Source organism: Komagataeibacter sp. FNDCF1 (assembly GCF_021295335.1).
In the GTDB taxonomy this organism is placed as follows: Bacteria; Pseudomonadota; Alphaproteobacteria; order Acetobacterales; family Acetobacteraceae; genus Komagataeibacter.
Genome location: NZ_JAIWOT010000003.1, coordinates 1 through 42,709, shown reverse-complemented (window position 1 = coordinate 42,709; position 42,709 = coordinate 1). Strand labels below are relative to the sequence as shown.

Below are 42,709 nucleotides of genomic sequence, written 5' to 3'. Positions count from 1 at the left end.
AATTTACGTTCGGGGTTTCAGATACCCGTGTCAAGTGATTCGGGGTTTTAAATACCAAGATTCGGGGTTTTAAATACCAAGATTCGGGGTTTTAAATACCAAAACAGCGGAATTATGATAATTTATCTTTTTAAATCATCTACTTATGGACCCATTGAAATCCCTTAACACAGAATCTAACACATATTTAACACCGTCTTTGGTTTTTCATCCTGTGGATAATTTCTCAAATCCTAAAAATTCCAAATTTAAATTTGATCACCGCCTCTTGGGAGCTCCGTCCCGCCGGCTCGCGGCCTACGGCCCCTCCCGATCGCGCTTCGCGCGATCTCCCACCCGGCATCCCCCTGCTCGCCCTTCCAGGGCTGCGCTAAACGGACACGCCTTTGGCGTGAAAATATCATGTGACAATGCGATAAACGCATCGTCCCTTCACTGGCATCCTCCCGCCTGCGTCGGCACCTTCGGCGCCCTATGGGGCTCCCGCTCTGCGCTCGCCCGACGCCTGTAACGCCAGAAAAACCGGGCAAGACCGCAATCTGCTCAAGACACAATAGAGTTCAGACGGTCATTCAGCGACTCACATGTTGCAGCATGCCAACCAGGCGCTACAGGATGACCGTACAGACGTTACCGAACGTGGTGGCTAGTTGGGGTAGGCCATAGAGGGAATTGCGCTCTGTACGGCCTCCCAAAGTGCTCTACGGGCATTGCAGGGAATTGACGGCCAGGTCACATCCTTTTACCTGCCTTCTTGAACAAGGATCAGGACGTGTGTATGATGTGTAAATGAAAAGTGCCGATCTGATCCGGGAGCTGGAAAAAGCAGGCTGGAAGCTGGATCGCGTGCGCGGTTCACACAACGTCTTCAAACATCCGTCGCGACCAGGGATCGTGGTCGTCCCTCATCCCAAAAAGGATCTGGGCACCGGTCTGGTTGCCGCCATCCGCAAACAGGCGGGTCTCTAGGAGGATCATCATGCGCTATCCGGTTGTTATCGAACGGGGCAGCGAGGCAACGACATTTGGTGTTGTCTTTCCTGACCTTCCCGGCTGCTTTTCGGCAGGCGACACGCTCGATGAAGCCATTTCCAATGCGGAAGAGGCCGCTGCGGCATGGATCGACGCCACGCTGGATGCCGGAGAGGCTGTGCCTTCTCCCAGCACACTCGACGCCATCCAGAACAACCCGGATTATGAGGGCTGGACAGTGGGCTTTGTCACCATTGATCCGGCCGTCCTTGATGACCGGGTGGAACGAGCGAACATCTCCCTTCCCCGTCGCGTTCTGGAGCGGCTGGATGCGCTTGCCAGATCATCCCATGAGAGCCGTTCCGGCATGATCGCGGCCATGACCCTGCAGGCAAGGCTTAAGCCGGTGGTCAGGAGCAAATGAACAACCAGAACAGGGGAGATCGGGTGATGTAGGTACGCTCGGAAATCACTCCGTGCGTCATGGAGGGGAAGCTCCCATGTCTCGCACCTATCATCACAGCCACAGACACGGCCGAGACCATCGCTGGGCCAACCGGCCGGATCGCTGTGGCTATGGAGGCTCACGTGATGCCTCTGAATCTCCAAACTGGTACAGCCATCTGCACGATATCCGCCCTGGCCGTCATCATGACAGGCATATTGCCCACCTGATCATCAAGGGCGATCTCGATCCTCTCGAGGCAGTCTTTCCGTATACCGGAACCCGACGCCCCCACGAATATTACTGGTAATCTTCAGCGCGGGAATGAGAGATCGTTCCCGCGTTCTGTTTCCGTCTGGATTTTCAGGCCAGTTTAGACCTGCGCTTCCGTTTTCAGCTTGGCGCGAGATTTCGTCTCTTCCCTCAAACACCTAACCTGACCTGATGATTGAAAATGCGCAGTCAGTGACTGCAATGCTGTCATTGCCTGCTGGAGGTTCCTATGGCCGTCATGATTATTCGCAATCTCGATGACAGTCTCAAGCAGCGGCTCCGTCTGCGCGCAGCACAGCATGGGCGTTCCATGGAGGAAGAGGTGCGCGATATCCTGCGCTCGGCTCTTTCCGCTGAAGTGTCGCAGGGGGTGGATGCCGGTCAGGCCATCCACCAGCGTTTTGCTAGGCTGGACGGGGTAGACCTGCCTGCCGTGTCCCGTGAGGCTATCAGGGATGTGGATTTCGGAGTGTGATCGTTCTCGACACCAACATCCTCTCCGAACTGATGCGCTCCGGGCCTGACGGGGTGGTGCTGGCCTGGATGTCCCGTCAGTCCATGATGACCATCTTCATCACGACCATGACCCAGGCCGATATCCTGTATGGGTTGGCGCTGCTGCCGGAAGGACGACGGCGGGATCTGCTTGAATTATAGGTTCATTGAGCCTATAATTCAGCATGAGGTCACGGTGGACAGTCGAAGACCTGTCATTCGAAATAGACGATGACCAGAGCAGTGATCCGATCGCAACCCTGGTTATTCAGGCTCTTGGTGTCGTTCTGATGGTCATGGCTGAATTCAGTGTCGATCGATCCCAAGGATTCATGAAGCTGGCCAAGACTCACATCCACGGTGCAACAGCCAATGGGGTCGGGTTCGCCAATCTGAAAACGATCGCACAGGCCGTTCTGGAAGGAATGGATCTCGATGAAATCATCATTGAAGGCGGAATTCGCACGACTGGGGCCTGTCCAGGCCATATCCCGCGTCCGTTCCGGTTCACGCGCCAGATTCGCCCTGACCCTGACGCGTGAGGGGTGGCCTGATCTCAATTCCATTGCCGTCACGATAGCGCTGTCCAGGCGTGGCCTGACGATGCTGGCCGCCAAGAAGACGGTGGAAGACCTCATCAGGCAATCCTCGGAACAGGCGGAAGGACATGCAATCGTTCTGCTGCCCATGACTGACACGATCGAGGCGGTTATCTCCGACCTTGCAAAGGCCGGGATCAGGGCGATCCATGTCGATCACAAGGCCGATGTGGATGTGGCCCTGATTCGTCGGCGTCTGAAGCTCAGTCGCCGACAGTTCGCGCTCTGGTATGGTCTGGAAGAGGAAACCATCAAAGGATGGGAAAGCGGGGAACGTACGCCGGATACCGCTGCAAAAAGTTATCTGCGCGCTATTTCCAATCGGCCGGAAGCCGTGCGTGAAGCCTACGCCCAGACGGAGTAAATTTCGACAGGTCCGGCTTGTTCTGGATCCTCAGGTCCTATTTCTCCCGATACCGCCGGGGCGTCGGTCATAGGAAGCGGCGGGGAAGAGACATGATGAATGAAGTGGACTATCAGGCTGCTCGTGAAGCAGGTGCGCTCCATAGAGCGACTGTTCCCCATGTGGTGTCTGCAAGGTTTATCCGTGCACGCCGCGCCATTCACGTCACGCTCTCGAATGGCGTTGAGATGAGTGTGCCAGTGGACTTGTTGCAGGGTTTGCAGGGCGCTTCCCTGAATGATCTGGCCAAGATCGAGATGACCCCGCTTGGTAACGGCCTTCACTGGCCCTGCCTTGATGCCGATGTTCTGGTCGAAGGCCTGATCCACGATATCTACGGTTCCCGAAGCTGGATGGCAGCACAAATGGGATGTGCAGGGGGATCGTCCGCCAGTAATGCCAAGGCGGCGGCCGGAATGGTGCCAAGGGCGGTCGGCCGAAAAAGGTAGCGATAAGACACGGTAACGACCCATGAGCGCGAAGCATATGAAAACGGGCTCTGCTCAAGGCATTATGGGGTGTGGACACCAGCATGCTCTCCCGGTTGAGTATGACTGAGCGGGACGTGCCATTGGCGGCTTGGCGTGCAGATCGTGCGGTGCCCTCAAACAATGAGTTCCTGCTCAACCAGAAACATTAAACCTGAGCGCTCATTGTGCGTTACATGTAACGGGGAGGATGCACCATGACCCCTGTTGCCATTCGCGTAAAGAAGCGTCGAGACACGATCCGCAAGGCTGGACTGCGCCCTGTCCAAATCTGGGTTCCCGATACACGGGCAAAGGGGTTTGACGAGGAATGCCGCCGGCAGGCCATGCTGGTAGCCCTGGCTGACGCGCATGAGCCAGATATTGCCTCTTTCCTCGATGCGGCTGCCGCCGATCTGGATGGCTGGGAGGCATGAAGCGAGGCGACTTTGTAACCGTTGCCCTGCAAGGCGATCTCGGCAAACCCCAGCCTGCATTGGTGGTGCAGGCTGATCGGTTCGACATGACAGCTGCCGTGACCCTTCTGCCCCTCTCCAGCGCCCTTGTAGACGCTGCCCTGTTTCGCCTGACAATCCGACCCGATGAGCACAATGGGCTACGTAAGCCATCACAGGTCATGATCGACAAGCCAACCACTATCAACCGCGAAAAGGTTGGCCCGGCTTTCGGGATCGCCAGCGATACCCTCATGCTGTCTGTCAGTCGGGTGCTCGCCTTTTTCCTCGGACTGGCGTAGGCCCATCCTTCCCCAGGGGCATTTGCAGGTTATGTTGTGGCGTCAATTGCTGCCTGAACCTTTGCCAGATCGGCTTTCAGGATCACAAGCACCTGATCGGCCGGGACAGCGGGTTTCGTGCTGGCCCGGGCCTGGCGAATTGCAACCCTTTTGGCAGCCAGTTCATTGGAAAGATCAGTCATGATCATGTCTCCATTGCCAGATATTGCTTCGACAGCAACCGCTGTCGCAGCAATAGACCTTCAGCGAGAGCTATGTCCCACATCATATGGTTTCTGCTGAACAGGGATGAGGTCGTGTGCTGGAAGCTGGATTGCGTGCACGGTTCATATAGCGTCTTCAAACATCCGTCGCGACCAGGAATCGTGGTTGTTCCTCTTCCCAGAAGGGATCTGGGCACTGGGTTGGTCGCCGCCATCCGCAAGCAGGCGGGCATGATGATACGACCATCGTTGATGAGATCGACAAAAGCTGTTTTCTTGCTCATTCAGCTTAACCTAACTAAGTTGATTTGGCTAAGCTAAAGGGGTGCCCCATGCGAACCGTTAATATCCATGAAGCCAAGACGCACCTGTCCCGGCTGATCGACGCTGCAATGAAAGGCGAGAGCTTTATCATCGCCAAGGCCGGTAAACCGGTTGTACGGGTGAGCCCTATCTCCGCTCCGGAACAACAGCACAAGCAACGCCTGGGCTTCCTTGCAGGCAAGATGCAGGTGCCGGACGATTTCGATCACATGGGACAGGACGAGATCGGTTCGTTGTTCGATGGGCAGGCATGAGGCTTCTGCTCGATACCCATCTGCTCCTCTGGGCGGCTGGAGAACCTGAGAAACTCTCCACTGACGCCAGGGCTCTCATGGAAAATCCGGAGAACATGCTGGTGTTCAGTGCCGCCAGTCTGTGGGAAGTCACCATCAAGGCCGGGCTCGGCCGGGCAGACTTCCAGGTGGATCCGCACCTGTTGCGGCGCGGCCTCATCGAGAACGATTACGAGGAACTGCCTGTTACCAGCCAGCATGCCGTGGCGGTCGGACAACTTCCCGATGTCCATCGCGATCCCTTCGACCGTATCCTGATCGCCCAGGCCACGGTGGAGGGCCTGCTCCTCCTGACCCATGATCCATTCGTGCAGGCTTATTCAGGTCCCATCAGGACCGTCTGAGCGTTGAAACCGGATGATCGCGGGTGGCACGCATCGTTGTTGGCTTATCCGGGTTTCTTCCAGGCTTTTACGACACGCCCCAGCAGGGAGGTATTGCGGACTGGTGAGAAGCCCAGTTCTTCTTCCATGGCCAGCAGGTCCAGCTTGACCGTATCCGCGATACGGCCCTTGAAGACGAATTCCGGCACGGATTTTTCGAATGCCACAGCCTGGCGAATGTCACCGCCAAAACGCACCCGCATGAAACGTTTGTCCCGTGACAGGATGATGTTTTCAGGGTGGCTTCCGATCATCTCGACAAGGATGCGCTGGAACTGGATGGCCCGCATTGCCTGATAGGTCCGGTACGAGAGCGGACAGGCCCAGTCGGGGCGGGGAGAGACGTGCTGCTTCAGCAGGGAAAGCAGGATGCGTGAGGAGATGGCGAAGGCATCCGGAATGGTCTTGCCCGCACCCTGATCCATCTCGATCCGCATGGCGCGGATCTGGGGGAGCATGAGGGTCAGATACTGGCGATAAAGGGCGGTGCCGATCTCCTTTTGCAGGCGGCGGGGGCTTTCTGTCTGGAGCGCACGACTGTCGGGCAGGGAGGCATCGATATGGCAGGTCACCATCCGCTTGGTAAGATGGGGTCGTTTGCGGGAGGGGGCGAAATCCTACGCTAAGGCTTTGGCCAGCGATATTCTCCGGTGAGATTGATGTGCTCCCATCCGAGCGGAGAGACGTGGGCCAAGAGATCGGGCGATAGCAGTTTTCCCTCGCGTTTGTGACTGGCAACGACTTCGCTCAGCTTCATGGTGTTCCAGAAGATGATGATGGCGGCTAGCAGGTTCATGCCGGCGATCCTGTAATGCTGGCCTTCGGCGGAACGGTCGCGGATTTCGCCGCGCCGGTGGAAGCTGATGGCTCGTTTCAGCGCGTGATGGGCCTCGCCCTTGTTGAGCCCGATCTGGGCACGGCGTTGCAGCTCGGCATCCAGAATCCAGTCGATCATGAACAGGGTCCGCTCGACGCGGCCGACCTCCCGCAAAGCCGTGGCCAGTTCGTTCTGCCTCGGATAGGAGGCAAGTTTGCGCAGGATCTGGCTTGGCGCGATGCTTCCGGCCGCGATGGTGGCAGCGATGGTGGCAGCGATGCGCAGGATATCGGGCCAGTTGCGCTCGATCATGACCTGATTGATTTTTCCGCCGATCATGGCCCGCAGGTGGGCCGGGGCGGCCATGGGATTGAATGCATAGAGCCGTTTGGACGGCAGATCGCGAATGCGCGGAGCGAACCGATAGCCGAGAATGGCGCATGCGGCAAAGACGTGATCGGTGAAGCCGCCCGTATCAGCGAACTGCTCGCGGATATGGCGGCCGGCATCGTTCATAAGCAGGCCGTCGAGGATGTAAGGAGCTTCGCTCGCCGTCGCAGGGATCACCTGGGTCGCGAACGGCGCATATTGGTCGGAGACGTGGGTATAAGCCTTCAGGCCCGGGGTATTGCCGTATTTCGCGTTGACCAGGTTCATGGCCTCGCCTTGTTCCGTGGCGGAGAAGAACTGGCCGTCGCTCGAGGCCGAGCTGCCCATGCCCCAGAACTGGGCCATTGGTAGCACTGCTTGCGCCTCGACCACCATGGCCAGCGCCCGGTCGTAGGCTTCGCCCTCGACATGCCACCGTCCAATGCGGATCAGTTCCCAGAAGGTGTGTGTGTTCGTCGCGTCGGCCATCTTGCGTAGGCCGAGGTTGATCCCTTCCGCAAGGATGACGTTCATCAGCCCGATCCGGTCGGCGCAGGGCGCTCCAGTGCGCAGATGCGTGAACGCTTCGGTGAAGCCGGTCACTGCATCCACCTCCAGCAAGAGATCGGTGATGCGCGTGGGCGGGATCTGCTTGTAGAGATCGAGTACCAGATCTTCGGCGCCGGTCGGCACGGCGGCTTCGAGCTTCTCGATATGCAGAACGCCGTTTTCGATCGAACCGCCGGGAATCGTGCCCGTGCGTGCCGCACGGCCAAGCTCGCGCAACCGGATATCGAGACGAGCTTGGCGGTCCGCCAGCCATTCTTCCGGCCGCAATGGCACGGCGAGTCGACCGCTTTCCGCAACGGCTTGTGCCGGGACGAGTGCATGTTTCAGATCGCCATAGCGCCGGGATCTGGCCAGCCAGACATCCCCGGAGCGGAACGTATCGCGCAGATGGAACAGCACCGCGATCTCCCAGAGGCGGGTGTCGCCAATCGCCTGGGCACGAAGATGACGATGCCATTTCGAGCTAGGCCGAAGGAAGCCGATACGCGCGGCATCATTCACACCGGCGCGCAGGGCCGTCACCGCTTCCAGAAGCGGCAGCGCGACTGGCGCAGCCCGCAGATCGAGCAGGCGCAACATGCGAGGAGCGTACCGGCGGAAACGGTGATAGCCATCGAGCACATGATTGAGCGGATCGTCCGCCATGGTGGCGGTCAGTCGTGTTGCCATTGCAACAAGAGTTTTGAAACCGTCCCAACCCGATCCACGCGCAATGACGTCGTCCAGCGGCTGGCCGTCGTCCTGTGCATCGACCAGGGCTCCGCCAATTTCGGCGAAGGATTTCAAGGTGTCGCGCACCACGTTCGCCTCGTCGGCGACCTTCGCCTGGCAAATGCGCTCTGATGCACGGTAGAGCCTGCCGACGATCCGGTCGTGGGTTTCGACCACGGCGTCGGCGAGCATCGCCTGCCATTCCGACGCGCAAACGGCCAGAATAGCAAGCCGTCTGTCTTGCGGAAGATCGCGCATGCCATCTGCATAGTACCGTTCGCCCTGCCTACGCAGACGTGTCACGCGATGAGCAGGAACACCGGCCAGCAGATCCTCGGAGAAATCGATACGTTGCAGGTATTCGAGCCGGTCGAGCAGCCGGTTAGCCGACAAAGAGTTCGACCCAGGCTCGAATTGGCGCAACCACACGAAGCGAGTCACCCGGTCGTCAGCCGTCTCCTCGAGCAATGACAGCAACTGCTCCCGGATGGCCACGGACAGCCGGCTGGCGATCCTCGTCTCGATCCGCCGCTCAGCATCGACCAGGGCCTTGGCGCAAAGCCGCTCGATCGTCGATATTGCAGGAAGAACCATGCGGGTGCGTCGGCACTCAGCCACGAAGCGGCGGGCGATATCCTCGTTCGACACCGCCATCTCGGCTTCCCGAAACAGCCAGTCCTTTAGTTCGCGTGAGCCACGTCCGGAGAAGGTACGGAATCCGTAGAGCGCCCGCAACTCGGCAAGATGTTCGTGCCGCGTCTCTTCGCGGGCGGCATACTCAACCAGATCGTCAGCACGCAGGCCAATTTGCGCCCCGATAAATTCAACGACTTCCGCCGGGATCAGTTCGCCCGGAGCCAACACCCGGCCGGGATAGCGAAGGACGCACAATTGCAGAGCGAAGCCGAACCTGTTGTGAGCGCGCCGACGCTGCTTGATATGGCCGAGGTCTTCATCGCTCAGCGTGTAGTGCCTCAACAAATCCGTCTGGGAGGTTGGCAGGCGCAGCAGCGCGTCCTTCTGTCTATCGGTGAGCGTGACGCGGCGCGGCATTCATGTTCCTTTTTCAAAAACTGATAATGTTCAAGACGCTTTGTTTATGAAGCTGGTTAAGATACATTTCTAGCGAACAAATCTTTCGTGGTCAGCGCGCCGCCTCAAACCAACGTTTAAGAAACATGATGATCGGATACGCACGCGTCTCAAAAGCCGATGGCTCGCAGTCCCTCGACCTACAGCACGACGACCTGCGCGCCGCCGGCGTCGAACAAGACAACATCTATGAGGATCGCGCCCCCGGCGGCCGCGATGATCGGCCCGGACTGGCCGCCTGCCTGAAATCCCTGCGCGACGGCGACGTGCTGGTGGTCTGGAAGCTAGACCGCCTCGGGCGGTCGCTTGCCCACCTGGTCAATACTATGAAGGATCTGTCGGATCGCAATATCGGCCTACGGGTGCTGACCGGAAAGGGCGCTCAGATCGACACCACGACCGCATCCGGGCGCATGGTGTTCGGTATCTTCGCCACCCTGGCCGAGTTCGAGCGTGACCTGATCCGCGAACGGACTATGGCCGGCCTCGCCGCCGCAAGAGCGCGCGGTCGCAAAGGCGGCCGAAAATTCGCCCTGACCAAAGCACAGGTGCGTCTTGCTCAGGCCGCCATGGCGCAGCGCGACACTTCCGTTTCCGATCTGTGCAAGGAGCTCGGGATCCAGCGTGTCACTCTCTATCGATATGTCGGCCCAAAGGGCGAACTTAGGGACTACGGAAAGCGCGTCCTCGGCTTAGCGTAGGATTTCGCCCCCTCCCGCAAACGACCCCAAATTGCCTCCAAGCACCGCCTCTTGGGGGCTCCGCCCCCGCCGGCTCGCGGCCTACGGCCGCCCCGATCGCGCTTTGCGCGATCTCCCACCCGGCATCCCCCTGCTCGCCCTTTCAGGGCTGCGCTAAACGGACACGCCTACGCCGCGAAATCATAATCTGACGATGCGTTCCCGCATCGTCTCTCCACCAAGACCTTCCTCCCCCGCGTCGGCGCCTTTGGCGCCCTACGGGGCTCCCGCTCCGCGCTCGCCCGACGCCTGCAACACCAGAAGAACCGGGCAAGACCGTAATCTGCTCAAGACGCACCAGTATTCAGACGATCATTCAGCAGCTCACGTGTCGCAGCATGCCCACCAGACGCCACAGGATGGCCGTACAGGCGTTATTGTGTGGGGTGGGGTGGCGATAAGAAAATTGCGCGCTGTGCGGCCTCCCAGGGCGCTCTGCGGGCCTTGTCAAGGATTGATGGGCTGGCCATTCCCTGTTCGTCCGTTCAGGCCTCCTTTTCCCGACTTTCTGGCAAGAAATACGGGTTTCCTGTATATCCCAGATAATCCGTCATATCTGGATCATGCTCCATGAAAGCGTTTCCAGCGAGCGCCGTGCCCCGCAATGCCAGCGATCTTTTCGAAGCGGCCGCCGTTGCACCTGTAGTCATCACCAGGCACCACAAGCCGCGTTTCGTCATCATGTCCGTGGAGCATTATGAGGCCCTGCTCAGAAAGCAGCAGGGCATAGAAGACGTTCCGGAGAAAGGGTCATCGTCATGAAGGACAGTCCCGACAGCAGCACCAATCCCGGAACACTGCCACAGAAGCGGCCCTGGCAGCTGCTCGTGGTCGGGGACGGGGGAACCCTGCTGACACAGCAGGATATCGAAGCCCTGACGCGCATCCTCGATCTCCTGCCGCATGTCGCCGGCCTCGACATCACCACCTCGGCCGGCTCCGCGCGCGTATCCCGGGATGTCCCAGGCAATTACATCCAGCAGGTAGACCAGATCCTGGCCGGGATGTTTACGCGCAATCCTGATGTGACGGGCATAACCTTTCCGGCCCCGCATGGCAGGGCCGCTCATACGGCGACACCTGATGATCCGCATGCGCTCCCTCATGACAGGGCGTTCACCGCAATCATGGATGCACGCCAGCGCGGAGAGATCACAGCCGATGAAATGATCGCCCAGATCCGGCAGGCAGGTGCCTGAGCATCCGCACCAGTGGTGCAATGGTGTATGAAGAACAACTACTTATGGGTAGGCGCGATGTCGGCCTCGGGTATGTCGATGGGTCGTCACAAGGGTAGCCGTAGGGTCGTGAAACGGTCGTTCCATCAATGCATCAGGGATAGTCGTAACCATTGCACTCTGCGTCACCTTCCTGCGGTGTGCGAGAGCGTCCCCCTTATTGCCCGGGTTGTGGCAGAGAAAGGGGATGATCGATCCCGAGGCTGGCCGCCCATGCCTTTACCGCTTCACCACTGATGAACAATCCGGCATCAGCCTCGGCCAGTGCCCGGCGTGTGGCTTCGTCCTTCCAGGCTTCCCAGTCGTCGCGATCGGTATGATCCGTCTTCATGTCCCATTTCTCCCGGTCTGGACCTTCAGGCCAGTTTTGGCCTGCGTCCGCGTTTCTTCTCTGGCAGGCGCGTGACCGGAACTTCAGCGTCCGGTACGTGCGAAGGTTCCGGTGTCGCCTTGATGGTCCGCCCCAGTCCGATTTCCTGTGCCAGGGTAGCCCGTTGTGCCGAATAGGATGGGGCGGTCATCGGATAGCTTTCCGGCAGGCCCCATTTTGCCCGGTATTGCTGGGGCGTCAGGCCATAGACGGTGTGAAGGTGACGCTTGAGCATCTTCATTTTTTTTCCGTCCTCCAGGCAGACGATGTAATCCGGGAACACGGATTTTTTCACGGGCACGGCCGGCACCAGATCCGGTGTTTCGGTCGTCGCCTGTCCCAGACTTCCGAGCGCCTGAAACACCGTGGCGATAAGGCCTGGCAGGGTATCCGCTGGAACCGTGTGACTGCTGACATAGGCTGTGACAATCCGGGTCGTAAGCTCGCGCACTGTGTCAGCTCCGGATGATCGTGTCTCGTGGTCGGTCATGGTCACGTCTGCCTGTTGTCCTGTCCTGTTTCCGGTGCCTGTCGAAGGCATGAAGCCCCGCACGTCTCCAGCGTGCTGTCAGGTCAACCGAAGCGGTATCATCGCCGCCCTGAAGCTGCCCTGCAATATCCAGGAAGGCTCCGAACAGGGTTGCGCGGTCCTCATCGGTCAGCCAGGGGATGTCGCGTAAGACACGGTTTCCAATCTGTCCGGCCTGCAAAACTCAGTTCAGGGCCCAGCAGCGCGATGTCGGGACGTTCTGATCCGTGCCTGGCACAGGCGCTGTCAGAACACAGATTACGGTCTGCCTTTGCCAGACCAGCGTGAAGAGGGCTCCTGAGCCGCCATAATCCGCTGTGGTCGTGATCCGATAGCCTTTGGTCAACAGGCTCGCCAGAGAATCCGGCACCGGCTTCAGTGCTGTCGGAACAGACAAGGCCGCATAGGGAGATTTAACGTCCGACTGAGGCAGCCAGTCTCCTCTGCCCTGGGCAAAGCCTGAAGCAGGCCGGAAGAGGATCGGCAGGACAACAAGGAGCAAAAACAGTTTTTGCATCATGATTTTTCCTGTGCGGGTCCTTTTTCAAAAGCGCGCAGGAAAGCGTCGATATCGTCGCTCATCAGGAGAGGCATCCGTTCTCGTATCAATGCTTCAGGCCAGTCCCACCAGGCGACTGCAAGCAGACGCCCGATGGTCTTTTCGGGGAAGCGGTATTTGATGACCCGGGCCGGGTTGCCGCCCACGATGGCATATGGCGGCACGTCCCTGGTCACCACGGCCGCCGTGGCGATGATCGCGCCTGATCCTATGGTGACACCCGACATGATATTGGCCCGTGCGCCGATCCAGACGTCGTTGCCAATGACGATATCCCCCTTGGTGGAATGGTCATCGGTTGCATCCGCCGCTTCGGGCCAGAAATTGCACTGGTTCTTGAACGGGTAGGTGGTGATCGTATCCGGTCGGTGATTGCCCAGGATCATCAGCACCTCGCGGGCAATCGAGCAGTATTTCCCGATCTTCAGGCCGGCATATTCGGCTTCTATGATGATGGGAGAACCCTTGGCGCCATATGTATGGGCGCCGATGTCCCAGCCCCACTCTTCGATTTCATGGGCAAGGGTGTAACGTAGGAGCAGAGAAAAGGCGTTCTTGCCGTAATACATGGGCCTCGGTTCTCCCGTTCTGGTTCAGGGTTTCGTTTGCATTCGATAGCGGACAGATCAGATGATCGTGTTTCGTCGTCAGTCCTGTTCCGGGTCCCTGTCGAAGGCATGAAGCCCCGCACGCCTCCAGCGTGTTTTCAGGTCGCCTGACGCGGTAGTCCTGCCCTCCCGAAGCTGCCCTGCAATGTCCAGGAAGGCCCCGAGCAGGGTAGCGCGGTCATCATCGGTCAGATCGACCAGTCCTGCCTTCTGGACCAGGCCGCCCAGTTCGATCAGATGATGGGTACGTTCCCGTCGCGCCTTCGCCCAGTCGCGCATGTCGGTGCGTGCCTTTCGTGCCTGATGGCGATGGATCAGGGCCGCCTGCTTCCTGATCCGTCTTTCAAGCGCCAGAAGCTCCGTTCTGATCGTGTCCGGTTCCTTTCCGGCCGCCCTTTTTTGCGCCGGCCTGAAAGAACGCGGTCCCCCGTTCGGTCCACCTCGCGATGGCTTCAGGTTTGCCGTCCGCCTGTTCGACAGCCGCAAGCAGCACACCGGCCAGCGCCTCGATTGACAGGGTATCGGCTCCCGTCGCCTCGACCAGTTCGCCGAGCTGGATGGTCCGTTGCACCTTGAGCTGCTTCGCCTTTTCCTGAAGCGCCTTCAGTTCCGCATCAATGTCCCGTGGCCTGCGCATTTCCGGTCCCCTGTCCTGCTGGTCTGTGCCATACTCTACCACACAGGCGAGAACCGCGTCACTCATCCAGAGCAATCAATCTTTATGGTGCAGTAAAATGTGAGTGCGCGCTTATACGTCACTTCGTGACGTGCGCTGAAGGGGTGTGATAGGATCGTGCTCATGGCGATCTATCACCTGCATGCAAAGGTCATCAGCCGCGCCACCGGCCGGAGCGCCGTGGCGGCGGCGGCTTATCGCGCCGCGTCCCGCCTGCATGATTTGAGGCTGGATCGCGACCATGACTTTTCCAACAAGAGCGGCGTGGTGCATTCCGAGATCCTGCTACCCGACGGCGCGCCGGAACGGTTTCTCGACCGTGCGACCCTATGGAACGAGGTCGAGGCGATCGAGAAGCGCAAGGATGCTCAGCTTGCCCGCGAGGTGGAGTTTTCAATCCCGCGCGAAATGACCCAGGCGCAGGGGATCGCGCTGGCACGGGATTTCGTGCGGGAGCAGTTCGTGGAACGCGGCATGGTGGCTGATCTCAATGTGCATTGGGATATTGGCGAAGACGGACAGGCGAAGCCCCATGCCCATGTGATGCTGTCCACGCGGCGGATCGAAGTCAAAACCGGAGAGGCTGTGCATGGAAGACGAGACAGAATCCCGCATCCTGAACGAGGCGGCAGGGGCGCATACGACATCACGCCGGATCCTGGACCTGATGGAGCAGAAAGGGGAGGACGATCCGCTCAAGCTCATGATCCGTCTGCTGACAGAGATCCGGGAGACGCAGCGCGGCATCCTGCTGAAGCTCTCGACGCTGGAGAAGCGCTTGCAGCGGCTGGAAGAACGGCGCGACTGATCGCGGCAGCACGGTTGCGGCATGAAGGCCTGGGGCTGGCGCAGGATCAGCCTTCCATCGGGTTCGGTGCGAAAGAGCGTTCATGGAATGACAAGGACCTGCTGCTGACGTGGCGGGAGCGGTGGGCGTCGCTCGCCAATGAACGGCTGGCCGAACTGGACCTGGATGTGCGGATCGACCATCGGTCGTTTGCCGCACAGGGGATCGACCTTGAGCCGCAGAACAAGATCGGTCCGGCCGGGATGCGCCGGGAAGAGCGGGGCGAGGACGCGGAACGGGTTGCCGACCATCTGGAGATCGCGCGGCGCAATGGCGAAAGGTTGCTGGCCGAGCCGCATGTGGCGCTGGAGGCGCTGACCCGACAGCAGAGTACATTCACCCGCCAGGACCTGGCGCGGTTCGTGGACCGGCATACGGCAGACGCGGAACAGTTCAGTGCTGTCATGGTTCAGGTGGAAGCGTGTCCGGATCTGGTTGCCATTGGGAAAGACGGGCATGGGCGGGAGCGGTTTTCCACACGGGAGATGATCGGGGTCGAGCAGCGTCTGGAAGAGGCATCGCTTGCGATGGGGCGGTCCCAGGGTCATGCGGTGCCGCTGGCGGTGCGTCGGGTGGCGATGGCGCGGGACGGGCTTGGGGACGAGCAGGCGCTGGCGGTAGGCGAGGTCACGAAGTCCCGCGACCTGTCCGTGGTGGTCGGGTATGCCGGGACGGGGAAGAGCACCATGCTGGGTGTCGCCTGCGCGGCATGGGAAGAGGCTGGGTATCGGGTGCGCGGGGCGGCGCTGTCGGGGATCGCGGCGGAAGGGCTGGAAGCGGGGTCCGGGATCGAGAGCCGGACGCTGGTCTCCCTGGAGCGGGCGTGGGAGCGTGGGTTCGACCTGCTGGAGCGCGGGGACGTGCTGGTGGTGGATGAGGCCGGCATGGTGGGGTCACGGCAGATGGAGCGGGTGCTGTCGGCCGCGCGCGGTGCCGGGGCCAAGGTCGTGCTGGTGGGTGATCCCGAGCAGTTGCAGGCGATCGAGGCCGGTGGTGCGTTCCGGGCGGTGGCCGAGCGGGTCGGGTCGGTGGAGATCACGACGGTGCGCCGGCAGCGTGAAGGCTGGCAGCAGGCGGCCACGAAGGCGCTTGCGACCGGGCGGACAGAGCAAGCGCTGGGACGCTATGAGGCGGCTGGCCTGGTGCGCGGGCATGATACGCTGGAAGAGGCGCGGGCCGGGGTAGTGGCCGGGTGGGATGAAGCGCGGCAGGCCGCGCCAGAGGACAGCCAGATCATGCTGGCGCACCGGCGTGTCGATGTGCGGGCGCTGAACGAGGCGGCGCGGGAGATCCGCAGGGAGGCGGGTGAGCTGGGTGACGACGTGCTGGTGCCGACCGTCCAGGGCGAGCGGGTATTCGCGGACGGGGAGCGGGTCTACTTCCTGCGCAATGACCGGGAGCTGGGGGTGAAGAACGGCACGCTGGGCACGGTGCGGGGCATCGTGGGGTCGGTCGAGGCCGGGGATTTGGTGCTGTCGGTGCAGCTCGACGGGAAGGAGGGTGTCGGGCGTGGCCGGGTCGTGTCCGTGTCGGTGGCGGAGTATGACGCGCTGGATCATGGCTATGCGGCCACCATCCACAAATCGCAGGGTGTGACGGTGGACCGGGCGCATGTGCTGGCGACGGGGAGCATGGACCGGCACGGGGCCTATGTGGCGCTGTCACGGCACCGGGAGAGCGTGTCCGTTCATTGGGGCCGGGATGATGTGGGCGACCGGGACGGGCTGGTGCGGCGGCTGTCGCGCGAGCGGCTGAAGGATACCACGCTGGATTACCCGCATGTCCGGGATCGGGATGCCGGGTTTGCGCGGCGGCGCGGGGTGCATGTCCCCGAGAGCGAGATCGTGGTGGAGCGCGACAAGGCCGCCTCTGGTCCCCAGAAGGACAGGCAGGCCGAAGCTGTCCGTACGCCGGATCCGGCACCGGCACAGCGGAAGCGCGGGATGTTCGACGGGCTGGAGCTGTCCGTGCGGGGGCGTGGCCGGACGGCGGAAAAAGACGTGTCGGCCGGGATGGATGCCGGGGCCGGGAAGGGGGAAAGTGGGGTTGGGCGTGAGGCTCCCGCCTCTCCCTTTGCCGGGTTGCGGCTGCCGCGTGTGCAGCGCGCGCAGGTGCCGGCCGGGCTGGGTGGGTTTGTACCGGGTGGTGACCCGCTCCACCAGGCGGTGGAGCAGTATGCGCGGGCGGTGCGGGACATCGGGCGCATGGTGGAGCAGGACCTGCCGGTGCTGGAGCACCAGAAGAAGGCATGGCTTGACGCCAGCACGGCTCTGGAACGGCTAAGGCCCGGGGCGGTGATCGCTCTGGAAACCGCCGTGAAGCATGAGCCGGAGATCCGGCAGGCCCTGTACGGGCTGGAAGGGCCGGCGCGGGCGCGCAGGCTGGTCGAGGGGCTGGAGCACGAGGACAGGGTGCGGACAAGTCCGGAATTGCGGGCCGCGCGGTTCGTGAAGGCGTGGGATGGGCTGAGCCGCGAGCAGCAGGGTGTGGCGCTCAGGGAGCTGAAGCGGGACGCGCAGCTTGAGTCCCTCCTGCGGCAGAAGGGGCATGAACTGGGCGCCCGGAAGGGATCGACGCTCGATCATGGATTACAGCCGCAGCGCACGCGCTCGCTGTCACGCTCCAGGGGGCGGGATATGGATATGGGGATGTAGGAGATTTTGATTTACGTTAACCAGTGACGTCATATATGATGTCACTATGCGCGTTGTTCTTGATACGGATGTTGTTCTTTCGGGATTTATGTCACCGGATGGAGCGTCCCGGCAGCTTTTGCTGGGGGCCTTGGATGGGAATTTCAGTCTGCTGCTCTCCACGACCCTCCTGGTCGAATACGAGGCGGTGTTGCGTCGCTCTGAAAATCTTTTTCGAATGGACGTTCAGGGAGATGAAGTTCTGGAGGTTCTTGATGGACTTGCAGGGTGTTGCGTGCCGGTTTCTTTTGATTACAGGTGGCGACCGACAGGTGCGCATGGTGATGATGAACTTGTGGTTGAGACAGCGATCAACGGGAATGCGGATGCGATCGCCACGTTCAATCTGAAAGACATGCAGCGGGCCGTATCACGGTTCGGTATTCCAGCAGTGCGGCCAGGTGTTCTTTTGCGAAGGATGAGAGGATGAGTAGCAGTAAAATCCAGCTTCGGCTTCCGGAAGATATGCGGGAAGCCGCAACGCGTCAGGCGGCGCTTTCAGGTGTCAGCATGAACCTTTTTGTTGCGACGGCTGTCGCGGCCCGGCTGGGTGGGCAGGCAGAAGCGGAACGGTATTTTTCCGCACGGGCGACACGGACCACGCCTGCCCGTGCGAAAGCTCTTCTGGAGCGGATCGGAACAAGGGGGCAGATCAGGGACGATGATCGTCTGGACGTGCCGGAAAACTGAATCTGGATGAGGGGATGTCGGGTTTTTCTGGAATGATATCGGAATTATATTTATGATATCACTCTTGGAAATTAGGAGTTCTGCCATGTCCTCTGTGGTTATTCGCAATCTTCCGGAAGAGACGCATCGGGCGCTGAAGGCGCAGGCCATGCTGCATGGGCGCAGTACGGAAGCAGAGATCCGGACCATTCTGGAAGCGGCCGTCCGGCCGCCGCAGCGGGTCCGGCTGGGATCGCTTCTGGCGTCCATCGGTCGGGAGGCCGGTGTGTGTGATCAGGATATTGCGGCCTTGCAGACCCGCGATCAGACCCCGGCCGAGCCGATGTCCTTCGAATGATCCTGCTCGATACCAATGTGATCTCGGAGCCGTGGAAGTCCGTCCCGGAGCCGCGTGTTCTGGCCTGGATCGATGGACAGGCGATCGAGACGCTTTTTCTGTCTGCCGTCACGGTGGCGGAACTGCGTTTCGGGATCGGGGCGATGCCGTCTGGTCGGCGGCGTTCTGTACTGCATGAGCGGCTGGAACAGGAGGTATTGCCCCTGTTCGCGGGGCGTGTCCTGTCGTTCGATCTGGCGGCGTCTCAGGCCTATGCCGAACTGATGGTGCGGGCCAGATCAGAGGGCCGCGCAATTGGCAAGGCAGATGGCTATATTGCTGCCACCGCTGCATCCCGAGGTTATGTCGTGGCCAGCCGCGACGTGTCTCCTTTCGAGGCGGCCGGTGTGCGGGTTCTCAATCCGTGGGAGGAGACCTGATGTCCTGCGGCATGCTTGAGAGCGGATGATTTAATGTGTATTATTTCTATTGGAGATACACATCATGCGAACAAACATCATCATTGACGATGCCCTCATGGCTGATGCGCTGAAGGCGTCTGGCGTCAAAACCAAGAAGGAAGCGGTCGAACTCGGGTTGCGGACGCTGATCAGGCTGAAGCAGCAGCGGGAACTCCGTACCTTGCGGGGAAAGCTCGACTGGCAGGGTGATCTTGATGCCATGCGTTCTGACGCATGATTCTGGTGGATTCCTCGGTCTGGATCGATTTCTTCCGGGGTACGGTGACGCCCCAGGTTGATGTTCTGGACCGGCTTCTGGGAGAAGAACCTGTCGCCATTGGGGATCTGATGATGACGGAAGTTCTCCAGGGATTTGCGAGTGAGCGGGATTTCAACAAGGCACGGCGGATGCTTGGTGCCCTGGACCTAGTCGAGATCGGGGGACGTGATGTCATGATCGAGGCGGCACGATATTTTCGTGACCTGCGCGCCAGAGGCATCACCATCCGGAAGACCATTGATACCCTGATTGCCACACGATGCATCGTAAGCGGGTATCGGCTCCTTTACAGTGACCGGGACTTTGATCCGTTTGTGACACATCTGGGGCTGGAACGGGCTGCCTGATCGGGGGGGCAGGCTACCGGGGGAGGTATGTTGTGCAGGAAAAAGAACAAGCCATTTGTCAGGAGACAGCACATCTTCTGAGTAGTCCGCGTAATGCGGAAAGATTGCGACGGACTATTCAGAACGCGGCTTCAGACAGTCGGCCCAACAGGCTTACGCTCCTGGCAATGGAAGAAGGGCGAAGGCGGCTGCTTTTCGGGAAGCAGGAAAGGGCCGGAACGCAAGAGGCTGGCCAGGATGATGATCGTCTGGACGTGCCGGAAAACTGAATCTGGATGAGGGGGGCTTTCCATCATGAGCGAGACGGATCCGGCAGCCCGTGCCTTTGAGGATCTGTGCGCCGAAATGACGGTGCTCCGGCGCAGCGTGGAAGCGTTGCCCCAGGCATGGCGGGACAACCGGCCGCCAGATTACACGGAGGATCTGGCCCGTGTCGTGAAGGCCATGAATGCAGTTGGTGCGCGAATGGAGGCGATCGAGGCCAATCCGACGCTGAAGATGACGCCCCAGGCGTATGGGCAGGGGATACGTCAGGCGGGGCTTTCTGCCAGTCAGGAGATGCAGGCAGCGTTTCAGAAAGCGATAGGTGAGGTTCAGGGGGAACGTCGGGTTCTTGCCAATATCATTGGTCAGTCCCGTCAGCAGGATCGCCAGAACTGGTGGCTGTTAGGGGTGGGTCTTGCCTGTCTTGTTGTAGGGATCGGGTTATCGCCTGTGCTGGCGTATCTCCTGCCTTCTTCTATCGGGACGCGGGTGGCATCCTTTATTGTCGGGGAGAAAGATCGCTGGAACTCTGGGGCCATGATGATGGCGGTCAGCAATCCTGAAGGCTGGCAACGTGTACGTGAGGACAGCCAGTTGGTTGAGGCCAACAGAGACAGGATTGCAGCTTGCCAGAAAGTGGCCTCGGGTCAGGAAAAAACTCAGAAATCCTGTGTCATCACCATTCCGGCACAACAGGAATAGTTTTGGGGGATAAAAGCCGACAGCAGAATATGACATGTCAAAGAAACTGGATTTCTTTGACGGATCATCCTGACGTGTTAGAAAAAACGCACATTGCTACCACGTCAGGATGTCATGTTAACGCCAACCTACCTTATTCGGCCTTTGCCGCCTCAGGCGGAGATAGAAACGGTTCCGGTTCTCAGGGCGTTGGTCGAGGCCAATAAGGCTCTGGCGGAACTGAAGGGTCGGGCGGCAACCATTCCCAATCAGGGGATCCTGATTGATACGCTGGCTTTGCAGGAAGCCAAGGCGTCCTCGGAAATCGAGAATATCGTCACCACCCAGGATGAACTTTTCCAGGCGGATCTGTTTCCTGAGGGGCCGGACTCAGTGGCGGCCAAGGAAGTCGCCCTGTACCGCGATGCCCTTCATCTTGGGTTTCAGCAGCTGAAGGAAACCGATGGGTTGATCCTGAACAAGGGGCTGATCGCGATTTTCCAGAGGCTCAAGAAGCGGGGAGATGGGTTTCGAAACACCCCGGGAACGGCCCTGAAGAACGAGCGCACTGGGGAAGTAGTCTTTGTGCCGCCGCAGGATGGGCGGGAGATTATCCGGCATATGTCGGATCTGGAGCGGTTCGTGAATGATGACGGGCGCTGTGATCTGGATCCGCTTATCAAGATGGCCCTGATCCACCATCAGTTTGAGAGCATCCACCCGTTCCCGGATGGGAATGGCCGTGTCGGGCGGATCCTGAACGTGTTGTATCTGACCCGGACTGGCCTTCTGGATATCCCGATCCTCTATTTGTCGCGCTACATCACCCGCCACAAGGATGAGTATTATCATCTGTTGCAGAAGGTGCGGGATGAAGGCGCATGGGAGGCGTGGATCCTCTACATGCTGCGTGCCGTGGCTGAGACATCCAGGATCACCCTGGAGCTGATTGAAGGCATGCGGGCGCAGATGGCCACCATGAAGCAGCGGATGCGCACGGAACTGCCCAAAATTTACAGCCAAGAGTTGCTAAATAACCTGTTCCGACACCCTTACACGAAAATCGAGTATGTCCAGTCGGACCTGAGTATCGCGCGTCAGACGGCTGGGAAATACCTCGACCAGCTCTCAGAGAAAGGCTTGCTGTCCAAGCACCGCTCAGGGCGGAGCAATTATTATATCAACGCACCTCTGGTCCGCCTCTTCCTGGAGGTGTCCGGTGGCGCATGAAGTGTATGATCTGTTTTTCGAAAATATGGAATTTTACGCATGAATCCCGTTGAGATTGAAGAAGCTGTCTCCCGGATTGCCGAGGCACCTTTTAATCCCGGGGAATTTCCTTTCGAGTTCCTGCAAGCATTCGGAAACCGCGATGTTACGATCAAGCGGCTTCGCAAGGATAACCGCTCGGACGTTTCTGGGGCGGTGCTTCAGCGCAACAACATCCATCTGGCCGTTTGTCCTGAGGGGCATGTTGCCCAGACCCTGAACCTGCTCAGGGAAAGCCCCAAGACCCAGTCAGCCAAGGCGCGGTTTCTGCTGGCCACGGATGGGGTGACGTTTGAGGCGGAAGACCGCACGGAAGATGAGCATATTACAGATGTGTTCACGCATCTGGCTGATCGGTTCGGGTTTTTCCTGCCCCTGGCGGGCATTACGACCGTCCAGAAGATCAAGAACAATCCGATCGACGTTAAGGCCACGTCTCGCCTAAACCGTCTTTATGTCGAACTTCTGAAGGAAAACCCCGACTGGGCAACGGAAGAACGCCGCCACGACATGAACCATTTCATGGCGCGCCTTATCTTCTGCTTTTTTGCCGAGGATACTGGGATCTTCCTGAACAATCTGTTCACCAGAACCATCCAGACCATGACGGAAGGGGCCACGGATCAAACGCATGAGGTCATGGCCGAGCTGTTCCGGACGATGGATCTGGATACGCGCAATGACGATCGCGAAAAGGGCGGGGTCAAATCCTGGGCCAGGGATTTCCCGTATGTAAACGGAAACCTGTTTTCCGGGACAACGGACTGCCCGAAATTCAATAAACTGGCCCGCACCTATCTTCTACGTGCCGGGGAGCTGAACTGGGCGCAGATTAACCCTGATATCTTTGGATCCATGATTCAGGCCGTGGCCGATGAAGGAGAGCGCGGTGCTCTGGGGATGCACTACACCAGCGTGCCTAACATCCGCAAAGTGCTGAATCCTCTGTTTCTGGATGGTCTGCGAGAGGAACTGGAAAAGGCAGGTCACAACACCCAGAAGCTGTATGCCCTGAAGGAGCGTCTGTCCGGCATTCGGGTGTTTGATCCGGCCTGTGGATCGGGCAATTTTCTCGTGATTGCCTATAAGGACTTGCGGGACATTCAGAGCGAGATTGATGACCGGCTGAAGATAGAGCGGGCGGAACGGAAATCAGTCATCCCTCTGGCCAATTTCTATGGGATTGAGATCCGTGATTTTGCGGTGGAAATTGCGCGTTTGTCTCTTCTGATCGCTGAGTTCCAGAGTGACGAAATCCATATCGACCAGAAACAGGCCCGCCTGAATGTGCTGCCCCTGAAGGATACAGGGCATATCATCTGCGGGAATGCCTTGGAGAAGGACTGGTTTGACGTTTGCCCGCCTCAGAAAGGGTCGGAAACCTATATCTGCGGCAATCCCCCGTATAAGGGCAGCACCTGGCAGTCAGCTGAGCAGAAGGCGGATCTGGAGCAGATTTTCGGGCAGCGTGCGAAATCCTGGAAGTCTCTGGATTACGTGGCAGGCTGGTTCATGAAGGCTGCGGATTATGGCCAGAAAACAGGCTCTTCCAGCGCATTTGTGAGCACGAATTCCATCTGTCAGGGGCAGCAGGTTCCCATTCTCTGGCCTCTGATTTTTGGACTGAACTATGAGATCAGTTTTGCTCATACGTCGTTCAAGTGGGCCAATCTGGCAGCGCATAATGCGGGTGTGACGGTCGCTATCATTGGGATTGCCCCTGTTTCAGAGCGTCCCAAAATTCTCTTTTCTAATGGTGCGGATGGGAAAACAATCAGGCAGGAATCTGGGCATATTAATGCCTATTTGGTACCAGGGAAAAATGTTGTCGTTGAGAAACAGGGAAAACCTCTCAGTAATGAATTGGGGGAAATGAATTTTGGAAATAAACCCGTAGATGGTGGAAACCTTCTTTTAGATGAAGGTGAACTGGCGGGCTTGCAATTGGACACTCGTCAAAAAGCCAAATTCATTCGGCGTATCGTTGGATCCGCTGAATTTATCAGAGGTATTCAGAGATATTGCCTCTGGATCGACGATGAGGACGCGCATGAAGCATTAGCCATCCCAACAATAGCAAAACGTGTAGAGGCTGTTAAAAAAATGCGTTTAGCCAGCCGGGATTCTGGTGCACGCGGGATGGCAGAGAAACCTTACCAATTTCGCGAAAACAACATTTCTAAATTTCAGACCATTGTTGTTCCCGGTGTGTCTTCTGAAGCTCGTCCCTATCTTCCGGTAGGTGTTCTTGGAAACAATTACACCGTTACAAACCTAGCATTCGCTCTGTTTGACGCTCCCCTTTGGAACATGGCACTGATACCAAGGGCTATCACCTTTGACCTATATGAGCCCAGTTTCTGAGACCGATGGATCGGATGGTCTGTGGCAGGGCGGTGAGGTTGTTCCATGCGGTGCATGCGGCTTCGATGATGTGTTCGATGCCACTGAACACGGTGTTGGACAGCCAGTTGGCGCGGAGGAACTGCCAGATATTCTCGACCGGGTTCAGTTCGGGCGCGCGGGACGGCAGGAAGACCAGGCTGACGTTGCGCGGCAGTCTGAGTTTGGGTGTCGTATGCCAGCCGGCACGATCGAGCAGGACGACGGCATGGGCGCCGCGTGCGACGCAGCGTGAGATTTCCTCGATATGCAGTTGCATGCTGGCCGTGCCGGTAAACGGCAGCACCAGGCCTGCCGCCTTGCCAAGTGCCGGGCAGATCGCCCCGAACAGCCAGGCATTCTCGTAGCGCTGGTCGGCCGGCTGGCGTGGTCGGGTGCCACGCCGCGCCCATTGTCGGACAAGGCCGTTCTTCTGCCCGATGCGGGCCTCGTCCTGAAACCAGAGTTCAATCCGCCTGCCCTTGGGCAGATGTCCGGTGTGGGCGCTCAGGATCGTGGGGAAGTTTTTTTAAACGCGTCCATGACGGATGGATCCTGTCCGGGGTGACGCGGACGCGCGCTGACGTGGCTGAACCCAAGCCGCTTCAGCAGGGTGGAGACATGGCGTTCGTGATAGGAGACGCCAAAACGCTCTTCGATGACCCGCTGAAGATCGACCCGACGCCAGCGCACCACACCGTCCCGGGCACGGTCAGGCCCTGTCGTGACCAGCGCCGATAATTCTGCCAGTTGGTCCGCTGTCAGGCGGCAGACCGACCCGTTGCGCCATTGGTCCCGCAAACCATCCGGCCCCGTAGCATTGAACCGGTGCACCCAGTCCCGCAGGGTTTGCCGGTCCATGCCGCCGATCCGCGCCGCTTCGCCACGGCTGGCACCATCGCGCACCGCAGCCAGAGACAAAAGGCGCCGTGCAACATTCGCATCCCGCGTACGAGAAGCCAGACGTCGTAACGCAGAAGCCGTATAATCCGTCCGTAAAGCAATCGCACCAGCCATTCCCGATCCTCCCTCTCACAACAGAATCAGAACAGGCCCTTCGCGTCACTTCACAGATGAGTCAGAGACAATAGCCCTTGGTATGATTGCCTCTCGCCTGCATCTTGTCTGGATCGGAACAGTCTGTGGGAAGCTGGAAACGCGATATCGCTATTCCAACACGATGGGTTGGAACACCTTTCCTGTTCCGACTTTGACCGAAAAGAACCGTGCCGATCTGACGCGCTGTGCCGAAGATATTCTCCTGGCGCGTGAGGCACATTTCCCGGCCACGATTGCCGATCTGTATGATTCGGACAAAATGCCAGACAATCTACGGGCGGCTCATGACCGCAATGACGAAGTGCTGGAGCGGATCTATATCGGTCGGCGCTTCCGCAATGATACGGAGCGTCTGGAAAAGCTGTTCGACCTCTACAGCAAGATGATCGCCAAGAAGGGCGGCAAGACGAAAAAGAAGAAGGACGCTGCCTGATCCATGACGATCAATCCGGTTATTCCCGCTGTTTCCCTGCGTACCGGCCAGACAGGTCAGTCTGCCAGGACCAATGAGCTGGGCATGCGGCCCATGCAGGAAGCAGTCTATGAGAAACGGGGCGAGCAGTATCTTCTGATCAAGTCACCGCCCGCTTCTGGTAAATCCCGTGCCCTGATGTTTGTTGCTCTCGACAAGCTGGCGCATCAGGGCGTGAAAAAAGCCCTGATCGTTGTGCCGGAACGCTCGATCGGGGGCAGCTTCATGAGCGAACCGCTGAGCAAATTCGGCTTTTGGGCCGACTGGATCGTCCAGCCGAAATGGAATCTGTGTAACGCACCAGGGTCTGATGAAGGACAGGTCGCGCGCTCCAAGGTCAAAGCTGTTGGCGAGTTTCTGAAGAGTGAAGATCAGACTCTGGTTTGCACCCACGCCACGTTCCGGTTCGCGGCGGAAGAACTGGGTATCGCGGCCTTCGATGGGTGTCTGGTGGCGGTTGATGAATTCCACCATGTCAGTGCGGACCCGAAAAACAGGCTGGGATATTATCTCAACCAGCTGATTTCCCGTGGGGAAACCCACATTATTGCCATGACCGGCTCCTATTTCCGGGGGGATGCCGTTGCTGTGCTGTCCCCTGAAGATGAAGGGAAATTCGAGACAGTCACCTACACCTACTATCAGCAGCTGAACGGGTATCAGTATCTGAAAGAGCTGGATCTGGGATATTATTTCTATACTGGCTCCTATCTGGATGCGATTGACCGGGTGCTGGATGGCACGCGCAAAACGATCGTGCATATTCCCAATGTCAATTCACGCGAAAGCACGACTCAGAAGCACAAGGAAGTCGAGCATATCCTGTCCGTCCTGGGAGACTGGGAAGGAGAGGATATAGAGACAGGCTTTCATCTGGTGCGTCGTGCCGATGGCCGGGTGCTGCGTATTGCCGATCTGGTGGAAGATGAGCCTGTGCGGCGCAACAAGGTTGTGTCTGCCCTGAAGGATCCGGCGCAGAAGAACAACCGCGATCATGTGGACATCATCATTGCGCTGGGAATGGCCAAGGAAGGGTTTGACTGGATCTGGTGTGAGCAGGCGCTGACGGTCGGATACCGTTCCAGCCTGACGGAGATCATTCAGATCATTGGCCGCGCCACCCGCGATGCACCAGGAAAGACACGGGCCGAATTCATCAACCTGATTGCCGAACCGGATGCGTCCCAGGAAAAAGTGACGGATGCGGTCAATGACATGCTCAAGGCCATTGCCGCCAGCCTGCTTATGGAACAGGTGCTGACCCCACGTTTCGAGTTTACGCCGAAGACCGCAGAAAGTGCGCCTCTGGATGGCTATGATTATGGGGAAGAAGGCTACAAGCCAAACGGTACGAATGTTGGCTTCAATGCGCAGACCGGCCAGTTCCATATGGAGATCAAGGGGCTGGTTTCCCCCAGAAGTCCGGAAGCGCAGCGGATCTGTCGGGAAGATCTGAACGAAGTTGTCGCGTCCTTTGTGCAGGACAAGCCTTCCCTGGAGCATGGTTTGTTCGATGAGGAAACAGCTCCCCAAGAACTGACACAGGTCAGGCTGGGGAAAATTATTCGGGATCGGTATCCCGAGCTTTCTGATGAGGATCAGGAGGCTGTGCGCCAGCATGCCGTGGCGGCATTCAATCTGACCCAGAAGGGGCAGAAAGCAGCGGAAGAGATCACGCAGGCAGCCGGGGGAGAGGAGAAGATTGGTGGCAATACAGCCCTGATTGAGGGGATGCGGAAGATTGCCATGAATGTCCGGGATCTGGATATCGACCTGATTGATGCGATCAATCCGTTTGAGGAAGCCTACAAGATCCTGGCCAGGAGCATGAATGCACAGACCCTCAAACAGGTTCAGGAGGTTATTGCCAGTCGTCATATTGCTCTGACGATTGAGGAAGCCAGGGATCTGGCAAAGCGTGCGCTTCTGTTCAAAAAGGAACGTGGACGCCTTCCTGAGCTGACATCTCCCGATGCGTGGGAACGTAAGATGGCAGAAGGGGTGGCGGTTCTGGCGCGTAAGACGGCAGAGGAACGGGCGAATGGCTGATCTGAGCGATGAAGAGCTTCTGGCCGAACTTGGTGTCTCGCTTGAGGCTAAAAAGAAGCCTGCGCTGACAGCCGAGGAAGAGCGGATTATTGCCGGGTTTGAGGATATCTGCCGTTTCTATGAGGAATACGGGCATGCGCCTGCGCATGGAGAAGACAGGGATATCTTTGAGCGGCTTTATGCCGTGCGTCTGGATCGGATACGGGCTTTGGAAAAATGCCGGTCATTGCTGGCACAGCGCGATCCGCATGGGCTTCTGAGTGTTTCCGGGAAGGAGGCTGAGAGTCCTGATCCCGATACGCTGGACGATGATGCGCTTTTGGCTGAACTGGGCATTGAGGTCGAGCCAGAGTCTGACTCCATCACTGTCCTGAAACATGTGAAATCACGCGCAGAAGTGCGGGCAGCGGAAGAAATCGCTAGCCGGGAGCCTTGCAAGGATTTTGAAACCTTTCGGCCGTTGTTCGTGCAGGTGAAGGAGGATCTGAAATCCGGCGTGCGGGAAACACGTCCCTTTGGGCAGGAAGCCGGTATTCGGCAGGGAGAATTCTTTATCCTGAAAGGGCAGATGGTTTATGTCGCGCATGTCGGGGAAGAGTTCGAGACAGAATACGGTCGCAGAGACAGCCGTCTGCGGGTCATCTACGACAACGGGACCGAGAGTGATGTCCTGCTGAGATCGCTCCAGCGGGCGCTCTATAAGGATGAGGCGGGGCGTCGGATTACAGATCCGACTGTCGGGCCTTTGTTCGGGACAACCGTGGAGCCGGATGATCTGGAAAGTGGCACGATCTATGTGCTGAGAAGTCTGTCAGATAACCCGTATATCGCGCAGCATCGTAACCTGATTCACAAGATCGGGGTGACGGGGGGCGATGTGAAAAAGCGGATTGCTAATGCAAAGCACGATGCGACCTATCTTCTGGCTGATGTGGAAGTCGTGGCGACCTACAAGCTCTTCAACATCAATCGCACGAAGCTAGAGAAGATCTTTCATAGGGTTCTGGCTCCAGCACAGATTGATCTGACGATTCAGGATCGGTTCGGGCATCCAGTGCAGCCGAAAGAATGGTTTCTGGTTCCGATAAATATCGTGTCTCAAATAGTGGATAAAATATCAGATGAAAGTATTGACGGTTTAATTTATGATCCAAAGACGGCTGGTTTGGTAAAAGCATAATGGCATATGATGTCGGCTTACGCCTAGGTTTCGTGGACAAAGGTTGACAGTAACGTCCATGATTGATTCAAAGCTGCCTTTTGGAGGCGTTGTTGGGCGAGCGAATTGGGCTTTCGGACGAGGAATGGGCCATCATCGGGGCGCTGCTTCCGCCTGAGAGGGGTCGTGGCTGCCGTCCTGCGCAAGACAATCGTCTGTATTTCGAAGGCATGATGTGGATTGCCCGAACCGGATCGCAGTGGCGCCACCTGCCTGATGATTATGGCAAGTGGAACAGCGTGTTCCGACGCTACCGACGATGGGTGACGACAGGCGTGTTCGATGCGATGCTCGAAACCTTGGCTGAAATGGTCGAGCGGGATACCACTGCCGACATGATCGACAGCACGGTGGTCCGGGCACATCATTGTGCTATCGGTATAAAAAAGGGACACAGGAAACCGAGGCGCTTGGCCGATCGCGCGGTGGTTTCACCACCAAACTGCACGCCCGATGCGACGCCAGGGGACGCCCTCTCGGTTTTGTCCTGACGCCGGGACAGACCCACGATATTCAGGGTTTCGGCCCGCTGTTCCGCATGATCGCTGACAAGATCGAGGCGTTACTGGCAGACAAAGGTTACGATGCCGACCTCATTCGCGAGGAACTTGCCAAGGCCGAAATCGAAGCCGTCATCCCGAGCAAAAGCAACCGTCGCAATCCTGTACCTCATGATAAAACCAAATATCGCTGGCGCAATCTCGTCGAGCGCCTGTTCAACAAACTCAAGAACTGGCGACGCGTTGCCACCCGATATGACAAAACCAAGGAATCATATCTTGGCTTCGTCAGTCTCGTGTCAGCACTCCAGTGGATACCCTTTGTCCACGAAACCTAATTCTCGGACGTCAACGCGTCGATCGTCGTTTCTCAAAAGCAGACGTGCCTCGTGGAGTGTGAAAATATTCTCCGTTATTCTTGGAGCAGTTTAGCAAAGTCATCTCGCGCCGCTTCCGCGGCGGTTCCACTTCGGCTTGATGTCCCGGATCAGACCTTCTTCAACTCCGGCGACTGGATCAATGGGTAATCCGCCATGCAGCGTGAGGGGCTCTTCAAGTACAATCACATAAATATCGACGCTTGTGCCCTGAGAAAGTTCTTTCAGCACCGCCTCTCGGATACGACTGGCTGTTCGCAGGTTTTTTGAGTTTTCATAATGCCGAAGTCGCCTGTGCAAACCCCGCTGTGCCGAACCAACATAAAGAACTTCATCTCCGATAGCATACACGTAAACCCCAGGCTTGCATGGAACAGGACTAATACCCTGGAATGCTATCGATCCACTCGGACCAGCCTGCCACGCTCCAATATGCACAAAGCCGCCAGCTAGAAGTTGGCCGACACTTCCTGATGAGCAAGACGAAAAAATGTGCTTCATCCAGAAACCTTAATGTCCTTTATACTCATGATAAAGGACATTATCAGTATTCGGCAGATCGCCTGCGCCACCTACTATTATGCTTTGTCTCCAACAAAAAGCGTCGCATTAATATCCCTGAATGCGACGGCTCTCTGCATCATCGACCTCGATATTGATTGACCAGTATAAAAGGCAGGAAAAGGCAGGAAAAGACGGGCCGCTTTCGTCCTCATGTCAGAGCCCGATCCGAAAGTTTTTCAACCCTGACAATGCCTTGCTGTCCGTCGTGTGAGCATTCGGATTGAGGCGATCAATGTCCATGCGGTTGAGGAAGCAATGGATTGTTCCCAATCTTTGGCGAGCCGCCTGCATCGTCCCAGCCATGCGAATGTCCGTTCCACCACCCAGCGACGCGGCAGGATCTGAAAACCCTTCACCGTATCGGACCGCCTGATGATTTCGAGGGTCCATTTTCCCATGGAGGCGAGCGCGGATCGCAATTTGTCGCCAGCATAGCCGCCATCAGCGAAGATGTGGCGCAGCCAGGGAAAGCGCCTGCGTATCGCTGCCAGAACATCAACGGCCCCATCACGGTCCTGGATATCAGCGGCATGAACGAGGAGAAAGATCAGGAAGCCGCAGGTATCCGTCACGATATGGCGCTTGCGGCCCTTGACCTTCTTCCCCGCGTCATAGCCCGAAATCCCGCCGCTTTCCGTGGTTTTCACCGACTGGCTGTCAATCACGCCCGCGCTCGGAGAGGCGTCACGTCCCTCGATCTCGCGCAGGCTCATGACCAGCACCGTATTCATGACCTCGAACACTCCGGCATCACGCCAGGCGTAAAAATAGCGCCTGATGGTCGAGACCGGCGGAAAGCATTTCGGCAGCAGACGCCACGCACACCCGGCCGAGGCTATGTAGAGCATCGCATTGACCACCTCGCGCATATCCGTCGTGCGCGGACGACCGCCCCGTTTCGCCGGGGGCACAAATGGCATGATCAAAGTCCACTCCCCGTCCGTCATGTCCGATGGATATCGCAATCTTTCCCGGCTATACTCGCGCCGGGCAATACCAGTCCATGTCACCATTCACTCCATCTCTCTGCAAAGACGGATGAATCACAACAGGCTGGTATTGTTCAAAAACTTTCGGATCGGGCTCTCAGACATTCAAGCGGTTGTGACAGTTCTCCAAAAGCCAACGTTGCCAAGCTAACGTCAATAGACGGAGTTTGGAATGACGTCTCTGCCATTCCCGCTGCTCTCGGCCGAACCAAAAACTCCAATACCGACCGGCAATGCTCGCGCTAGGTGTCATTGACATCTGAGCAAAAACCTTTTCAAGCCCACGGCAACCTGATACCGATTGTTACGATTAAAGGTCGATGCGAAGTTACGATGGCAGCAAACCAGTTTGAACGTCATGGCAAGGGCCGGAAGGTCCTAAAAGAACTGTTCGCCAACCCTGAAAAGGTCAGTGTGATCCACTATTCGTGCGAGAGTTTTTACAACCTCCCGGATGGACGCTCTCCGCGAATTACGTCAATTGCCATTCGCAAACTTGACAATGCCCAGACAGAGTCGTTCTCGATCCATCAGATCGCAGAAATTCGTGGCACCGGGCTATCGGGGGCTGAAATTGGCCCCTATTACAACGAATACGAGAAGGCGATGCTTGATGCGTATTTTGCCTTTTTGAAAATAAACAGTGAGCGTAAATTCATTCACTGGAACATGCGGGATCAAAACTATGGCTTCCGCGCTATTGAGCACCGCTATCGAGTTCTTGGCGGCGACCCTTACATCATTCAGGATGATCGTAAGATTGATCTATCAAGGTTGCTGATCGATCTGTACGGAGTGAGCTATATTGGTCATCCGAGAATTGAGAATCTTGCCAACAAAAATAAAATTGAAGCTTTAGACTTTATGACTGGCAAGCAGGAGGCTGAGGCCTTTGAGAACGGAAAGTATGTTGACCTTCATAGATCTACTCTTCGCAAGGTTGATGTCTTCTGCAATTTTGCGCAACGTGCCTTTGATAAAAGTCTGAAAACTAATTCTTCTTGGAAAGCGGCTCATGGACTGTCATGGAAAACTGTTATTTATCTTTCTAAGAAGCACTGGGTATATACGACAGTGATTTTTATCGGTGGCTTAGGGAGCGCGATCTTTGGCGCTTTCAAGGGCTATAAGGCTTTGGCACCAATGTTGGGACATTTTCTGGGATAGTCGCGTTCGGGAACGGCAACCTCGCTAATCTTTAGGCTGAAAGCCGACAATCCGCTTTCCCCCCCCATTTCTTCCATTCAAATTAGCTTGAACCAAATAGTCTATAGTCAGGTTGGGACAGAGCAAAGCTATGCGAGAATAAGGGCTATATGTCGGTTTTTGTCAGGAAGTCTGAATGGGACAGACTTCCTGCCATTTTTATTAAAGTTGTCAAAACGGATATTGTGAAGCGAGGTTTTTTTATGACGATGGGTCTGGCAGTGCCGGTTCTTCCCCGAAGGGACGATTGAGGATCGTGAGCACGTCTTCGGCGGCATAGATCCGGTTGCGGGCATGGCCGGTGCGTTCGGTCAGTATCCCGACCTGGCAGAGCTGGGCAAGGGCCGTCTGGGCGGCCGGGGGCGTGATGTCCAGCAGATGGCCAAGGCGGCTGGCCGTCAGGACGGGATAATCGGTCAGCAGGTCCAGCGCGCGCAGCGCGGCCGAGCCCTTACGGAAAGCCCGGCGCTGCCGCCATGTGGCCTTCAGGGCCTGGGTTGCCTGCCGGGTGACCTGCACTTCGGTGACGGTCCGGATGATGGCGTCTGACAGGAACCCGATCAGGGGCGGCCAGTCGAGCCGTTGCTGGGCCCGTTTGAGCGCCGCGTAATAGTCCTGTCTGTGGGCCTCGATATAGGGAGAAAGATACAGGGGGACCTGACCGTCAGCGGCCATCATCAGCGGCAGCAGCAGGCGGCCAACCCGGCCATTGCCGTCGCTGAACGGATGCACGGCCTCGAAATGGGCATGGGCGATGGCCAGCCGGGTGATGAGGGACTGGGTCATCTGCTGCATCCCGTCGGCCTGCATGTAGTTCAGGGAGGCCTCCAGACAGGCTGCCACCTGGTCAGGCGGGGGCGGGTTATAGGTCGAATAGGCGATATGCCCTGTCCCGCCGATCCAGACCACGTCCTGGCGCAGGGTGCCCGGTGTCCCGCGATAGGCCGGGTCGTGCTGCATGACCGCCTGATGGAGCGCCAGCACGGTGGGCAGACGGAATAAGGCCGGGCCTTCGCTACAGGCGTGTGGCAGGAACTGCTCCAAGGTTCGCGCATAGTCGCGGACCTGCCGTGTGGCATGGGAAGCGCCCTGGTCGTCCTCATCGACCACCAGAAGCTCATTGAGGGTGCTGTGGGTGCCTTCCAGGGCGGAACTGCTGAGGGCTTCCTGACGGCTCAGGACGCGGCTGATCAGGTACGGATCAGGCAGGGTGCGGGCGAGGGCGGCGATTTCACCCAGGGCGGACAGGGCCTGTCCATGTCGGGCGGCGGCATCGCCCAGCATAACGCCCGCTTCTGGCGGTGGCGGGGGCACGACCCCGTAATGCTGGGCATAGGGGGCGGGCAGCCGCTGCAGACATTCCCGGATCCCGCCGGCCAGATCCTCACGCTTCATCCTGCCCAACCTTTTCCTGACGCCGGATTTCCCTAACATGATTAAGGTTTATGTTAAAACCTTAATCATGTTTTCCAGAAGTAGGCCCTTGCGTAAGGTTCTGCCAGATTGTGCGGGTGGCTACAGGTGACGTGGATGCAAAATCCCTCCAGCCCCGAACCTGTCCGGTAATATGGATTACCGGACAGGTCTGCGCTAGGCTCTGGCGAGCCCGAAAGCCGCAGGAAACCGCCCTATCGTGATTATCGATCCTAACGGGATTGGCCCGGCCGGCAGGGACACTTCCCTGGCCGCGCCGCTGGCCCAGGCCCGCGCCTATGCCCGCGCCAGCCGGGCGCCCGCCACCCGCCTGGCCTACCGGCGCGACTGGGCCGCCTTCACCGCCTGGTGCCACGCCCGGGACCAGGGCGCGCTGCCCGCCGATCCCCGGCTGGTGGCACTGTTCCTTGCCCATGAGGCCGCGCGTGGCCTGCGCCCGTCATCGATCGGCCGCCGGCTGGCGGCCATCGCCTTTGCCCATCGTCAGGCCGGCTGCGTGCCGCCCCAGGCCCAGCCACAGGCGGGCGTGCTGGCCGAAGTGATCGCCGGCATCCGTCGTCAGGCCGGCACCGCCCCGCGCCGCAAGCAGGCTGCCGATGACCGGGTGCTGCAGGCCATGCTGGCCGCCCTGCCGGCGACAAACCTGAAGGCCATCCGTGACCGGGCGCTGCTGGCCTTCGGCATGGCCGGGGCCTTCCGCCGCTCGGAACTGGCCGGGCTGCGCTGCGACCAGCTCGACCGCACCCCAGAGGGCATGACCGTGCGCTTCGGGGCAACCAAGACCGATCCCGAGGGGCGGGGCGTGTGCATCGCCATTCCCGAAGGACGCCGCATCCGGCCCGTCGCCCTGCTCGAGGCCTGGCTGGAGGCGGCCGGAATTACGGACGGAGCCGTATTCCGTGACGTGGTGCGCGGTCAGGCCAGCGCAGGCCCGATCAGCGACCGCACCGTGGCCCGCGTGGTCCAGCGCGCTGCCCAGGCCGCAGGCTACGACCCGGCCCGCTTCGGGGGGCATTCCCTGCGCGCAGGCTTCCTCACCTCAGGCGCGCGGGCCGGGGCCAGTCTCTTCCGGCTCAAGGACGTCTCCCGCCACCGCTCCACCGATGTCCTCGCAGCCTATGTCCGCGAGGCCGGACTCTTTACAGATCATGCAGGAGAGACGTTTCTTTGACTGTCATTTTAGGTAGAGGCTGTGCCGGTCCAGGTCCGTCCATTTCCTGATCGACCACGTCCAGATCTTCCGTGCATTCTGGCAAAATTTGTGGTTGGTCTGTTTTCTGAACTTTTCGTAATTCTGAAAATTATTTCCCATGGTCAGTATGTCCCCTTTATTCTCTCCCGGCGTAGCCCAGAACGACAATAATGAGGCTTCCATAGCTACTACCCGTTCCAGGCGGGCCCGTCGGATGCGGCGTCTGGCGCGGGTCAGGACCCTGAAGTGGCATCGAACCATCATGTATTGTACCGGGGCCGTGCTGATTGGCATTATCTCCGTAATCTTTGCCCATATCGGGGATTGGGCGGCCGAGCTGCGTTATCATGTTGTCGCCAGAAACCCATGGTCCATGCTGGTGATTGCCCCGCTCGGGCTTGTTGCCATTTCCTGGCTGACACGCCTGTTGTTCAATGGTGCTCAGGGATCAGGAATTCCCCAGACAATCGCAACCCTGCATATGCATAATTTCGTGCTTGTGGACCGGATCCTGACCTTGCGCATTGCGCTGGGCAAGATCCTGATGACATGCTTGGGTCTCATCTGTGGTGCCTCGATCGGTCGTGAAGGGCCGAGTGTCCAGATCGGCGCTTCCATCATGCACGCATTTTCGCGTGCCATGGGGCAGCATAATGATGTCACCAGGCATGGTATGATCCTCGCAGGGGGGGCTGCCGGCATGGCTGCCGCTTTCAATACGCCTCTTGCCGGTGTTGTGTTTGCGATTGAAGAACTGGCGCACTCCTTTGAACAGAAGGCGTCGGGGCGTACTCTGACTGTTATTATTTTTTCGGGGATTACAGCAATTGCCCTGTTGGGGAACTATACATATTTTGGTCGGACGAATGTTTTTATTCCGGTAGGACGCGCATGGCTGGCCGTTCTGGTATGTGGTGTAAGTGGTGGATTGGCGGGGGGGATTTTCGCCCGTCTTGTCATCCGCCTTTCAAAAGGTCTACCGGCTTTTCTTGGCCGGTTTTCAAGTCGATTCCCTCTTGTATTTGTGGCGCTATGCGGCCTGTTACTGGCTCTGATCGGACTGGCATCAGATGGTGCGACTTATGGTACGGGCTATCTGCAGGCGCGTGGGATAGTGGATGGAAGTCTGCATTATCCTGCGTCTTTCTTTCTTCTGAAGTATATCTCCATGCTGATTACTTTCTGCTCTGGCATTCCTGGCGGCATGTTTGCACCTTCCCTTGCGATCGGTGCAGGAATGGGAGGATGGGCCGAGCAGTTTCTGCCTCATACGTCGCCTGGAGGCGTTGTACTGCTGGGTATGGCTGCCTATTTTTGTGGCGTTGCCCAGTCACCGCTGACGGCAACCATCATCGTGATGGAAATATGTGACAATCAGCAGGTGACCCTGGCCCTGCTGGCCACGGCCTTCCTGTCGTTCGGTGTATCCCGCATGGTCTGTCCCAGACCGCTTTATTCGGCACTGGCTACGGGATTTCTGGAAAAAACAGAGCAAATGGCGCGACAGGTATCTCACGATAGATTGGAAAAATAATTTTATTCTGAACTGGGTTCCTGATCGAGCGGCTGATCAGCATTCTGTTGGGCAGATTCACCAACAAGAAAAGAAATATGAAATCATGTTGCTTCCTCTGTCCAATCCGGTTCCACAATCAGGGAAACCGGAAAATGTCTGCAGTCTGGTGTTCCTGTCTGCGGCATCTGTCGTGATCGGGGCATCTGCCGGTATGATCTGTGGTATCTTCCGCTTGTTGCTGGAATGGCTGGAGGCCGTCCGGACAGATATGGGAATGGAAGTGTCGCTTCAGCATGGCTTTTCTTGCGAAGGCGTGCTGTTGATCATCGGATCTGGCGCAGCGGCATGGCTGGCTTCAGGTCTCGTTCGTCATTTTGCCCCTCTTGCAGCAGGAAGTGGCATCCCACATGTGGAAGCTGTCTTGTTGAGTGCGTCACCGCCTGCGCCATGGCGGGTGGTGCCCGTCAAATTCCTGGGTGGCCTTCTGGCGATCGGAAGTGGGCTTGCCCTGGGACGTGAAGGGCCCAGTGTGCAGATGGGAGCGACTGCAGCTCATACGTTTGGCAGGCTGCTCTGTCTGGAGAAGACAGACTGCCTTGCCCTCCTTGCTGCAGGCGCGGGAGCAGGGCTGGCGACAGCTTTCAATGCGCCGGCAGCCGGTGCTGTTTTCGTTTTGGAAGAACTGGTCGGCCGGTTTGAAATCAGAATGGTTTGTGCCGCATTGGGGGCATCCATTTCGGCCATTCTGGTCAGCCGGGGCATGCTGGGTAGCCAGACGGTCTTTAGTGTCGCTCCTCTGATCCTTCCAGAATCGCTTGCCAAACAGCTGTTTTTCGTCATGACCGGGGTCATGACGGGCCTGGTTGCTGTCGGATACAACCGGACGACCATGGCAGTGCTCCGTCTGGCCGGGAGGCTGCCTGTCAGCATCTCAGTCAGGCCTGTGCTGGTGGGAGGTTTGGCCGGTTTGGTGGTTTGTCTTGCACCGCACTTGGCTGGAGGGGGAAAGTGGATCACGCAGACGGCCATAAACAACGAGATCGGATTACATCAGATTCCGGCACTACTGGCTTTTCGGCTGATTTTTGGGGCCCTGTCTTATGCCGCTGCAACACCTGGAGGTCTGTTTGCCCCCATGCTGGCCCTGGGGGCACTTTCCGGTCTGGGGAGTAGTGTTGTGGCACAGGCATTAAGTCCTGATACACCTCTGGCGACCGCACCTTTTGTGATTGTCGGCATGGCCTCCATGTTCGCCGGATCCGTTCGTGCACCGCTGACCGGGATTATTCTGGTTATGGAAATGACAGGTTCGTCCGAGTTGATAATGCCGCTTTTATCCGGGAGTTTTGCTGCGATGGTCGTAGCCGGCGCACTTGGAGACATGCCCATTTATGCTGCCCTGAGACTCAGGGCCCAGTCACACACGCGATGATTTCAGAGAAGTGTTCTATCCCCGATCTGGGGGGAAGCAGAATGCAATTGCATAATAAGTCTCTGACCTTAGATCAGGAGGCTATGATGCCCCGGAATAGCTCTCATCCGAAGGTGGAGATTTTCAACTTCCGGATTGACCCGGCGCTGAAGGCAGCGTTCACGGCTGCAACCAGTGCGGATGAACGGCCTGCTGCCGATGTGCTGCGGGATTTCATACGCGCTATGTGGCGGGGCGGGAGCGGCGTGCTTTCGAGGCAGAAGCGCGGCGGCAGTCCCGTGAAGTAGCGGTGCTGGCGTGCGCCCCGGCGAGTGATGAAGCTCTCGTCTTGCGCGCACTGGACGCGCTTTTCGAGGAGGACGATTTCCGGGATGGGTGGACGGCGTGAAACGTGGTGATCTGGTGACGATTGCCGTTAATGGTGATTATGGTGAACCGCGTCCGGTCCTTGGGGTGCAGGCCGACGCCTTTTCCGACCCGCCAGCTATGACCGTGCTGAGGTTGACCAGCATCGTGCAGAACTGGCCTTTGTTCCGGATTACGGTTGTACCAGCACGACGAACGGCTTGCACAGCCTGTCGCAGGTGATGGTTGATTGGGCGATATCCCTGCCACGGGAGAAGATCGGTCAGGGTTTCGGGCATCTGGAGGCTGCGTCTCTGCGTCAGGTTGATCAAGCTTTGTCAGTTTTTCTCGGTCTGTCGGGTGACCGTCTTCCATGATTACGCGCGATTTTCCGGTGTTTCAAAGGGCTATGGGCAATAGTGTATCAGGCCGGGCCTGAAACCGGCCGGCCGGTCCCGCATTTGCGGCGGTTTTCCTGTCCTGGGCGGGGAACATGTGTTACACTTTTCGGGATCATATGCCCAAACGCGCCCCGAAGGCCCCTGTTCGGCCGCCTCGCCAGTTGTCGCTGTTCCCCGAAACGGCGGTGCTGGTGCGCGTGGACCCGGCCGCCAACTGCTGGCGCTTCTACCATCTGTCACTGCAGCCCGACCTGTTCGGCGGCACCGCCCTGGTGCGGCAGTGGGGGCGGATCGGGACGGCCGGCCGGCAGGTCTGCGAGCTGCATCATGATGCCGGGCAGGCGTTCGACGCCCTCGCCCGCCAGCTCCGCGCCAAGCGCCGGCGGGGCTATCGCGACAGGGTGGCCGGATGAGCGGCCCCCGAAAACCGGGACAGCGGGCGACCCCGGCAGGCGCCCCCGGTGGGATGCAGCTGTTCGACCGCGACGGGAGCCGCAAATATCTCACGGTTGCCGAGCGGGCGCGGTTCCTGCGCGCGGCCGAGCAGGCGCCGCGCGAGGCCCGCACGCTGTGCATGACCCTGGCCTGGTCGGGCTGCCGCCTGTCCGAGGCCCTCGCCCTGACGGCGGACCGGGTGGACCTGGCCGGGGGCGTGCTGGTGTTCGCCACGCTCAAGAAGCGCCAGGACGGGATCTATCGCGCCGTGCCGGTGCCCCCCTCCCTGCTCGAGGCCCTGGATCTGGTGCATGGCATCAGCGAGGCCCAGCGCCGGCGGGGCCGTGGAGCGGCCGCCCGGCTGTGGCCCTGGTCCCGCATGACCGGCTGGCGGGCGGTACACGCGGTCATGGATGCCGCCGGCCTAGCCGGCCCGGCCGCGTCCCCCAAGGGCCTGCGCCATGCCTTCGGCGTCGCCGCCGTCTCCAGCGGCATCCCCCTCAACATGGTACAGAAATGGCTCGGCCACGCCCAGCTCTCCACCACCGCCATCTACGCCAATGCCGTCGGCGCCGAGGAGCAGGATATCGCACGGAAAATGTGGGGGTAATGCATTTTGCGAAAGGGAAATCACAACAAGCGTATAAGCACCGACATGTCGACTGATATGGTCCGCTGGACGGTTTCGGTCTCCCGCGAAACCGATATCGCCGTACGTGGTTTCCTAGCGCAGCATGGCATGAAGAAAGGCGACCTGTCGCGCTTCATCGAGGAGGCGGTGCGCTGGCGTGTATTCGACAGGACGATGGCGGAAGCCCGGAGTGGGTTCGCAGATATGGAGCCGGACGCGCTGGAGGACCTGATCGGTGAGGCCGTGACCGCCAGGCTGGCAACAGACAAGTCCAGCTAAAGCGTGCGTCTGGCCACCAAGACCAATCTTCTCATCAGTGCCCTGCTTTTTGAAAAACCCCTGCCAGCGCATCTGCTCGGTCTATGGCAGGCAGGACAATGCGAGTTACTGACTTTGACCGAGCAGCTAGACGAACTGCGGCACGTGACTCGGTATCTCAAGATCCTCGCTCATCTGCCGCCTGCCCTCTGATCAATGAAGGCCGGGACTTGACAGCTCTTATTGCGGATCAGCCAGAATATTATTGGGCTATTGTATATAGAGCAAATATGATGCTCTCATGCTCTCATGTTAACACGATGACATTGAAATGAGTGCCAACACATCGGCTGGAGATATATGAAATGTTCGGTTCGATTAAATTATTCGTTTTTTGTGAGTTAGATATTGAGTTATCAAAATGTCATGATAATGAGTTAATATGTTAACACGGAAACATGATGGCATGAAAACAATCGCGATCATTAGTCAGAAGGGGGGGGCTGGGAAGACGACGCTTGCCCTGCACCTGGCGACCAGTGCCAGTGCCGCTGGATACGTTTCTCTTATCCTCGATACAGACCCTCAAGCGACTGCAAGTTCATGGAAAGCGTGGCGAGGGGATGCCGACCCGGATGTGGTGGATTGTGCAGCCCACGCCTTGTTATCAAAAAAGCTGGAGCAAGCCTCTGAACTAGGCGCAGAGCTATCAATAATAGATACCCCGCCTCATGCCGATATTATGGCGCGTGAGGCGTGCCGTGTCGCTGACTTCTTATTGATTCCATGTAGACCACGCGCTTTCGATATGGATGCTGTCAGAACAACGGCAGAACTTGTGCGAGCCAGTGGCAAGCCTGCCTTTGTGATTTTTACTGCGGGGCCTCCTCGTGCGCCTCAAGTTTATAGAGAGGCGGCTGCGGTCGTGGCGCAGTTCGGCATCCCTGTTGCTCCTGTTATCTTGTCAGAGCGTGCGATTTTTCATCATAGCGTTGGTTCCGGTCAGACTGCGCAGGAAGCGGAGCCGGAAAGCAAGGCTGCAGCTGATGTGGCACGGTTGTGGAATTGGGTGTGTGATCAAGTTAACATGCCATCACACAAACAAGATGATACAAAAACACGTTAGCAAATTTCTAAGTTAAGGACGTACAGCATGAGTCGGTTTGCTGGTCTCAAAAAGACGGTCGCGCCATCGGTTGTGGAACCGGAAGCACAAGCAGTGGTAGAGAAAGCCCGCCCGCGCAATCCGAGAGAAGGTAAGCGGGCTGTGGTGGGATATTTTTCCCCAGCGGTTAGCAAGGGACTACATCAACTCGCCCTTGATACTGATACAACTATTCAGGGTTTGATTGGGGAAGCCATTGATGACCTGATGCGTAAGCACGGGCGCCATCCTTTTGGAGAGCGCTGACCCCTATTTCACGTAGAAGTATGCTTGTATATTTGCACAATCAGGGTTGACCACGCTTAGCAAACCACGTCTCGCAGAACTTGATGAAATGCCGCTCGGGATTCTTCGGGGCGATCTCGTTATCACCCAGCCACATACGCCACTCTCTTTCGAGATGGTGTACATCCCAACCTGGTGCGACGTTCCGAGCATCCCCGTAAATATCAGGATCGAGCGCGCCCATCCAAGCCTCTGCTGCGGGCTCGGCAGCTTTCATCGTGCCGCGATTGATGAATGTTACCATGTCTTTCTGGAGATCGAATTCGACACGGTAATCTGGCAGATGATCGCTCGCTGCGAGATTTTTTATCATCTGTCGGAATAGCTTTTCTGGGCTTTGAGAGCCTGATTTTTTCAACAGAATCTCAAGAGAGACTTTCCATGCTGTTTGCTGACCGCAATGCTTGCGGGCTAGTTCATAAACGCGTCGTTCCAACGGTTTGCGTAGCCGGAAATAATCACGGTGTAGTGTCAGAACATCATTGCTCTTGATTGCGTTAAAGACCCAATCCGACAGCTTGATTTCGCAATGCAACAGGCGGCCGTCGAGGCCGAGTTTACGGCGGATCGATGAAGCGTCGATCAGGCCAAAACCGTCCACCTGTTCTTCGTCGCCTGTGACAATGTTGGTGCGGATACGGGTTCCCTCAAGGCGGTCGAGGGCTTCGATGAGGGCCTTATAGTCTTTACCTGCCGTACCGCGATTGGTGAAGATAAGTAAGTCACGGCTGCTGATCCGCACCCGTTGCGATACCTTCTCCCCGGCTTTTAGCTTCGCCATGATCTGTGAAATGCAGTAGATCAAAATATCCTTGTCGTAGATTGTAGCAAGACCCTTCACGCTTGGCGTGATTTCCAGCCATTGCCCATTATGCTCATAGCGGCGAATGGAAGTCTCAGGTTTTTTGGACAAGGAATAGAACGGATGCTCCATTTGGGGCATCACATCCTTAAGTACCGCATCTGCCACGTCGCAGATGAACAGGTCATGCTGAGGATGACGCTCCGGTAAAAGAGCCTCATAAACAACTGGCTGATTCGGGGTTTCAGATACCAT

52 protein-coding genes and 3 pseudogenes are annotated in these 42,709 nt (G+C 58.1%); 39 read left to right on the top strand and 16 right to left on the bottom strand.

Features of this window, described 5'->3' with window-relative positions; all coding sequences use genetic code 11:
• Positions 1–789: 789 nt before the first annotated feature.
• From LDL32_RS17715 to LDL32_RS17700, 5 genes are all read left to right on the top strand, one after another.
• Positions 790–969 (top strand): type II toxin-antitoxin system HicA family toxin, encoded by a 180-nt coding sequence (locus LDL32_RS17715; protein WP_019087453.1) that lies wholly within the window; start codon positions 790–792, stop codon positions 967–969.
• A 10-nt stretch (positions 970–979) separates the two neighbouring features.
• Positions 980–1,396 (top strand): type II toxin-antitoxin system HicB family antitoxin, encoded by a 417-nt coding sequence (locus tag LDL32_RS17710; RefSeq protein WP_233069272.1) that lies wholly within the window; start codon positions 980–982, stop codon positions 1,394–1,396.
• Positions 1,397–1,472: 76 nt separating this feature from the next.
• Positions 1,473–1,727 (top strand): hypothetical protein, encoded by a 255-nt coding sequence (locus tag LDL32_RS18110; RefSeq protein ID WP_367651121.1) that lies wholly within the window; start codon positions 1,473–1,475, stop codon positions 1,725–1,727.
• Between the two features lie 192 nt (positions 1,728–1,919).
• The gene (locus LDL32_RS17705; protein ID WP_025812577.1) at positions 1,920–2,165 is read left to right on the top strand and encodes a FitA-like ribbon-helix-helix domain-containing protein; all 246 of its coding nucleotides are present in this window, start codon (positions 1,920–1,922) and stop codon (positions 2,163–2,165) included.
• Positions 2,162–2,347 carry a twitching motility protein PilT gene (locus tag LDL32_RS17700; RefSeq protein ID WP_233069270.1) on the top strand — a complete coding sequence of 62 codons (186 nt, stop codon included), beginning with the start codon at positions 2,162–2,164 and terminating at the stop codon, positions 2,345–2,347. The genes LDL32_RS17705 and LDL32_RS17700 overlap by 4 nt, the downstream gene beginning before the upstream one ends.
• A 53-nt stretch (positions 2,348–2,400) precedes the next feature.
• Here the strand turns inward: LDL32_RS17700 and LDL32_RS17695 are convergent, their stop codons facing one another.
• The gene (locus LDL32_RS17695) at positions 2,401–2,673 is read right to left on the bottom strand and encodes a hypothetical protein (protein ID WP_233069262.1); all 273 of its coding nucleotides are present in this window, start codon (positions 2,671–2,673) and stop codon (positions 2,401–2,403) included.
• A 115-nt stretch (positions 2,674–2,788) separates the two neighbouring features.
• On the opposite strand from LDL32_RS17695, the gene LDL32_RS17690 reads away from it, so the two are divergent.
• The 4 genes from LDL32_RS17690 (at position 2,789) to LDL32_RS17675 (ending at position 4,411) form a co-directional block, all read left to right on the top strand.
• Complete coding sequence (locus LDL32_RS17690) at positions 2,789–3,148, top strand: DNA-binding transcriptional regulator (protein ID WP_223846573.1); 360 nt, start codon at positions 2,789–2,791, stop codon at positions 3,146–3,148.
• A 95-nt stretch (positions 3,149–3,243) separates the two neighbouring features.
• A complete protein-coding gene (locus LDL32_RS17685) occupies positions 3,244–3,636 on the top strand; it encodes a DUF2442 domain-containing protein (RefSeq protein WP_233069260.1) in 393 nt (130 codons plus the stop codon).
• Positions 3,637–3,872: 236 nt separating this feature from the next.
• Complete coding sequence (locus LDL32_RS17680) at positions 3,873–4,091, top strand: antitoxin MazE family protein (protein WP_233069259.1); 219 nt, start codon at positions 3,873–3,875, stop codon at positions 4,089–4,091.
• Positions 4,088–4,411, top strand: coding sequence for a type II toxin-antitoxin system PemK/MazF family toxin (locus LDL32_RS17675; protein ID WP_130732992.1), 324 nt, complete (start codon positions 4,088–4,090; stop codon positions 4,409–4,411). The genes LDL32_RS17680 and LDL32_RS17675 overlap by 4 nt, the downstream gene beginning before the upstream one ends.
• Before the next feature lie 29 nt (positions 4,412–4,440).
• On the opposite strand, the gene LDL32_RS17670 is transcribed toward LDL32_RS17675, so the two are convergent.
• Positions 4,441–4,593, bottom strand: coding sequence for a hypothetical protein (locus LDL32_RS17670; RefSeq protein WP_165165566.1), 153 nt, complete (start codon positions 4,591–4,593; stop codon positions 4,441–4,443).
• A 72-nt stretch (positions 4,594–4,665) separates the two neighbouring features.
• On the opposite strand from LDL32_RS17670, the gene LDL32_RS17665 reads away from it, so the two are divergent.
• Genes LDL32_RS17665 through LDL32_RS17655 form a run of 3 tightly spaced genes read left to right on the top strand, consistent with a single transcriptional unit; the run spans position 4,666 to position 5,575 of the window.
• A complete protein-coding gene (locus LDL32_RS17665; protein WP_233069257.1) occupies positions 4,666–4,935 on the top strand; it encodes a type II toxin-antitoxin system HicA family toxin in 270 nt (89 codons plus the stop codon).
• 11 nt (positions 4,936–4,946) lie between these two features.
• The gene (locus tag LDL32_RS17660) at positions 4,947–5,192 is read left to right on the top strand and encodes a type II toxin-antitoxin system Phd/YefM family antitoxin (protein ID WP_110557452.1); all 246 of its coding nucleotides are present in this window, start codon (positions 4,947–4,949) and stop codon (positions 5,190–5,192) included.
• Positions 5,189–5,575, top strand: coding sequence for a type II toxin-antitoxin system VapC family toxin (locus LDL32_RS17655; RefSeq protein WP_110557451.1), 387 nt, complete (start codon positions 5,189–5,191; stop codon positions 5,573–5,575). Before LDL32_RS17660 ends, LDL32_RS17655 begins: the two co-directional genes overlap by 4 nt.
• Before the next feature lie 44 nt (positions 5,576–5,619).
• On the opposite strand, the gene LDL32_RS17650 is transcribed toward LDL32_RS17655, so the two are convergent.
• Positions 5,620–6,186, bottom strand: a complete 567-nt coding sequence (locus tag LDL32_RS17650) for a hypothetical protein (protein WP_233069255.1) — start codon at positions 6,184–6,186, stop codon at positions 5,620–5,622.
• A gap of 50 nt (positions 6,187–6,236) precedes the next feature.
• Positions 6,237–9,134, bottom strand: a complete 2,898-nt coding sequence (locus tag LDL32_RS17645) for a Tn3 family transposase (protein ID WP_233069089.1) — start codon at positions 9,132–9,134, stop codon at positions 6,237–6,239.
• Between the two features lie 125 nt (positions 9,135–9,259).
• Here LDL32_RS17645 and LDL32_RS17640 point away from each other — a divergent pair, with 125 nt between their 5' ends.
• The 3 genes from LDL32_RS17640 to LDL32_RS17630 all read left to right on the top strand — a co-directional run bounded on the left by LDL32_RS17640 (position 9,260) and on the right by LDL32_RS17630 (position 11,112).
• Positions 9,260–9,874 (top strand): recombinase family protein, encoded by a 615-nt coding sequence (locus tag LDL32_RS17640; protein WP_233069088.1) that lies wholly within the window; start codon positions 9,260–9,262, stop codon positions 9,872–9,874.
• A 609-nt stretch (positions 9,875–10,483) separates the two neighbouring features.
• Positions 10,484–10,675, top strand: coding sequence for a type II toxin-antitoxin system Phd/YefM family antitoxin (locus tag LDL32_RS17635; RefSeq protein ID WP_233069254.1), 192 nt, complete (start codon positions 10,484–10,486; stop codon positions 10,673–10,675).
• The gene (locus LDL32_RS17630) at positions 10,672–11,112 is read left to right on the top strand and encodes a hypothetical protein (RefSeq protein ID WP_233069252.1); all 441 of its coding nucleotides are present in this window, start codon (positions 10,672–10,674) and stop codon (positions 11,110–11,112) included. Before LDL32_RS17635 ends, LDL32_RS17630 begins: the two co-directional genes overlap by 4 nt.
• A 196-nt stretch (positions 11,113–11,308) precedes the next feature.
• Here the strand turns inward: LDL32_RS17630 and LDL32_RS17625 are convergent, their stop codons facing one another.
• The 7 genes and pseudogenes from LDL32_RS17625 to LDL32_RS17595 form a co-directional block, all read right to left on the bottom strand.
• Complete coding sequence (locus LDL32_RS17625) at positions 11,309–11,482, bottom strand: hypothetical protein (protein ID WP_233069250.1); 174 nt, start codon at positions 11,480–11,482, stop codon at positions 11,309–11,311.
• A 25-nt stretch (positions 11,483–11,507) separates the two neighbouring features.
• On the bottom strand, positions 11,508–12,011 hold the full coding sequence (locus tag LDL32_RS17620) for a MucR family transcriptional regulator (RefSeq protein ID WP_233069248.1): 504 nt from the start codon (positions 12,009–12,011) through the stop codon (positions 11,508–11,510).
• Positions 11,977–12,183, bottom strand: a pseudogene (gene traD, locus LDL32_RS17615) (conjugal transfer protein TraD); the annotation flags it as partial. The gene LDL32_RS17620 and the pseudogene traD, both read right to left, overlap by 35 nt.
• Before the next feature lie 51 nt (positions 12,184–12,234).
• Positions 12,235–12,570 (bottom strand): hypothetical protein, encoded by a 336-nt coding sequence (locus tag LDL32_RS17610; RefSeq protein ID WP_087609095.1) that lies wholly within the window; start codon positions 12,568–12,570, stop codon positions 12,235–12,237.
• Positions 12,567–13,178, bottom strand: a complete 612-nt coding sequence (locus LDL32_RS17605; protein WP_233069247.1) for a CatB-related O-acetyltransferase — start codon at positions 13,176–13,178, stop codon at positions 12,567–12,569. The genes LDL32_RS17610 and LDL32_RS17605 overlap by 4 nt, the downstream gene beginning before the upstream one ends.
• Positions 13,179–13,256: 78 nt before the next feature.
• A complete protein-coding gene (locus tag LDL32_RS17600) occupies positions 13,257–13,496 on the bottom strand; it encodes a conjugal transfer protein TraD (RefSeq protein WP_141261588.1) in 240 nt (79 codons plus the stop codon).
• 64 nt (positions 13,497–13,560) lie between these two features.
• Complete coding sequence (locus LDL32_RS17595) at positions 13,561–13,920, bottom strand: conjugal transfer protein TraD (RefSeq protein WP_233069245.1); 360 nt, start codon at positions 13,918–13,920, stop codon at positions 13,561–13,563.
• Between the two features lie 96 nt (positions 13,921–14,016).
• Here LDL32_RS17595 and traA point away from each other — a divergent pair, with 96 nt between their 5' ends.
• The 10 genes and pseudogenes from traA to LDL32_RS17545 form a co-directional block, all read left to right on the top strand.
• Positions 14,017–17,394: a Ti-type conjugative transfer relaxase TraA gene (gene traA / locus LDL32_RS17590; protein ID WP_233069243.1), complete on the top strand. Its 3,378-nt coding sequence runs from the start codon at positions 14,017–14,019 to the stop codon at positions 17,392–17,394.
• Positions 17,395–17,440: 46 nt separating this feature from the next.
• The gene (locus LDL32_RS17585; RefSeq protein ID WP_217422272.1) at positions 17,441–17,863 is read left to right on the top strand and encodes a putative toxin-antitoxin system toxin component, PIN family; all 423 of its coding nucleotides are present in this window, start codon (positions 17,441–17,443) and stop codon (positions 17,861–17,863) included.
• Entirely contained in the window at positions 17,860–18,123 is a 264-nt protein-coding gene (locus tag LDL32_RS17580; RefSeq protein ID WP_041250516.1) for a toxin-antitoxin system HicB family antitoxin, read from the top strand. Before LDL32_RS17585 ends, LDL32_RS17580 begins: the two co-directional genes overlap by 4 nt.
• 85 nt (positions 18,124–18,208) lie before the next feature.
• Complete coding sequence (locus LDL32_RS17575) at positions 18,209–18,460, top strand: FitA-like ribbon-helix-helix domain-containing protein (RefSeq protein ID WP_010512463.1); 252 nt, start codon at positions 18,209–18,211, stop codon at positions 18,458–18,460.
• Positions 18,457–18,879 carry a type II toxin-antitoxin system VapC family toxin gene (locus LDL32_RS17570; RefSeq protein ID WP_113597029.1) on the top strand — a complete coding sequence of 141 codons (423 nt, stop codon included), beginning with the start codon at positions 18,457–18,459 and terminating at the stop codon, positions 18,877–18,879. Before LDL32_RS17575 ends, LDL32_RS17570 begins: the two co-directional genes overlap by 4 nt.
• 64 nt (positions 18,880–18,943) lie before the next feature.
• Complete coding sequence (locus LDL32_RS17565) at positions 18,944–19,138, top strand: type II toxin-antitoxin system VapB family antitoxin (RefSeq protein WP_070404323.1); 195 nt, start codon at positions 18,944–18,946, stop codon at positions 19,136–19,138.
• A complete protein-coding gene (locus LDL32_RS17560; RefSeq protein WP_217420310.1) occupies positions 19,135–19,527 on the top strand; it encodes a PIN domain nuclease in 393 nt (130 codons plus the stop codon). Before LDL32_RS17565 ends, LDL32_RS17560 begins: the two co-directional genes overlap by 4 nt.
• Positions 19,528–19,821: 294 nt before the next feature.
• A complete protein-coding gene (locus tag LDL32_RS17555) occupies positions 19,822–20,493 on the top strand; it encodes a DUF6118 family protein (RefSeq protein WP_113597027.1) in 672 nt (223 codons plus the stop codon).
• Positions 20,494–20,607: 114 nt separating this feature from the next.
• Complete coding sequence (locus LDL32_RS17550) at positions 20,608–21,702, top strand: Fic family protein (RefSeq protein WP_370636798.1); 1,095 nt, start codon at positions 20,608–20,610, stop codon at positions 21,700–21,702.
• A gap of 39 nt (positions 21,703–21,741) precedes the next feature.
• A pseudogene (locus tag LDL32_RS17545) lies at positions 21,742–24,063 on the top strand (class I SAM-dependent DNA methyltransferase); the annotation flags it as partial.
• A 10-nt stretch (positions 24,064–24,073) separates the two neighbouring features.
• On the opposite strand, the gene LDL32_RS17540 reads toward LDL32_RS17545, so the two are convergent.
• Positions 24,074–25,140 (bottom strand): IS630 family transposase gene (locus LDL32_RS17540; protein ID WP_233064331.1). Its coding sequence is split into 2 segments (ribosomal slippage): positions 24,074–24,654 and positions 24,654–25,140, totalling 1,068 coding nucleotides; the frame shifts between segments, so codons are not numbered across the junction.
• On the opposite strand from LDL32_RS17540, the gene LDL32_RS17535 reads away from it, so the two are divergent.
• The 4 genes and pseudogenes from LDL32_RS17535 to LDL32_RS18105 form a co-directional block, all read left to right on the top strand.
• The gene (locus LDL32_RS17535) at positions 25,127–25,615 is read left to right on the top strand and encodes a type IIL restriction-modification enzyme MmeI (RefSeq protein WP_370636799.1); all 489 of its coding nucleotides are present in this window, start codon (positions 25,127–25,129) and stop codon (positions 25,613–25,615) included. The genes LDL32_RS17540 and LDL32_RS17535 overlap by 14 nt on opposite strands.
• A gap of 3 nt (positions 25,616–25,618) precedes the next feature.
• Positions 25,619–27,703 (top strand): DEAD/DEAH box helicase, encoded by a 2,085-nt coding sequence (locus LDL32_RS17530; protein ID WP_233069237.1) that lies wholly within the window; start codon positions 25,619–25,621, stop codon positions 27,701–27,703.
• Positions 27,696–28,883: a GIY-YIG nuclease family protein gene (locus LDL32_RS17525; RefSeq protein WP_233069235.1), complete on the top strand. Its 1,188-nt coding sequence runs from the start codon at positions 27,696–27,698 to the stop codon at positions 28,881–28,883. The genes LDL32_RS17530 and LDL32_RS17525 overlap by 8 nt, the downstream gene beginning before the upstream one ends.
• A 122-nt stretch (positions 28,884–29,005) precedes the next feature.
• A pseudogene (locus tag LDL32_RS18105) lies at positions 29,006–29,760 on the top strand (IS5 family transposase); the annotation flags it as partial.
• 99 nt (positions 29,761–29,859) lie between these two features.
• Here LDL32_RS18105 and LDL32_RS17510 read toward each other — a convergent pair.
• Positions 29,860–30,300 (bottom strand): GIY-YIG nuclease family protein, encoded by a 441-nt coding sequence (locus tag LDL32_RS17510; protein ID WP_233069233.1) that lies wholly within the window; start codon positions 30,298–30,300, stop codon positions 29,860–29,862.
• A gap of 239 nt (positions 30,301–30,539) precedes the next feature.
• A complete protein-coding gene (locus tag LDL32_RS17505) occupies positions 30,540–31,376 on the bottom strand; it encodes an IS5 family transposase (protein ID WP_048856220.1) in 837 nt (278 codons plus the stop codon).
• 222 nt (positions 31,377–31,598) lie between these two features.
• On the opposite strand from LDL32_RS17505, the gene LDL32_RS17500 reads away from it, so the two are divergent.
• Entirely contained in the window at positions 31,599–32,519 is a 921-nt protein-coding gene (locus LDL32_RS17500; protein ID WP_233069231.1) for a hypothetical protein, read from the top strand.
• A 240-nt stretch (positions 32,520–32,759) separates the two neighbouring features.
• Here LDL32_RS17500 and LDL32_RS17495 read toward each other — a convergent pair whose 3' ends face one another.
• The gene (locus tag LDL32_RS17495) at positions 32,760–33,953 is read right to left on the bottom strand and encodes a Fic family protein (RefSeq protein WP_141261595.1); all 1,194 of its coding nucleotides are present in this window, start codon (positions 33,951–33,953) and stop codon (positions 32,760–32,762) included.
• 238 nt (positions 33,954–34,191) lie between these two features.
• Here LDL32_RS17495 and LDL32_RS17490 point away from each other — a divergent pair, with 238 nt between their 5' ends.
• From LDL32_RS17490 to LDL32_RS17450, 9 genes are all read left to right on the top strand, one after another.
• Positions 34,192–35,163 carry a site-specific integrase gene (locus LDL32_RS17490; RefSeq protein ID WP_110570144.1) on the top strand — a complete coding sequence of 324 codons (972 nt, stop codon included), beginning with the start codon at positions 34,192–34,194 and terminating at the stop codon, positions 35,161–35,163.
• A 283-nt stretch (positions 35,164–35,446) separates the two neighbouring features.
• Positions 35,447–36,718, top strand: a complete 1,272-nt coding sequence (locus tag LDL32_RS17485; RefSeq protein ID WP_087609087.1) for a chloride channel protein — start codon at positions 35,447–35,449, stop codon at positions 36,716–36,718.
• Positions 36,606–38,132 carry a ClC family H(+)/Cl(-) exchange transporter gene (locus LDL32_RS17480; protein ID WP_227002474.1) on the top strand — a complete coding sequence of 509 codons (1,527 nt, stop codon included), beginning with the start codon at positions 36,606–36,608 and terminating at the stop codon, positions 38,130–38,132. Before LDL32_RS17485 ends, LDL32_RS17480 begins: the two co-directional genes overlap by 113 nt.
• 838 nt (positions 38,133–38,970) lie before the next feature.
• Complete coding sequence (locus tag LDL32_RS17475; RefSeq protein WP_233069229.1) at positions 38,971–39,291, top strand: WGR domain-containing protein; 321 nt, start codon at positions 38,971–38,973, stop codon at positions 39,289–39,291.
• A 53-nt stretch (positions 39,292–39,344) separates the two neighbouring features.
• Entirely contained in the window at positions 39,345–39,923 is a 579-nt protein-coding gene (locus LDL32_RS17470; RefSeq protein ID WP_233069227.1) for a site-specific integrase, read from the top strand.
• A gap of 45 nt (positions 39,924–39,968) precedes the next feature.
• Positions 39,969–40,223 (top strand): ribbon-helix-helix domain-containing protein, encoded by a 255-nt coding sequence (locus tag LDL32_RS17465; RefSeq protein WP_233069225.1) that lies wholly within the window; start codon positions 39,969–39,971, stop codon positions 40,221–40,223.
• A 3-nt stretch (positions 40,224–40,226) separates the two neighbouring features.
• Positions 40,227–40,415 carry a hypothetical protein gene (locus LDL32_RS17460; protein ID WP_233069223.1) on the top strand — a complete coding sequence of 63 codons (189 nt, stop codon included), beginning with the start codon at positions 40,227–40,229 and terminating at the stop codon, positions 40,413–40,415.
• A 253-nt stretch (positions 40,416–40,668) separates the two neighbouring features.
• A complete protein-coding gene (parA, locus tag LDL32_RS17455) occupies positions 40,669–41,328 on the top strand; it encodes a ParA family partition ATPase (RefSeq protein ID WP_233069221.1) in 660 nt (219 codons plus the stop codon).
• 27 nt (positions 41,329–41,355) lie between these two features.
• Positions 41,356–41,613 (top strand): ribbon-helix-helix domain-containing protein, encoded by a 258-nt coding sequence (locus tag LDL32_RS17450; protein WP_081500038.1) that lies wholly within the window; start codon positions 41,356–41,358, stop codon positions 41,611–41,613.
• A 40-nt stretch (positions 41,614–41,653) separates the two neighbouring features.
• Here LDL32_RS17450 and LDL32_RS17445 read toward each other — a convergent pair.
• A partial coding sequence (locus tag LDL32_RS17445; protein WP_019092487.1) for a replication initiator protein A occupies positions 41,654–42,709 on the bottom strand: 1,056 nt, incomplete at its 5' end.

Excerpts from the sequence above, each read along its gene's own strand:
- LDL32_RS17715 (WP_019087453.1), top strand. The coding sequence starts at position 790 with ATGAAAAGTGCCGATCTGATCCGGGAGCTGGAAAAAGCAGGCTGGAAG.
- LDL32_RS17710 (WP_233069272.1), top strand. The coding sequence starts at position 980 with ATGCGCTATCCGGTTGTTATCGAACGGGGCAGCGAGGCAACGACATTT.
- LDL32_RS18110 (WP_367651121.1), top strand. The coding sequence starts at position 1,473 with ATGTCTCGCACCTATCATCACAGCCACAGACACGGCCGAGACCATCGC.
- LDL32_RS17705 (WP_025812577.1), top strand. The coding sequence starts at position 1,920 with ATGGCCGTCATGATTATTCGCAATCTCGATGACAGTCTCAAGCAGCGG.
- LDL32_RS17695 (WP_233069262.1), bottom strand. The coding sequence starts at position 2,673 with ATGGCCTGGACAGGCCCCAGTCGTGCGAATTCCGCCTTCAATGATGAT.
- LDL32_RS17690 (WP_223846573.1), top strand. The coding sequence starts at position 2,789 with ATGCTGGCCGCCAAGAAGACGGTGGAAGACCTCATCAGGCAATCCTCG.
- LDL32_RS17685 (WP_233069260.1), top strand. The coding sequence starts at position 3,244 with ATGAATGAAGTGGACTATCAGGCTGCTCGTGAAGCAGGTGCGCTCCAT.
- LDL32_RS17680 (WP_233069259.1), top strand. The coding sequence starts at position 3,873 with ATGACCCCTGTTGCCATTCGCGTAAAGAAGCGTCGAGACACGATCCGC.
- LDL32_RS17675 (WP_130732992.1), top strand. The coding sequence starts at position 4,088 with ATGAAGCGAGGCGACTTTGTAACCGTTGCCCTGCAAGGCGATCTCGGC.
- LDL32_RS17670 (WP_165165566.1), bottom strand. The coding sequence starts at position 4,593 with ATGACTGATCTTTCCAATGAACTGGCTGCCAAAAGGGTTGCAATTCGC.
- LDL32_RS17665 (WP_233069257.1), top strand. The coding sequence starts at position 4,666 with ATGTCCCACATCATATGGTTTCTGCTGAACAGGGATGAGGTCGTGTGC.
- LDL32_RS17660 (WP_110557452.1), top strand. The coding sequence starts at position 4,947 with ATGCGAACCGTTAATATCCATGAAGCCAAGACGCACCTGTCCCGGCTG.
- LDL32_RS17655 (WP_110557451.1), top strand. The coding sequence starts at position 5,189 with ATGAGGCTTCTGCTCGATACCCATCTGCTCCTCTGGGCGGCTGGAGAA.
- LDL32_RS17645 (WP_233069089.1), bottom strand. The coding sequence starts at position 9,134 with ATGCCGCGCCGCGTCACGCTCACCGATAGACAGAAGGACGCGCTGCTG.
- LDL32_RS17640 (WP_233069088.1), top strand. The coding sequence starts at position 9,260 with ATGATGATCGGATACGCACGCGTCTCAAAAGCCGATGGCTCGCAGTCC.
- LDL32_RS17635 (WP_233069254.1), top strand. The coding sequence starts at position 10,484 with ATGAAAGCGTTTCCAGCGAGCGCCGTGCCCCGCAATGCCAGCGATCTT.
- LDL32_RS17630 (WP_233069252.1), top strand. The coding sequence starts at position 10,672 with ATGAAGGACAGTCCCGACAGCAGCACCAATCCCGGAACACTGCCACAG.
- LDL32_RS17625 (WP_233069250.1), bottom strand. The coding sequence starts at position 11,482 with ATGAAGACGGATCATACCGATCGCGACGACTGGGAAGCCTGGAAGGAC.
- LDL32_RS17620 (WP_233069248.1), bottom strand. The coding sequence starts at position 12,011 with ATGACCGACCACGAGACACGATCATCCGGAGCTGACACAGTGCGCGAG.
- LDL32_RS17610 (WP_087609095.1), bottom strand. The coding sequence starts at position 12,570 with ATGATGCAAAAACTGTTTTTGCTCCTTGTTGTCCTGCCGATCCTCTTC.
- LDL32_RS17605 (WP_233069247.1), bottom strand. The coding sequence starts at position 13,178 with ATGTATTACGGCAAGAACGCCTTTTCTCTGCTCCTACGTTACACCCTT.
- LDL32_RS17600 (WP_141261588.1), bottom strand. The coding sequence starts at position 13,496 with ATGCGCGACTGGGCGAAGGCGCGACGGGAACGTACCCATCATCTGATC.
- LDL32_RS17595 (WP_233069245.1), bottom strand. The coding sequence starts at position 13,920 with ATGAGTGACGCGGTTCTCGCCTGTGTGGTAGAGTATGGCACAGACCAG.
- traA (WP_233069243.1), top strand. The coding sequence starts at position 14,017 with ATGGCGATCTATCACCTGCATGCAAAGGTCATCAGCCGCGCCACCGGC.
- LDL32_RS17585 (WP_217422272.1), top strand. The coding sequence starts at position 17,441 with ATGCGCGTTGTTCTTGATACGGATGTTGTTCTTTCGGGATTTATGTCA.
- LDL32_RS17580 (WP_041250516.1), top strand. The coding sequence starts at position 17,860 with ATGAGTAGCAGTAAAATCCAGCTTCGGCTTCCGGAAGATATGCGGGAA.
- LDL32_RS17575 (WP_010512463.1), top strand. The coding sequence starts at position 18,209 with ATGTCCTCTGTGGTTATTCGCAATCTTCCGGAAGAGACGCATCGGGCG.
- LDL32_RS17570 (WP_113597029.1), top strand. The coding sequence starts at position 18,457 with ATGATCCTGCTCGATACCAATGTGATCTCGGAGCCGTGGAAGTCCGTC.
- LDL32_RS17565 (WP_070404323.1), top strand. The coding sequence starts at position 18,944 with ATGCGAACAAACATCATCATTGACGATGCCCTCATGGCTGATGCGCTG.
- LDL32_RS17560 (WP_217420310.1), top strand. The coding sequence starts at position 19,135 with ATGATTCTGGTGGATTCCTCGGTCTGGATCGATTTCTTCCGGGGTACG.
- LDL32_RS17555 (WP_113597027.1), top strand. The coding sequence starts at position 19,822 with ATGAGCGAGACGGATCCGGCAGCCCGTGCCTTTGAGGATCTGTGCGCC.
- LDL32_RS17550 (WP_370636798.1), top strand. The coding sequence starts at position 20,608 with ATGTTAACGCCAACCTACCTTATTCGGCCTTTGCCGCCTCAGGCGGAG.
- LDL32_RS17530 (WP_233069237.1), top strand. The coding sequence starts at position 25,619 with ATGACGATCAATCCGGTTATTCCCGCTGTTTCCCTGCGTACCGGCCAG.
- LDL32_RS17525 (WP_233069235.1), top strand. The coding sequence starts at position 27,696 with ATGGCTGATCTGAGCGATGAAGAGCTTCTGGCCGAACTTGGTGTCTCG.
- LDL32_RS17510 (WP_233069233.1), bottom strand. The coding sequence starts at position 30,300 with ATGAAGCACATTTTTTCGTCTTGCTCATCAGGAAGTGTCGGCCAACTT.
- LDL32_RS17505 (WP_048856220.1), bottom strand. The coding sequence starts at position 31,376 with ATGGTGACATGGACTGGTATTGCCCGGCGCGAGTATAGCCGGGAAAGA.
- LDL32_RS17495 (WP_141261595.1), bottom strand. The coding sequence starts at position 33,953 with ATGAAGCGTGAGGATCTGGCCGGCGGGATCCGGGAATGTCTGCAGCGG.
- LDL32_RS17485 (WP_087609087.1), top strand. The coding sequence starts at position 35,447 with ATGTATTGTACCGGGGCCGTGCTGATTGGCATTATCTCCGTAATCTTT.
- LDL32_RS17475 (WP_233069229.1), top strand. The coding sequence starts at position 38,971 with ATGTGTTACACTTTTCGGGATCATATGCCCAAACGCGCCCCGAAGGCC.
- LDL32_RS17470 (WP_233069227.1), top strand. The coding sequence starts at position 39,345 with ATGCAGCTGTTCGACCGCGACGGGAGCCGCAAATATCTCACGGTTGCC.
- LDL32_RS17465 (WP_233069225.1), top strand. The coding sequence starts at position 39,969 with ATGTCGACTGATATGGTCCGCTGGACGGTTTCGGTCTCCCGCGAAACC.
- parA (WP_233069221.1), top strand. The coding sequence starts at position 40,669 with ATGAAAACAATCGCGATCATTAGTCAGAAGGGGGGGGCTGGGAAGACG.
- LDL32_RS17450 (WP_081500038.1), top strand. The coding sequence starts at position 41,356 with ATGAGTCGGTTTGCTGGTCTCAAAAAGACGGTCGCGCCATCGGTTGTG.